Source organism: Cyclobacterium sediminis (assembly GCF_054781075.1).
Window position 1 is genome coordinate 173,015 of sequence record NZ_BAAGVC010000010.1, and the last position, 57,671, is coordinate 230,685.

42 protein-coding genes and 1 pseudogene (1 of these 43 cut by a window edge) are annotated in these 57,671 nt (G+C 39.2%); 11 read left to right on the forward strand and 32 right to left on the reverse strand.

The window, feature by feature from the left end; all coding sequences use genetic code 11:
* The first annotated feature begins 64 nt into the window (after positions 1-64).
* Positions 65-208 (forward strand): hypothetical protein, encoded by a 144-nt coding sequence (locus ACYVHJ_RS12170; RefSeq protein ID WP_460515437.1) that lies wholly within the window; start codon positions 65-67, stop codon positions 206-208.
* Positions 209-1,059: 851 nt separating this feature from the next.
* Here the strand turns inward: ACYVHJ_RS12170 and ACYVHJ_RS12175 are convergent.
* Positions 1,060-1,431: pseudogene (locus ACYVHJ_RS12175) on the reverse strand (NAD-dependent epimerase/dehydratase family protein); the annotation flags it as partial.
* 99 nt (positions 1,432-1,530) lie between these two features.
* On the opposite strand from ACYVHJ_RS12175, the gene ACYVHJ_RS12180 reads away from it, so the two are divergent.
* Positions 1,531-4,236, forward strand: coding sequence for an amidohydrolase family protein (locus ACYVHJ_RS12180; RefSeq protein ID WP_460515124.1), 2,706 nt, complete (start codon positions 1,531-1,533; stop codon positions 4,234-4,236).
* 78 nt (positions 4,237-4,314) lie between these two features.
* Positions 4,315-4,812 carry an amidohydrolase family protein gene (locus tag ACYVHJ_RS12185; RefSeq protein WP_460515126.1) on the forward strand — a complete coding sequence of 166 codons (498 nt, stop codon included), beginning with the start codon at positions 4,315-4,317 and terminating at the stop codon, positions 4,810-4,812.
* On the opposite strand, the gene ACYVHJ_RS12190 is transcribed toward ACYVHJ_RS12185, so the two are convergent.
* The 9 genes from ACYVHJ_RS12190 to ACYVHJ_RS12230 form a co-directional block, all read right to left on the reverse strand.
* On the reverse strand, positions 4,813-5,565 hold the full coding sequence (locus ACYVHJ_RS12190; RefSeq protein ID WP_339905406.1) for an AAC(3) family N-acetyltransferase: 753 nt from the start codon (positions 5,563-5,565) through the stop codon (positions 4,813-4,815). It abuts the gene before it with no gap.
* A gap of 280 nt (positions 5,566-5,845) precedes the next feature.
* Positions 5,846-6,322, reverse strand: a complete 477-nt coding sequence (locus tag ACYVHJ_RS12195) for a Dps family protein (protein ID WP_339905407.1) — start codon at positions 6,320-6,322, stop codon at positions 5,846-5,848.
* 26 nt (positions 6,323-6,348) lie between these two features.
* Positions 6,349-6,663: a rhodanese-like domain-containing protein gene (locus tag ACYVHJ_RS12200; RefSeq protein ID WP_460515129.1), complete on the reverse strand. Its 315-nt coding sequence runs from the start codon at positions 6,661-6,663 to the stop codon at positions 6,349-6,351.
* A 4-nt stretch (positions 6,664-6,667) separates the two neighbouring features.
* Positions 6,668-6,952 carry a rhodanese-like domain-containing protein gene (locus ACYVHJ_RS12205; RefSeq protein WP_460515131.1) on the reverse strand — a complete coding sequence of 95 codons (285 nt, stop codon included), beginning with the start codon at positions 6,950-6,952 and terminating at the stop codon, positions 6,668-6,670.
* 128 nt (positions 6,953-7,080) lie between these two features.
* Complete coding sequence (locus ACYVHJ_RS12210; protein WP_460515133.1) at positions 7,081-7,335, reverse strand: hypothetical protein; 255 nt, start codon at positions 7,333-7,335, stop codon at positions 7,081-7,083.
* Between the two features lie 213 nt (positions 7,336-7,548).
* Positions 7,549-8,217 (reverse strand): SGNH/GDSL hydrolase family protein, encoded by a 669-nt coding sequence (locus ACYVHJ_RS12215; RefSeq protein ID WP_460515135.1) that lies wholly within the window; start codon positions 8,215-8,217, stop codon positions 7,549-7,551.
* Positions 8,218-8,369: 152 nt separating this feature from the next.
* Positions 8,370-9,368, reverse strand: coding sequence for a glycoside hydrolase family protein (locus tag ACYVHJ_RS12220; RefSeq protein ID WP_460515137.1), 999 nt, complete (start codon positions 9,366-9,368; stop codon positions 8,370-8,372).
* A 98-nt stretch (positions 9,369-9,466) separates the two neighbouring features.
* Positions 9,467-10,231, reverse strand: coding sequence for a type I methionyl aminopeptidase (map, locus tag ACYVHJ_RS12225; protein ID WP_460515139.1), 765 nt, complete (start codon positions 10,229-10,231; stop codon positions 9,467-9,469).
* 66 nt (positions 10,232-10,297) lie between these two features.
* Positions 10,298-11,554 (reverse strand): two-component system sensor histidine kinase NtrB, encoded by a 1,257-nt coding sequence (locus tag ACYVHJ_RS12230; protein WP_460515142.1) that lies wholly within the window; start codon positions 11,552-11,554, stop codon positions 10,298-10,300.
* Between the two features lie 683 nt (positions 11,555-12,237).
* On the opposite strand from ACYVHJ_RS12230, the gene ACYVHJ_RS12235 reads away from it, so the two are divergent.
* Positions 12,238-12,852 carry a DUF2911 domain-containing protein gene (locus ACYVHJ_RS12235; RefSeq protein ID WP_339905791.1) on the forward strand — a complete coding sequence of 205 codons (615 nt, stop codon included), beginning with the start codon at positions 12,238-12,240 and terminating at the stop codon, positions 12,850-12,852.
* A 310-nt stretch (positions 12,853-13,162) separates the two neighbouring features.
* On the opposite strand, the gene ACYVHJ_RS12240 is transcribed toward ACYVHJ_RS12235, so the two are convergent.
* The 12 genes from ACYVHJ_RS12240 to ACYVHJ_RS12295 form a co-directional block, all read right to left on the reverse strand.
* Positions 13,163-14,365: a GAF domain-containing sensor histidine kinase gene (locus ACYVHJ_RS12240; protein WP_460515144.1), complete on the reverse strand. Its 1,203-nt coding sequence runs from the start codon at positions 14,363-14,365 to the stop codon at positions 13,163-13,165.
* A gap of 307 nt (positions 14,366-14,672) precedes the next feature.
* Complete coding sequence (locus tag ACYVHJ_RS12245; RefSeq protein WP_460515145.1) at positions 14,673-15,896, reverse strand: alginate lyase family protein; 1,224 nt, start codon at positions 15,894-15,896, stop codon at positions 14,673-14,675.
* Between the two features lie 267 nt (positions 15,897-16,163).
* A complete protein-coding gene (locus ACYVHJ_RS12250; protein WP_460515147.1) occupies positions 16,164-18,482 on the reverse strand; it encodes a discoidin domain-containing protein in 2,319 nt (772 codons plus the stop codon).
* 2 nt (positions 18,483-18,484) lie between these two features.
* On the reverse strand, positions 18,485-20,764 hold the full coding sequence (locus tag ACYVHJ_RS12255; RefSeq protein WP_460515149.1) for an FAD-dependent oxidoreductase: 2,280 nt from the start codon (positions 20,762-20,764) through the stop codon (positions 18,485-18,487).
* Positions 20,765-20,786: 22 nt separating this feature from the next.
* On the reverse strand, positions 20,787-22,460 hold the full coding sequence (locus tag ACYVHJ_RS12260; RefSeq protein WP_460515151.1) for a sodium:solute symporter family protein: 1,674 nt from the start codon (positions 22,458-22,460) through the stop codon (positions 20,787-20,789).
* A gap of 239 nt (positions 22,461-22,699) precedes the next feature.
* Complete coding sequence (locus ACYVHJ_RS12265) at positions 22,700-24,142, reverse strand: sulfatase family protein (RefSeq protein WP_460515154.1); 1,443 nt, start codon at positions 24,140-24,142, stop codon at positions 22,700-22,702.
* A 14-nt stretch (positions 24,143-24,156) separates the two neighbouring features.
* On the reverse strand, positions 24,157-25,983 hold the full coding sequence (locus ACYVHJ_RS12270) for an FAD-dependent oxidoreductase (RefSeq protein ID WP_460515156.1): 1,827 nt from the start codon (positions 25,981-25,983) through the stop codon (positions 24,157-24,159).
* Positions 25,984-25,994: 11 nt separating this feature from the next.
* The gene (locus ACYVHJ_RS12275; RefSeq protein WP_460515158.1) at positions 25,995-27,077 is read right to left on the reverse strand and encodes a hypothetical protein; all 1,083 of its coding nucleotides are present in this window, start codon (positions 27,075-27,077) and stop codon (positions 25,995-25,997) included.
* A 38-nt stretch (positions 27,078-27,115) separates the two neighbouring features.
* Positions 27,116-29,605 carry a hypothetical protein gene (locus ACYVHJ_RS12280; RefSeq protein WP_460515160.1) on the reverse strand — a complete coding sequence of 830 codons (2,490 nt, stop codon included), beginning with the start codon at positions 29,603-29,605 and terminating at the stop codon, positions 27,116-27,118.
* A gap of 27 nt (positions 29,606-29,632) precedes the next feature.
* Positions 29,633-31,027: an alkaline phosphatase family protein gene (locus ACYVHJ_RS12285; protein ID WP_460515162.1), complete on the reverse strand. Its 1,395-nt coding sequence runs from the start codon at positions 31,025-31,027 to the stop codon at positions 29,633-29,635.
* A 112-nt stretch (positions 31,028-31,139) separates the two neighbouring features.
* A complete protein-coding gene (locus ACYVHJ_RS12290; protein ID WP_460515164.1) occupies positions 31,140-32,828 on the reverse strand; it encodes a RagB/SusD family nutrient uptake outer membrane protein in 1,689 nt (562 codons plus the stop codon).
* Positions 32,829-32,840: 12 nt separating this feature from the next.
* Positions 32,841-35,891 (reverse strand): SusC/RagA family TonB-linked outer membrane protein, encoded by a 3,051-nt coding sequence (locus ACYVHJ_RS12295; RefSeq protein ID WP_460515166.1) that lies wholly within the window; start codon positions 35,889-35,891, stop codon positions 32,841-32,843.
* Between the two features lie 268 nt (positions 35,892-36,159).
* On the opposite strand from ACYVHJ_RS12295, the gene ACYVHJ_RS12300 reads away from it, so the two are divergent.
* Positions 36,160-36,414 (forward strand): LacI family DNA-binding transcriptional regulator, encoded by a 255-nt coding sequence (locus tag ACYVHJ_RS12300; protein ID WP_460515168.1) that lies wholly within the window; start codon positions 36,160-36,162, stop codon positions 36,412-36,414.
* Between the two features lie 27 nt (positions 36,415-36,441).
* A complete protein-coding gene (locus ACYVHJ_RS12305; protein WP_460515170.1) occupies positions 36,442-37,173 on the forward strand; it encodes a LacI family DNA-binding transcriptional regulator in 732 nt (243 codons plus the stop codon).
* A gap of 1,111 nt (positions 37,174-38,284) precedes the next feature.
* On the opposite strand, the gene ACYVHJ_RS12310 is transcribed toward ACYVHJ_RS12305, so the two are convergent.
* On the reverse strand, positions 38,285-39,445 hold the full coding sequence (locus ACYVHJ_RS12310; protein ID WP_460515172.1) for a hypothetical protein: 1,161 nt from the start codon (positions 39,443-39,445) through the stop codon (positions 38,285-38,287).
* Positions 39,446-39,675: 230 nt separating this feature from the next.
* Here ACYVHJ_RS12310 and ACYVHJ_RS12315 point away from each other — a divergent pair, with 230 nt between their 5' ends.
* Positions 39,676-41,094, forward strand: coding sequence for a sulfatase (locus ACYVHJ_RS12315; protein WP_460515175.1), 1,419 nt, complete (start codon positions 39,676-39,678; stop codon positions 41,092-41,094).
* Here the strand turns inward: ACYVHJ_RS12315 and ACYVHJ_RS12320 are convergent.
* The gene (locus tag ACYVHJ_RS12320) at positions 41,091-41,885 is read right to left on the reverse strand and encodes a glycerophosphodiester phosphodiesterase family protein (RefSeq protein WP_460515177.1); all 795 of its coding nucleotides are present in this window, start codon (positions 41,883-41,885) and stop codon (positions 41,091-41,093) included. The two genes, ACYVHJ_RS12315 and ACYVHJ_RS12320, sit on opposite strands and share 4 nt — an antisense overlap.
* A 207-nt stretch (positions 41,886-42,092) precedes the next feature.
* Here ACYVHJ_RS12320 and ACYVHJ_RS12325 point away from each other — a divergent pair, with 207 nt between their 5' ends.
* Positions 42,093-42,932 (forward strand): sugar phosphate isomerase/epimerase family protein, encoded by an 840-nt coding sequence (locus ACYVHJ_RS12325; RefSeq protein WP_460515179.1) that lies wholly within the window; start codon positions 42,093-42,095, stop codon positions 42,930-42,932.
* Between the two features lie 133 nt (positions 42,933-43,065).
* Here ACYVHJ_RS12325 and ACYVHJ_RS12330 read toward each other — a convergent pair whose 3' ends face one another.
* The 5 genes from ACYVHJ_RS12330 to ACYVHJ_RS12350 form a co-directional block, all read right to left on the reverse strand.
* Positions 43,066-44,532, reverse strand: coding sequence for a sodium:solute symporter family protein (locus ACYVHJ_RS12330; RefSeq protein WP_460515181.1), 1,467 nt, complete (start codon positions 44,530-44,532; stop codon positions 43,066-43,068).
* Positions 44,533-44,611: 79 nt separating this feature from the next.
* The gene (locus ACYVHJ_RS12335; RefSeq protein WP_460515183.1) at positions 44,612-45,955 is read right to left on the reverse strand and encodes a Gfo/Idh/MocA family protein; all 1,344 of its coding nucleotides are present in this window, start codon (positions 45,953-45,955) and stop codon (positions 44,612-44,614) included.
* Positions 45,956-45,967: 12 nt separating this feature from the next.
* The gene (locus ACYVHJ_RS12340) at positions 45,968-47,008 is read right to left on the reverse strand and encodes a Gfo/Idh/MocA family protein (RefSeq protein WP_460515185.1); all 1,041 of its coding nucleotides are present in this window, start codon (positions 47,006-47,008) and stop codon (positions 45,968-45,970) included.
* 376 nt (positions 47,009-47,384) lie between these two features.
* The gene (locus tag ACYVHJ_RS12345; protein ID WP_339903811.1) at positions 47,385-48,107 is read right to left on the reverse strand and encodes an SDR family oxidoreductase; all 723 of its coding nucleotides are present in this window, start codon (positions 48,105-48,107) and stop codon (positions 47,385-47,387) included.
* Positions 48,108-48,173: 66 nt separating this feature from the next.
* Positions 48,174-48,452, reverse strand: a complete 279-nt coding sequence (locus ACYVHJ_RS12350) for a YtxH domain-containing protein (RefSeq protein WP_339903812.1) — start codon at positions 48,450-48,452, stop codon at positions 48,174-48,176.
* 247 nt (positions 48,453-48,699) lie between these two features.
* Between ACYVHJ_RS12350 and ACYVHJ_RS12355 the strand changes: the two genes are divergently transcribed.
* Positions 48,700-50,535, forward strand: coding sequence for an alkaline phosphatase (locus ACYVHJ_RS12355; protein WP_460515187.1), 1,836 nt, complete (start codon positions 48,700-48,702; stop codon positions 50,533-50,535).
* 279 nt (positions 50,536-50,814) lie between these two features.
* Positions 50,815-51,993 carry a lactonase family protein gene (locus ACYVHJ_RS12360; protein ID WP_460515189.1) on the forward strand — a complete coding sequence of 393 codons (1,179 nt, stop codon included), beginning with the start codon at positions 50,815-50,817 and terminating at the stop codon, positions 51,991-51,993.
* A 66-nt stretch (positions 51,994-52,059) separates the two neighbouring features.
* Here ACYVHJ_RS12360 and ACYVHJ_RS12365 read toward each other — a convergent pair whose 3' ends face one another.
* Positions 52,060-53,217, reverse strand: coding sequence for a sialidase family protein (locus ACYVHJ_RS12365; RefSeq protein ID WP_460515191.1), 1,158 nt, complete (start codon positions 53,215-53,217; stop codon positions 52,060-52,062).
* A gap of 94 nt (positions 53,218-53,311) precedes the next feature.
* Positions 53,312-56,125 carry a M16 family metallopeptidase gene (locus ACYVHJ_RS12370; RefSeq protein ID WP_460515194.1) on the reverse strand — a complete coding sequence of 938 codons (2,814 nt, stop codon included), beginning with the start codon at positions 56,123-56,125 and terminating at the stop codon, positions 53,312-53,314.
* A gap of 186 nt (positions 56,126-56,311) precedes the next feature.
* Here ACYVHJ_RS12370 and ACYVHJ_RS12375 point away from each other — a divergent pair, with 186 nt between their 5' ends.
* On the forward strand, positions 56,312-57,514 hold the full coding sequence (locus tag ACYVHJ_RS12375) for a DUF6807 domain-containing protein (RefSeq protein ID WP_460515196.1): 1,203 nt from the start codon (positions 56,312-56,314) through the stop codon (positions 57,512-57,514).
* 112 nt (positions 57,515-57,626) lie between these two features.
* On the opposite strand, the gene ACYVHJ_RS12380 is transcribed toward ACYVHJ_RS12375, so the two are convergent.
* Positions 57,627-57,671 carry the 3' end of a TonB-dependent receptor plug domain-containing protein gene (locus tag ACYVHJ_RS12380; RefSeq protein ID WP_460515199.1) on the reverse strand. The gene runs 1,590 nt beyond the window's last position, so 45 of the gene's 1,635 nt are visible here — the last part of the coding sequence; the start codon falls outside the window, past its right edge; it ends in the stop codon at positions 57,627-57,629.

Sequence of the window (57,671 nt, forward strand, 5' to 3'; positions counted from 1 at the left end):
TGAGATCCTTCCTTGTCTTAATTATTTGGAGGCCTTTTTTCTACTTCCCACCGCATTAAGGTATTTGGCATACCTATTCATTACCCAAAGGTGCAACCTTGCTTGTGTATTGACATATATCAACCAAGGGATCTTGGGAACAAATTCATGTATGGCCGAAATAATGTATTTCCCTCCCAAAACCTCTCTAAATTCCAGCCAACCATAATTTGCCCTACTCACCAAGTAGCCTCCGGTAATGTAAAAAAGTTGTCTCTTTTTATCACTTCTGTCCTTAACCCATGACAATTGAAGCATTGGTTTTTTGATAGAAAACAGATAAAAGCTTATCACTTTTTTTTCATCTTCCTTGGCTTTAATTATTGATTTAAAAAAAGTTGGCAACCAAACCTTATATCTATTTGCAGCCCAAAAAGCACTTTTACCACGTAGGTTGGGCATCCTTTGTATGCTTCGCACTGTGTTTTTCTGCGTTTTTAGCAATTTAAACTGTGGCAAAACAGGCTCTTTCTTAGCTTCCAAGGCTATTTTTACCGCTTCATCATAGCTTTGGTAGGAAATATCAGCTGCCTTAAAAGACAATTCATCCGACACTGTCATGGTATGCTTTAGGCTTTCCACCAATGGAGACACCAATTGAGAAGGGCTTTCCCCAAAATACCCTACCCAAAGTTTGGATAGCCCCGGGGAGAAGAAAGGAACGGAAAAAATCATCCGTTTTTTCCCCATTACCACTGAGGTGCGGATCAGCATTTCCTTATAACTCATCACTTCAGGATTCCCTATTTCTATGGCTTTGTCATACACCGCTTCATTTCCCAGACAAGAATCAATAATGGTAAGGGTGTCTCTAAGTGAGATGGGTTGAGTCTTTGATTCGGTCCATTTTGGGCAAATCATAACTGGGAGTTTTTTTACCAGGTTTTTGATCATATCAAAGGAGGAACCTCCGGGACCCACAATTATACTTGCCCTTAAGGCAGTAAGCGCTGCTGACCCAGTAGATAATGTTCGTTCTACCTCCAAACGGCTTTTCAAATGTTGAGACCATTCTTCTTCAGGTTCTCCTTTAGGCAATATGCCTCCCAAATAAATGATCTGCTCCACCGAATTGGCCGAAGCAGCTCTAGCAAAATTATCTGCCAGAAGGAGGTCCGTATCCTCAAAACTCCCTTGATTAAGCCTGGTGGTAGCGTTCATAGAGTGTACCAAATAAATGGCATAATCCACACCTTTTAGCGCCTCTGTAGTGGAGGAGATCGAGTACAATTCCACTTGCCTCCATTCAATTTCTTGCTGAGGATTATCTACTACCTCTTTCCTACTTAAGCCAACAATATGGTAACGGTCCTTGAACCTTTCCATAAACCACCTGCCTATATATCCTGTAGCTCCAGCTATGGCTACAACTTTCTTTCTTTCTAAAGTCATACTTATATCAACTAGTCCCAGCTTAAATTGTTAGTGCTTCTCTAAGTTATTCCTATTTTTGCCTTTATCTTATTTTAAGTATAAAAAAAAACAATAGTTATGCATAAGTTTTTTCTATTCTTGGCGGTGGCATTGACCCTACCAATGGCTGCAATGGCCCAAGAGGAGGCAGATTGGGATGTTTCTCGTCCAAATGGAGATTGGGATTTTGACTGGATTAATTTCACCATTGATGAGGGAACCTGGATGAATCTAGATATTAGCCCGGATGGTAGCACGGTAGTTTTTGATCTACTTGGGGATATTTATTCCATTCCAATCAAAGGCGGTAAAGCAAAAGCCCTTAGAACCGGAATGCCATTTGAAGTGCAGCCTAGGTTCAGTCCGGACGGCAAATGGATATCATTTACCTCAGATGCCGGAGGGGGAGACAATATTTGGATAATGAAAGCTGATGGATCTGAAGCCAAACAAATAACCAAGGAGTCTTTTCGTTTGTTAAACAATGCAGATTGGATGCCTGATGGAAACTTTTTAGTTGCTCGAAAACATTTTACCTCAGGAAGATCTTTAGGCGCCGGCGAAATGTGGCAATACCACATTTCAGGAGGTTCAGGTTTGCAGCTAACCAAAAGAAAAAATGACCAGCAGGATGTCAACGAGCCCTCAATATCTTCCGATGGCAGGTATTTGTATTATAGTGAAGACATGTCTCCGGGAGGAAGCTTTCAATACAACAGAGATCCCAATGGACAAATATATGTTATCAAAAGGTATGATTTCCAAACCGGGGAAATAAAAACAATCACCGGGGGCCCGGGTGGGGCTGCTAGACCACAAATCTCGCCTGATGGAAGCAAGCTGGCCTTTATCAAGCGGGTAAGAACGAAGACCGTGTTATATATTCATGACTTGAAAACAGGTGAAGAATGGCCTGTTTATGACCAACTGAACAAAGACCAGCAAACCGCATGGGCCATCTTTGGCGTTTATCCGGGATTTGCTTGGATGCCTGAGGGGGAAGAATTGGTTATTTGGGCGAAAGGTAAACTCCATCGGATTAACACTTCTACCCGATACCAAAGCATTGTTCCTTTTTCTGTAGATGTGAATATGCCCTTGGCCAAATGGGTTCATTTTGATCACCGTATCGAGCGGGAAGAATTTTCCGTTAAAATGATAAGGGATGTGAGCACCTCCCCTGATGGTCAAAGTATTGTTTTTAGGGCACTGGGTTATATATGGACAAAAAAATTACCCAATGGAAAACCTAAAAGGCTGACCAGCGGTGAAGATTTTGAAGCTGAACCCTCTTTTTCTCCGGATGGTAAAAAAATAGCTTTTGTTACCTGGAATGATATAAATAAAGGTACCATCTTGGAAATTGACCTAAATAGTAAGAAAACTTCCCCTCTTACAACAGAAAAAGGAATTTACAGACACCCAAGCTATTCACCGGATGGTAAAACATTGGTTTACAGAAAAGAGGGTGGAAACCTGGATCAGGGAAGAACCTTTACTAAAAATCCCGGACTGTACCTTTTAAACCTAAATACAAGTAAAGCTAAATTTTTAAATGTTTCGGGAGATTTCCCTAGCTTCACTAAAGATGGTAAAAGAATTTTCTTCCAAACCGGAGGTAAGTTTTTTGGAAACCTGACAAAAAGTTTAAAATCAATTGACCTAAACGGACAAGATGAGCAAACGCACGTTGCCTCTAAATATGGTAACCGATTGGTTCCTAGCCCTGATAATAAATGGGTAGCTTTTATACACCTGCACAAAGCTTATGTATCTCCTTTAGTCCTTAATGGCCAAACAGTTAATCTTGACAACAATAGTAAATTCGTTCCGGTGGAAACACTGGATAAAGATGCAGGATTGTATCTGCATTGGTCAGAGAATAGCGAAACAGTACATTGGGTTTTAGGAGACAAGTATTACAGCTCAAATCTAAGCGACAAATTTTCTTTCTTGGCAGAAGGTGAAATAGCTACTGACATGGAAAAAGAAGGTCTTGAAATAGGGCTTATCACCAAAGTAGATCAACCCAAAGGGAGCATTGCTTTTACTGGGGCTACTATCATTACCATGGAGGGAGAAGAAGTAATTACAGATGGAACCTTGGTAGTTGAAGGAGCTGAAATCCTATCGGTAGGTAAACATGGAGAAGTCCAAATCCCTAAAAATGCACTTGTCTATGATATGAATGGCAAAACCATTATGCCCGGCATGGTGGATGCACATGCCCATATTGGTGCTTTCAGAGATGGGCTTACGGTCCAACAAAACTGGCAATTGTACGCCAACCTTGCCTATGGTGTCACTACTTCTCATGATCCCTCTGCCAATAGTGAAACGGTATTTACATTGGCTGAAATGATCAAAAGTGGCCAATTAGTAGGGCCAAGAGTATTCAGTACAGGATTTATTTTATATGGTGCAGACGGTGATTTTAAGGCTGTTATCAATAAGTTAGCGGATGCTAAATCTTCCATTCGGCGCACAAGGGCATTTGGCGCTACCTCTGTCAAATCCTATAATCAGCCAAGAAGAGACCAACGACAGCAGGTGCTGCAAGCTGCCAGAGAATTGGGGGTCAACGTGGTCCCTGAAGGAGGCTCTACCTTATTCCACAACTTATCAATGGTGCAAGATGGGCACACGGGTATAGAACACAATATTCCAATTGCTCCGGTCTACAAGGATGTAATAGAATTTTGGAAAAGAACTAAGGTGGCATATACACCTACTCTAATTGTAAATTATGGAGGTCTCAATGGGGAAAATTATTGGTACCAATAGTCGAATGTTTGGGAAGATGAAAAACTTCTGCGCTTTACTCCAAGAGGACTAGTTGACGCTCGCTCGCGCCATCGAACCATGGCTCCGGATGCCGAATATGAAAATGGCCATATACTAACTTCCAAGCAGGTCCATTCACTTGCAAAAAATGGCGTCAAAGTAAACTTAGGAGCCCATGGCCAATTGCAAGGGTTGGGCGCACATTGGGAGCTTTGGAGTCTGGTACAAGGAGGAATGTCAAATCATGAAGCTTTAAAAGCGGCCACCATAAATGGAGCAGCTTATATCGGAATGGATAAAGACATTGGCTCCATCAAAGCCGGGAAATTAGCCGACCTTATTATTATGGACAAAAACCCACTGGAGGACATCCAAAACTCCAATTCTATTTCACATACCATGATTAATGGAAGGCTTTATAAGGCAGACACCATGGATGAAATAGGCCATAAAGCAAAAAAGCGTAAGCCTTTCTATTGGGAAAACAGCCTTTTTCATGAAGCTTTCCCCTGGCATGAAAGCATACGAACATATATGCAGAGTGGTTGTGGTTGCCATGCACACACGAGCCAATAATTAATTGGCTTTATCTATAAAATAAAAGGGGTCTTGTTTCAAATATTTGACCCCTTTTTCCCATATGGCCGAGGCCAACATTACAATGCTTTTGGCTTCCAAGATCTTGCCTGTTCTATACTCTGCAGGCTCAAGCACATTCAACAGTCGATCATAACGCTGCTCGTAGCCTTTAAACCCATGTCTTTGATAAGTTTTCTGGATCGATTTCCCGTCAGCAAATTGCAAAATATGGTTTACTTTTTCTCCAAATAAATAGGGTGGAATGATTTTCTCTTCTACTGCATGCATGGAAGTATTGGGTCTCGTACCACAACCCAAGAACAAGACTTTCCCTCCAATAAGAGGTAGTCTGGCAAAAGGTGAATAGGGGCCGCAGGGTGTTTCATCCATAAAATGATCTTTTAAAAGAAAAGTTGCTTTAGCTCCGATTCCACAAACCGAATGGGTTGGATGAATACTTCTTTTTACACCCGGATATGTTCTAAAGAACTCTGTCAGTGCCCCGACACAGGACACTGTGTTCAGTTCATTAAAAACAGGCTGTGCTTTATTCACGGTTTTGTAGGATAAACTAGGCATTAGAAGGGTTCCCTCCTCTCCTATATGCTCGATGAAAGTCTGAACAAAAATATTGGCCCTATCCGGAAACTTACCAATGGAATTAAGGGAAGCATGTACCAGTACATGATCTCCTTTTTTTATTCCTAATAAGGATAAATCCTTTCTTATTTGCTTCACAATATTATTCATAAGCAACATTAAAAAACCAAATCAAGTCCATTTTCACTGTACCCAATATGGTGGACAAAATATTTATGCAAAAAAGTTAACTATTTTGATTGAAATTTAACCTAAACAGGGATAGGGTTTTATTATTAATCAACGTTATAAGGTTTAAAATAGGAACTGATATCAATCAAAAAGCTTCCCGATTTTGCTTAAAAGCAAAAGTAGGGAAGCTTTTATTTAATTTATAGTAATCCTGATTTTCCTTTCGATAGGAAAATCAACGCTCTTACTTATGAATGGTTTATTTATTTAAGAAGGATGAGTACATCCAAACCAATTTTTCTTGCTCGCTAATATAATCACTCATCAAGGCATTGGTACCTTCATCTTCTGCATCGGCAGAAATAGCCAGTAATTCACGCTGTCTTAATATGATGGTTTCAAATGCTCCCAATATGCTTTGCACACCTTCATTACCATCAGAAACATTGCTAACACTTTTGATTTTAGCTACCTTTTTATAATCATCAAAAGTATGAAGCGGAGTTGCACCCAGTGTAAGTATTCTCTCTGCTACTTCATCTACCTTAACCAATAGATCATTGTACAATTCTTCATACTTCATATGCAGTTCAAAAAACTTCTCACCTTTAATGTTCCAATGTAGCCCTCTGGTGTTTTGATAAAATATCATATAATCCGCAAGTAAATTGTTAAGCCCTTCAGCAAGGGATTTACTCTTAGCAACATCAAGTCCAATTTGATTCGTGTTTTTCATTTTGGTTTATTATTTAAAAATTAATACTAAATTTTACTTTGTAAACTGTTCCATGCCCCTCCATTATACACTTCTTTGAATCCCTTTCCTTTCAGTATTCTTTTGGCTGAAGCACTTCTCATACCACTTGCACAACAAGTAATTATGGGCTGGTTTGTATCTTTTAACTTACTCAGATTACTCACTAATGTATCCAAAGGAATATTGGTAGATTTTTTAATGTGTCCACCTTGAAATTCATTTTTAGTCCGAACGTCTATGATTATAGCACCGTTTTTCATTAAATCGGAAAAATTAGCTTTAGGTCCTAAACCAAATATTTGTTTGATGGTATTTAACATTATTTTAAGCCGTTTGAGTTTGATAATAATTAACATCTAACCAGGACCCACCATTGTAACAATCTACTCCCTGATTTGTTAAGTATTGGGTGGCTTGTCCACTTCTTCCCCCACTTGCACAACATAATATTAAGGGTTGTTTCATTGATTTAAGTTCCTCTTTTCTGCTTTCAAGCTCTTGTAAGGGGATGTTAATTGAACCCTCTGCATTGCCACCACTAAATTCAACTGGGGTTCTAACGTCTACTATTGTTCCTCTATTTTCTTTAATTAACTTTTTAAAATCCATTTTAACTCAAGTTTAAATACCTATAATTAATAACAACCTAGACTTGCGAAAAATTGCGCCCAAAGGCATAACCTCACTTGAATTTATACTAATGAATAAAATAGGTCAGAATATATTAATTTTAATACCTATCCTATCAAAACAAAATCCTGTCTCTGTTTGATATTGTAAAGGTGCAAAATCTTGACTCCTTTTTCAGGGACTTTTGTTACATAAGCAATTAAAAGCATCATGTCTAACAAATCCATACCTCCGGAAAATGCCATGGTTTGCGGAATTGTAATGGTAAGCATGAAAATATAGACAGCATTTGTCAATATAAATAGGCCTAAAACCCTTCTCTCAGATAAGTTGGTTTTGATTAAGTTTTGAAAGGTTTCCATTGGTTTTCCGGTTAGTTTGCCTGGGTATAAAAGTATTACTCCATAAGGGAAAATTCGACAATAAATAGCCAAAATAAACTCTTCCCTTCATTGAATAAATGAATAAATTTGAGCTTAAACCCAAACTATAGGCATCTACAGCATAGGTACTCCAAAATCCAAATCTATTTTACCTACTATTCACTCCAAGTCCCACAACCACATTTCCTAATGCTACTTCTTTATAAAATCCAAATGCTTACTCGCTTCATTTATCCAAATTCGCGCAATTAATTCATGGCCGGCCGGCATGGGGTGTACACCATCCCACACCCAATATTTTGCAGGGGCTTTTTGGAGAGAAGTATTAAAAGGTTCCTGTAACCCTATGTGAACACAATTATAATCTATGGCAAGCTGCCCAACCATTTTTTGCATTACTTTCATTACCTCTTCCCACTGCTTTTTTTTCTCTTTTGGCCAATCATCTACTAATAAGAAAGGTTCACACAAAAATACAACAGTGTTGGGAAGTTGCTCATTTGTTTTATTGAGTAAGTTTTTATAATTCTCCTGCCATTCTTCTATAGTATATTCATTTGCAATAATTCTTGACACATCATTCACGCCAATCAAAATGCTCAGTACATCAGGTTTTAGGTCAATGGTATCTTTTTGCCAGCGACCTAGTAGGTCTTTCACTTTATTTCCACTAATCCCTCTGTTATAAAACATTAAATTCTCTTTGGGGTAGTCAAACCACAGGCGGCTGGAGATCAGGTATGCATAACCATGTCCCATAATATGGTTCCAGTCTTCGTTTCTTGTGCGGGCACCATCAGTGATAGAGTCACCTTGGAAAAGGATGGTTAAACCTTTCTCATTAACTATTTTTTGAGTCATTTTTTTGCTGTTTCTTGCCGAAAGGACAGTGGGTAATGTTAGGCCTGCAATGCCCATTAAACTCATTTTTGAGAAAAATTTCCTTCTTGATCCCTGCATTTATTTATTCAATCAGTTAATCTATCCTTAACCCATATATTTTGAGCTAGAAATTATTTTGGGTCTTTTCCGGGCCATTCCCAGTTTTTCAAATCATCACTCCAAGCAACTCCTATAGAGGCATTTTTATCAAAATCCCCTTCTTCCTCTGTGTTTGGTCCAGAACCATGGAAAAACATCAAATACTTTCCATACATTGGATCATCCCTTAAGTCAACCACCGTTCCGGCAGTAATTCTTCCTTTGGCCCATTGCCATTGGTCTTGCCCCAACACAATCAAATCCCCCCAATCTTCCCATTCTTTTAAATTGGAAGAACGTTTGATCCCTATTCCGTTTTCAGGAGAATGAAATAACAGGTATTCATTGTCTTCAGTGAGTACGGTTACATTTTCACCGGAGGCTGTATGACAGCAGTAAGTCCAGTTTTCTAAATCATAAGAATAAGACATGCTCACACCATTTTGCTTATAAAAGCACCACCATTTTCCTTTTTCATTCTTATCTTCCACCAGGTAGGGATCGATCATCCTTCCCATATCTGCTTGACCAACATCAGGCCCTTTTACTTTTAACAGCTCAGGTTCACTCCAATTTTTCAAATCCTTGCTTCGCATAGTATAAACCCGAGCCTCAGCTGTTCCATACATGATAGGGTCCTTTACCCCTAGCCCCGGTCTAGGATAGGTTTGAAGGCTAAGAATCCATTCGTCATTGAAACGTATCACATTTCCCGGACTGCAATAATTTAAATGCTGTCCTTTTGGCGTAATAATTTCACCCGGGCTCCAGTGATTCAAATCTTTTGATTTGCTCATCGCTGTATAGGAATAGATTAAACCCCCTTCTGTTTTAACCAGCGTATAAAACAAATAAAAAACATTCTCATGAAACAAAATGGCAGGATCTCTATAAGCTACCGAATCGTTACCTTTAAATACAATGGGGGATTGAAGTCCTTTTAATACGTTTTCCTGACCTTCTGATCGCTGAGCAAAAAGCAATAAAAAGAAAATTAAAGGAAGTGTTAACCTAATTTTATAAATCATCATCTATATAATACAGGGAAAATTAAATTGGTATTGCCTTATAAGGCGATAAAGACTCAATCTCAACCGACAACTATTTTTTTTGAGAATTAAAACCTACATTACTCCCAAAAGCTATTTTCCGCAGTAAGCACCAAAGGTTGGTCATCTGTTATAAGGATTGTATGTTCGTGTTGGGTTACATAGCCTCCCTTGTTACCTACCAATGTCCAACCATCCATTAATTCTACGGCATAGGTAGATTTGGTAGAAATAAATGTTTCAATGGCAACTGTAGTATTTTTCTTGAATCGATTTCGGTTACTTTTTACCCTATAATTAAGTATATCTTCCGGTTCTTCGTGTAAACTAGCTCCTACACCATGACCTGCGAGGTTTTTAATCACCTTAAAACCTCTTTTTTTAGCTTCACTTTTAATTAAATGGCCTAAATCAGCAATTTTTACTCCACCCTTGATACTATTGATGGCCTTTTTTAAAATTGTGCTGGAAGCATTCACCAAGGGTTGGTGATTGTAAATATCTTCTCCGATAATAAAGGAGCCGCCATTATCTGCCCAAAAACCATTTAATTCTGCAGATACATCAACATTAATTAAATCCCCTTCCACTAAAATTTTATCTATTGAAGGAAGTCCATGTGCCATTTCATGGTTGATACTGATACAGGTATACCCGGGAAAATTGTAGGTTTCATAAGGAGCAGATTTGGCCCCAAAACTTTCTAAGATTTCTCCTCCATATTGATCCAACTCCTTGGTAGACATCCCCACCTTGGCATAGGCTCTCATTAGTTTGAGGGTAGTTCCTACAACCTCACTGATTTTTTTCATACCGATTAATTCGGCTTCCTTGGTTATGGACATTTTATTTTATTTTCTTTATCATTGTCAAAAATCATTTGCCTTTTGGATCTAAAATTTACCGAACCACTAATGGGCTTTTTTCTCTTCACTTACCAATTTAAGAGGTAATAGAACTGTAAATATACTTCCTTTTCCCACTTCACTTGAAACCTTTATTTCCCCTCTCAATTTGTTAACAAACTCATAACTAAGTGATAAACCTAAGCCTGTTCCTACCTCGTTAGCTGTACCTAGCAGTGTTTTGGTAGTATAAATATCAAATAGGTTATCTACTGTTTTCTGACTCATCCCAACTCCATTATCTTCAATAGAAACCTTTGCAAAGTTCCCTTTTTGATCAGCCACTAAATTAATTTTGCCACCCGTATTTGTAAACTTTATGGCGTTTGATATCAAATTTCTAAGTATAATTTTTAAAATATTTTGATCTGTGTATATTTCACTGTCGTGTTTACATTTAAAATTCAATTTAATTTCTTTAGAGGCAGCTAGTTTGTTCTCAAGTAAGATCACTTGTTCAATGGTTGAAGATAAAGTGACCTTTTCCGACTTGATATTGAGTTCTCCGGTTTGAGATTTTGCCCAATTGAGCAAATTGTCCAACAAAACAAGGGTCTCCCTTGCAGTAGCATTAATAATGTCGATGTATTTTTCTGATTGCTTGTCTTCAAAACTATCTGATTTTTTTTGAAGCAAACTTGAAAGACCAATGATATTGTTGAATGGACTCCTTAAATCGTGCGCAATGATCGATAATAATTTATCTTTGGTAGCATTAAGTTTTCTATACTTCTTTTCATTTTCAACCAATGCATTTTCTGCGTTTTTCTTGTCAGTAATATCACGGATAGCCCCTACCAAATAGATTTTACCATTTGAATCAATAAATCGTGATTTTCTGGTTGAAATGATTTTTGTTGTATTATTAATGGTTAACGTTTCTTCATTTATATTTTCAACGCCTTCGTTAATTACTGCCTTATCAATTTTTAAAAAGCTTTCCCTTTCTTCAATAGGAACATTTTCAGCAAGGGTTTTACCAATAATTTCATTTCTGGAAAGTTGAAATAGCTTGCAAAAGGCATCATTAACCAATAGTAATCTGCTTTGGTCATCCTTCACGAAAACGGAATCGCCCATATTATTAAAAATAGAAGCGTTAGGGACTACAATTTCATCCTGGAGATTTGTAGTATCAAACAATTCAGATTGCTCATTTTCCCCATCATGAAATCCATTGGAAAGTAATTTCAGCTTCTCGTTTTGCTTTTTTAATTCACTTAGCTGAATTTCTAATTCTTGACGTGTGGGTTTTTCCTTCATAGATTAAGTTCTGAATAAATGAAAGCTTCATTTAAAGTAATGTACCAAAGAGGTTTGACCTTTTTCATTTCATAAAAATTCCCCGTAGGAAAATAAGTTTTATACAAATATTACCTCTCGAAAGTAAGAACTTCTAAATTAATTAGATCCTATCTTCCTCAAAACCAGAAAAAACCAATTAAAAATTAAAGTAAACATAATTTACTTTAAAATCAATCTAAAAATTACATAAAAATAGTAACCATACATAATTTCAACCATTAGGGTATAGCGGTTAACCTTTTTATCTTCAGCTTTAAGAAAGGGGTACAAAAAATGAGGTAAATTGACCGGTAAATAAAATTTAAACTCCTAAATTCATGAGATTCAATCCAAATTTCTCAACAATTTCTCCTTCCTTTATGGAAGAAGAATGAATAATAAACAAACTTTTTCAAAAGAAGGATCATTTCCAAATCGGTTAATACAAACATTTTTAAATTTTTAATAATAACAAATTTTCTAAGTTAAATATACTAAAAATAAGGACTATAACTAAGTCTATGTTAATTAAATAAATTTATTCTAGTTATACTTACGATATAACATAAAATTGAGTGGCTTAAATCTATTCAGATAAAAAATATTTTTTTTTAGCTCTCCTTTAGTATCTTTCCTTTTTAAACCCAAATAAAACAATTACCATGAAAAATTTTAAATTCCAATACCTAGTCTTAAGCCTTTCAATATTAATGGCATTCACCATTATTTTCCAATCTCAGGCCCAAATGCAAGCACCGGCTCCGAGTCCTGCTAGTTTTGTTTCTCAAAACGTAGGCTTTACCCAAATAAGTATTTCCTACTCGTCTCCCGGAGTAAAAGGAAGAACGATTTTCGGTGACCTAGTGCCCTATGGTAGCCCGTGGAGAGCAGGTGCAAATGCACCAACCACTATTGAATTTAGCACTTCTGTGAACATAGGTGATAAAACACTTAATGCAGGAAAGTATTCAGTTTTTATTACTCCTAACCAATCTGGGAACTGGACCATACATTTCAACAACAAAGGCAATGCTATATACGCTTATATGCAAGACGGTAAAGTAAATACCACAGCCCTTACAAAAGATGATGCTATATCTCTAAGTACGAGTCCGATAAAATTAATGGAAACTCAGGAAAGACTTTCGTATTCAATATCCGCAGGGGACAATAAAGTGGCGAAAGTCACCTTTGCATGGGAAAATGTTAAACTTACCTTTGATATAGATACTCAAGTGGATCAGAAATTGGAGGATTTCAATGCTGTATTTAACTAAAAATAAATCGTAACTAAAACAGAACCTCTTTAGAAAAAAGGTCCTCTTTCAAGAGGACCTTTTTCTTGTCCAAGCTTTAACCTGCAATAGGCAAAATCCTGCTGTTAAATGCTAAAATCGCTTCAACATCAACCACTTCGTTGTTGTTTTCAGTCTGATCATCTGATGCTGAATTAAAATCTCTAAGAAGGCTGATATTCTTATCATTGGAACCGCCATATCAAAAACCTTACTGAATGCCTCAGTTTAAGCAAAATTTAGCATTGAAAACAAGTTTATAAATAGATAGTCAATCTTTATGAGTTGAAAATTAAACCGGAATTATAACTTCAAAAGCTGAATATTTCCCTACTTCTGAATCTATTTTTAATACACCTCCCATTCCATCAATAAGGTGTTTTACCAATGGCAACCCAAAACCATAGCCTTGCTCACCTGAGGTACCTTTAGTAGTTTTACTTTCGCCATTCATTATTTCCTCGATTTGATCAGCAGTCATACCTCTGCCGGTATCATTAATTTTTGCTTTTAATCGATTACTATAATTTTTTTCTTCAAGACTAAGTGAGATGCTTACACTTCCTCCTTCAGGTGTAAATTTGATGGCATTGGAAATAAGATTTCCCAAAATTTGTAACAATTTTATTTTGGAAAATCTTGTTTCTAAATTTTTACTTACTAATTCAACTGAAAACTTAACCTTTTTCTGTTCGGCCTGAACACCATACAAATTTTTTAATTTCTCTTGCAATACTTGAAGGTTATACTCATTTTGAAGGTTCAATTGTTTTGGTGCTTTTTCTTTGGCTTTTGTTGAAAGTATCTGATCAGCAAGCTCTAACAGTGATTGACTACTGCTTTGGATTACCTTAATAAATTCCAAGACATCTTCCAATTGATTATTGGTCCCTTGATCTTTGATTATTTGGGCCAAGCCAATTATACCACCAATTGGCCCCCTAATGTCATGAGCCACCTGCTCTTGTTTTTCAATTGATTCCTTTACTTTAGATTTCAATTCATTTACAGATTTGATAATGTCCAAGCGGTTTATGATTTCCTCCGCAATAATTTTCAAAAGATCTGCTTTTTCGGGAGTAATCGTTATATCCTTGGTATCTAACACACATAAAGCACCAAGGTTATGCCCTGAACTTGTTCTCAAAGGAACGCCGAAATAATACCTTAAATTCGGATCGTCTTCTACATAAAACTTATGTTTGAATCTTTCATCTTTTGAAAGGTCTTTTATTTCAAGAGATTGATCACCTTGAATGGTGTACTGACAGACTGAGTCCTCTTTTGGCAGTTGCATAACAGGCATTCCTACCCCTGCCACACTCCACTGTGTTACTGCATCAATAAGGTTTACGAGGGAGATATTAGTCCCGGCCACTTTAGCTGCCAATTTGGTAAGATCCTTTAATTGACCTTCTAGTTCAATCGTATCCAAATCATAATCAGCCAAAGCCAATAATCTTTCAAATTCATTGGGGTTGTTTGGACTTTCCATAAAAGTATCTATATAAATTTCTAGAAATATAATAGAAAATGTACTATCAACCTACATTACATGGCCTTACAGTTCATTTTTTCTTATTTCTATAAACAATAAAAGTGACTTAATGATTATTTGCTAAGGTGAAAATTAATTGTTTGTACCTTCAAGGGTTTTGCCTTCAAAAGCAAAATTCATTAAAATTTCTGTGAGGTATACTAGGCCTTTAAACCATCATTCAATAATGATTTTAATACACAAAGCTTAAAGCATAACCTACATGAAACTTATCATAAGTTAGGCTTTATGAAAATCACTTGTGCTACTTCCTCATTTGCTTAAAATTTACCAAATCCCAATAACTAAATTCAGTATCTTCACTTATCATTTGGTCTGCGGCTTTTTTGTACTTTTTGTTACCAAATTCATAGGCTGCGGTATTCAATTGATCCTTTATAAGTTCCGGCTTAAGTGGTTTAATTTGTTTATAAGGCCATTCATTTTTGGCTTTGGTATAATTGAACAAAAAGTCCATGCCCTTCTGTATACTTCCGCCTTTTTCATTAACAGTATCCCAAATATTGATCCCCACTTTTTCACATGCCTGGGCATAATACATAATCGCAAGCAAATTCATGCTACTATAATTCCATGAAATGGTCCTCGCAAGCTCTGCAGGTTGACTACCATCCTGTTCAATCATTTCTTCCAAAATTAAAGGTAGCCCTGCTTTCGCCAAACTATCAGCCCTTTCTGTCTGACCCAAATAAAGCGTGAGAGGAATAGTCTGGGCAAAATACCAGGTAGTATGGTTATTTCCATGAACCGCTTCATCCTTCCCATGCTTGCTATTGACTAACCATGAAACATATGCAGCCAACCAATCCGTCATTCCTTTGTCTATTCCTTTATCCCAATGTTCAGACGCAGAAAGCACCTTTAATATATCGGGCAATACAGCCATTCTCCTGGTGTCTATAATGCCTATACCTCTCCCCTCAGTCCTACCCGGAATTCTTTGAGCATAATTTAAATTGGGGTTCATTAGTGTTGCTGAGTCGAGAAACCATGTGTTGATTAATTGTATTGCATATTGGGCATATTGCTCATTTTCGAAAAAGTAATAAGCCTGACTTAAGGTATACAAAGACTTCATTAAAGCTCCAATTTCATTGTGGTCTTTGTAGTCATAAAATTCCGGATTGACTTCCCCATCTCTTCTAATATAAGGAAGCCCGTCCTCTTTTTCCGGGTCAGGCCACCAATAAGGTCCCATGCTGGTGTAATCATGAATGTCTCCACTTGAAGGTAATTGCTTTTTATGTACTACTGAAAAGGGACCTGTTTGCAAAGCCTCATCAGCCTCCTTTTTCAACTTTACCATTTCAGGCAAATCCAAGGAAGTGTCGGAGTTTTGCTTTGCTTTTTCTAAAACAGCTCTCTCCCAAAGGATAAATTCCTTCTGTGCCCAGAGCAAATCAGAAGAAACCAAGACCAAAGCAAAGATAAAAATAAGGGCAATTTGATTTTTTTGGGTAATGCTCATTTTGGAAATTTCGGGTTTAATTATTGTCTTTAAAACTAACCAGAAAAAGAATAATATAAAAGAAAGAACTTACCGAGAGCCATACCTATTGTTGTAAGCTTATAAAGCTTTGGAAATCCTTTCTTTTATAAATTTATATGTGATAATTAAATTTGGGTAAATATTCATGCTTTTGAGGATATTATGAGGCTCAATGAGCAAGAACTGCCTCCTCTTATTCGAGAAAAATAGTCATGAAGTATAGAAGTCTCATGACTTTTTTTGGCATCACTTTAAAGCTGAAACCGGCAATATAAAACGTCGCTCAAAAAAACCGTAACCATATTTCAGGATGATACTGTCTTCTTTACTAAGCGATAGTTCCTCTTCACCTACGTGCAATTTATTTCCCTTGAATTTTAGTGATCCTATTAATTGTGTAGACAGCGGTGAAGCATCTTCCAAACTCATCCACAAACTATCTCCGGCCTGATTGGCCACCTTTAATTTGACCCTATCTGTTTGACTATAATCAAAATTAAGTGGGGCAGTAAGTGCTACTGTAATATTGCCATTTCCTGCTCTCTCCAAAACTATATCCGTATAATAATTGGCCATATAGGCCATGCTCATATTGAATGCAGTATTAAACTGAACCCAGCCTTCCGTCCAACCGAGGTCTCCTACCTCAGGGAAATTAGGGTAATGAAAGGATTTCGGCGATCCGTCAAATACAAACTGTACCTCATCCAATAAACCTATCCCTCCTCTATGCCTGCTGTACCAACCAAGGTCGACTCCTTCCACCTCTTCAGGCCCCTTATAGGAAAATTGACGACCGGTAGGGTTTCTTCCAAAGGCATTCTCAATATGAGACCATGCAAGCATTTCCATATCCCTAATTAAATCCTCATCTGATAGAATCTCGCAAGCGGCAAAAACAGCAGCCGGAAAACCCAATATATTTCCGGTTTCATTCCATCCGGGTGGAGTCCATTCTTCCTGACTGTACTTTCTAAAATCCCAAAGGTTGTCGGATCTATCCAACATCAATTGCGCCCATTCTGTTACTTTTTCAGGTATGCCTTTAGGTGATCGCTCCGGAAACTGATGGTAGAAGTAAGCAAAGGCTCGCATGGTCATATGCTCAGACATTCTTTGCCCCTTGGTGGTCATTGGATCTTCCCAATCCAAATGCTTTATCATCCACTCCATTTGATTAAAGGCAGCTTCAAAGTACTTATCGGCACCAACATCACCTTCACGTGTGGCCACCTCATACATCATAAGGTTTGGTATCACAGAAAAACCCGGAGGCATTTCCCCTTTGGTTGTTCCCAGTTGCGTTTTCAAGGATAGCAGATTATGCCCTATACTCTTATTGTATTGAGAAAGGGAATGCTTAGAAACCGCTTCTTTTTCCCAGTTGTCCTTGACATATTGATAAACCATGTCAAAGTTTTGCTGAGGAAGCCATTTTTCAATATACGGCCAAGCATATAGAAAATGTGCCAACTCTGCCTTTTGCATTTCATGATCCAACTTTTGACTAATTTTCACATCAGCATCCCAGTGCATCAACTGAACGATGTCCGGAGTATCCTCGGCAAAGGGTTCCAACTTTCCCCATAGTCCCCTGTACTTTTCAGGAAAATCATCATTGGAAATATAGTGGCCTTTTCTTTCCATCCGCTCGTAAGCCTCGGGATTACTTAGGTACATGGCTACCAGACTTTGCATGGACCAGTTGAAAAAATCACCATCTCTCCATGCAAAACTTATCTGCCGAATATCATCTACTGTCCCCACATAATGACGAGCTCCCAACATAAAATCAATCATATTTCTATAGGTTACTCTTTCAATCCAGTTGGCACCAATCCGAAAAGGAAAGGATTCAAGTCCATTTATTTTCACCAAAAACTCATCTTCACTTAATGGATTGAAATTTGAGAAATCCCCTTTTTCGCCGAATACCTTTCCTGTAAATTCTACCTTTCCATTCTTAGTATTAACAATAGTAAATGAGGTATTGTCTTTGACTTCAGGTGCAGTAAACCGTTTGCTTCTGTAAAGGTTATATCCACTTTGATTTACGAGTATCGGCTTGTTCTCCATGCCACTGGTATCAGCATATTTTTGCCCCAACAATTGCACCTCATTCAGCTGCATCATTCGCCCATCCATTGCTAACAACCTTACCCTATCTATCAGTTGAGGCTTCTTTAATTTCACCTCCACTTTATGTGCAGAATTATTGCTCACCTTATCAAATGTTCTCCACTCTCCATTGAGTAAATACTGCAAATTAAAAGCTTCATTGGGCACTGCCGATGGAGCAAAATTTACAACTACGTTCAACACTTCTGTGGCACCCGGAAACTTGAAAACTATCCAGGCATTTTCATCATCAACCCGACTGCTCCAATGGGTCTCTGAATCCCCATCAACAGCAAGTTTGGGCTCATGATTTTCTTCAGTGGAACTACTGCTTGCCTGAGCAGAAAAAGACAAATTGTTCTGTGCATTTGCAGCAAAACAGCAAAGCCAAAACAGCAAGGCAAAAATCCAATTTTGTACTGATTTCAACTTTTTATATTCCTTCATTTTCATAAACATACTATACCAAATAAAGCCACCGGAACATGTTCGTGTTTCTGTTTAAAAGATAACTTCAATTGATCCGTTTCAATTGGATCATTGAATTTAACCGACACAACAGTTTGATGATTATCTTCAATAATTGCTAATACTTTTCCATGTCCATCACTGATTTCAATCTCTCTTACGCAGAAAGGTATTTCATACTCAGGATGGCCCATTAGGGTGGACTCTAGCGCATGATCAAAATCAGTATCAAAATACAGATTTAAACAACTAATAATCTGATGCTTATCCCAAACCAATTCAATGGAAGGGTGAGAATCATTTAAGCAGGCTGCCCAGGCATTGGTAGCCGTTGTTGGTCGAAACACACCATTCACTAAATATTTTGTTGAATAAAGGTCAATAGTCTTAGAAAACTCAAATCCAAGGTTATGTCCTTCAGGTCTTCTTTCCGGCAACCAGAAGTCAAACGCCTCAATACCAATACCTTTTGGAGGATCTTGCCTGCTAGAGGTAGCTACCGCTTTATTGAATTTTTGGAAGACTGTGAGCAGTCCTGTGGCTCTTGTTTCAGAACACCTTATCGACACCTTATCATTGGCTTCAAAGGCCACAAAATAATATTCTGAATTTTCTATATTAACCTGTAAATCAATGGTTAAATACTGTTCACCTAAAGTTAATTCAAACTCTTTTTTAGCCAAAATAGTCTCCGGGCTAAAGTTACCTTTCTTTTCACTTTTTAACAATGACACCACTATTTTGGTATTTTCATTCGCTTTAAATTGAAATTTCATAGCCGGAAATTTTCCGGGTGAAAGCGGTAACATTTGTGCGGCTGCAAAGGTCAAAGATTTCCAAGGTCCATCGAAAGCCAGCCCCGACAATTGCATGGTGGATGAAGCAGAAATCTTAGCCAATGGGGCCAAGTCTTCTTTCAATCTCAACGCATGATTTGGGATGTATTGACCCTGCAAAACCAAGCGATCTTTTAAGGCTTCTATCCTACCCTTCTTAAGGATTTCTGAAGGGCTAATTTCCTCCTCTTTGCAAAGCACTGCAGCCATGGCTACGGCCTGTGCATTGTGGGCACAAGTGGCCATTACTCGACTCGATCCGAAGGCCACATGACTGGCACTAATGATCCTGCCGGTGAGAAAAAGATTGCTAATATTTTTGCTGTACATGGTACGGTAAGGGATCTGATAAACGCCTTTGGTTTGCCATTGGGTACAGCCCGGTATTTCTCCATAAACGCTATCCGCAGGATGCAAATCCAAAGCCCATCCACCAAAGGAAATGGCATCCTCAAAAACACGTTGTTCTACCAAATCTTTTTGAGACAAAATATAATCTCCTTCAAATCTTCGGCTCTCCCTTTTACCGGGAATCGTACCTACCCATTCTAAAGTATGGGTATCCACTTCGGGATATTCCCCGGAATTTTTCAGGTGATTCCAGATGCCATATATTACCCGCCAAAGTTCCCATTTTATTGTTTCTGATTCGTGGATGGTGTCTTTCCTCCCACCGTATTCCACCCACCAAAGTCTACAACCATGATCCTTCAAATTGAAGGATTTGAATCTTGGCAATTCATCTATTTCTGTATTGGCATATTGGGGGGCAACAAAACGAACCGGCTTGCCTGTGTCCTTGCTATAGAAGTAAAGGCTGTGTCCCAATAGCTCGCCGTATTGGTGATCGGGAGCAAATGCCTCGTCGAATTCATCAGCAGATTCTGCTCCCATTCGGAAAGCTGCCCCTGCCATAAAACTCATGATGCCGTCTCCTGACCCATCCACAAATAATGGTGCTTTGAGTTTATATTGGATGGAATTCTGACTACAAAAGGCCATGACATGGTCGATAGAGTCATTTCCTTTCTTTTCTAAATCATACATGGCCGTATTCAAAAGAAGCCTGATGTTTGGCAGTGCTGTCACCTTTTCAATAAGGATGGTATCCAATATCAAAGGATTTCCTTCAGGGTTACGGTATAAGTTCTCCAGAAGAATTTCATCGATAACTCCTCCTTCCCTCGCCCAACGATTATTATTACCCATATGGGATGTTGCACCGAGAATCCATAAGCGAATCTCAGATGAGCCATTGCCACCCAATACGGGCCTATCTTGCACCAACACTACATTGACACCTTGCCTTGCTGCTGTGATCGCACAGCAGGTTCCTGCAAGCCCTCCTCCTACAATTACAAGGTCTGAATCAATGTATTCAGTTTTAAGCGCTCGCTTCTCTTGCGTATAATTTTCTTTGATCATTAATTTTACTGAATTCAGGTTTTTACTTTATATTTTGAGCTTTCGCTTGTTTACTTGAATAATGGACAGCATAATATCCCAGGAGAAAAATTAGCGTCCCCATGATAAAAAGATAAATGCTTCCTCCTCCTCCCCATATCCCAAGTCCAAAAAACAACAAGCCAATGCCAATAAATGCCCAGCCCATTACTTTATAACCATAGGTATTTTGAATTTGACCATCATTTAAACTCTCAGTCAAACCACTCCTTTTGTTCCTCTCTAAATAGTTTTCATATTGCTTGAATTGCGGATTTTCAACTTTACCATAAATTTCATACAAGGCCAATAGTGCAATAGGTAAAAACACCCCTACGATCATTTCACTGCTTCGCCCCAAGGAAAAGGAGAATAAAGCCGGGGAAATAAATTTGAAAAAGAGGTTGATTAAAAGACTCAGTCCGGTAACTACTAAAATGGAAGTTCCTGTTTGCCTTTTAGAAAAAAGTCCCCAGATAGCGGGAGCATATAATGCCCCGCCCGTAACAGCCCCAATACTTAATACCACTTCCACTATACCTCCTGCGAGCGGTACCATAAATGCTACAGCTATGGTGCCCAAGCCAAAGAGTAGTGTTGCTATTCTGGCTACTTTCATCAGGGTCTTAGGTCCGGCCTTTGGGTATAGAGGCTGGTAAACATCATTGGTCAAAACTGCAGCAGCAAGGTTCAGAGAAGTGTTTACTGAGCTGGCTGTGGCAAAGATCATTCCTCCAAGCATTAAACCCAGCATTCCCACCGGTAACACACTCATGCACATTCTCAGGTAGGCTCCCTCAGTTTCTAAGCCAGTCAGACTGGGGTCCAAAACCCGATAAATCATAGGGGGCAACATCCAAATCAATGGACTAATTAAATACAAGACCCCAAAAAGATAGCCCACCTTACTCGCTGAGCTTTTATCTTTCACGGAAGTATATCTTTGCACATAAGCCCAATTGCCACCGATAAAAATGGTATTGTACCCAACAAATGCCAAAATGAACCAAAAGGTGTACTCTCCATTGAATAGATTAAAAAACGTGTCAGGCGCTTCAGCAATAAATTGATTCATACCTCCTACTTTTTCCAAAGAAAGTGGTAAAACAATCAAAACTGCTGCAGTAAGAATGACAAACTGTAGGACATCAGTGACGATAACCGCCCATAGGCCTCCCACTGCTGTATATAGCATAATCATTCCTCCCAACAGCAAGATGGCATAATAGATATCAAAACCTGTCACCACATTTAATATTTTTGCAACCGGATAAAGAAACGCACCGGTATAACCTAAAGAAAGAACTAGGAAGATGAAAGTGTAATATTGCTGTACCTTTTTGCCAAATCTATTGGTAAGGTATTCAGCAACGGTAATGGATTGTGTTTCTTTCCATTTTGGTGCCAGGTATTTTCCAATCAAGAAACCACTAATACACATGGCCATTTGAATAGTGATGGCCACCCAACCCCATTCATAGGCTATAGAACCCCACACCACAAAAGTTCCTGCGGAAAAAAAACTCATGAATAAAGACAAGCCGCTAATGGACCAGGGTACTGCTCCTCCAGCAGCGAAAAAGGATTTCATATCTCCACCTTGCCTTCCAAAAGACAAGCCTGCTCCGAGAATAATCAGGGTAAAAATAAAAATGGTTAGGTAATCTAATTGATGCATACAAGAATGAATAATGGGCGAATACTTATTGATTAAAGGCTATTAGGGCATTTACAAAAAACCTATTCTATAATTTAAAGGTAAAAGTAAAATTTAAACTTTTACCCTGATTAAGTAATAGGAATCAAGCATAGCATCGCTATGGCAAAATTGAAAACAGCAGTGAGGTGGCGGATTTTGGAGTAATTGATTGTCTATTGCATATCTCTTGTTTAACGGTAATGATTTTCCCACAGCCTTTATGGGAATTCTTTTACTAAAATGGGGCCTGACTGGTTGATTAAATAGGCTGAAGTGGCCTCTCCCGGCATTTCCCCTCGCTTCCAATTTAAAAGTGTACCATCTAAAGTAGCTTTATTGGGGGTGGGCTTATTGGGGATATTATCCCCTGTTTGATTGGTCCACCTTGTTAATAAAACCCTCATTTGGTGGACAAGTGCCCTGTTTTCAGGGACATAAATGACATTCTTAAGATTATGCGGATCATCTTTGGTATGGTAAAGCTCCTCAGCCGGCTGGGGCAATAAGGTGATTAAATACTGAGCAGCCGTTAGTTGGCCTTTTTCGTGCATGTTCCACAACTCTTTTGCTGCAGGAAAAGCGTGAGGGTCTGACTCACCCGAAAGGTTCCGCTTATTGGGCCAGTTGTTTCTAATGTAAATCCAATCCCCCATACGGACCATCCTTTCATGCATGCTGTACCGGTGCCAGTTTCGTTCAGCAAAAGCCACATCCCGAACAACGGCAGTGTGGTCTTTAAAAACTTCAGTAAAGCTAATACCTTGAACGCTTTCAGGAGCTTCTAAACCGGCAAGTTCCAAGATTGTTGTAGATAAATCAATTGCGCTGACAAGAGCATTGGTCCTGCCTTGTTTGACTTTCGGCCCCGCAATGAGCAAAGGTGTTTGAATACCGTTTTTATACAAGTAGGTTTTGCTTCTGGGAAAAGGCCTGCCATTGTCAGAGACAAAAATTACATAGGTATTTTCCATTATCCCTTGAGCTTCCAGTTCATTCAGAACCAATCCTACATAATGGTCCAGCCTACTGATTTCATGGTAATATCCGGTGAGGTCCTCTCTTGTAAGCGGTCCGTCATACATATAGGGTTGTACCTCTACTTGCGAAGGAAGGTAAGTGCGGGCTTTATCATTGACTTGCCAGTCTCTGTGGGCATCATGGGAGGCAAACCAAAAAAAGAAAGGCTGGTCTTTGGGACGGTTTTTTAGGTGAGGCAACCATTTTTCACTACCTGCAGGTAGGCCATCTGAATGCGTTACAAATCCCAATTGATCGGGAGCTGCCATGTGGTTTTTACCCGATAAAACTGTATGATAACCTGATTGTTTTAATTCCTGCACAAAGGTATTTTGACCGGAAGGAAGAGGTACATGAATTTCAGGAGCTCCGGTATTGTGTGGGTACCTACCGGTAATCATGGATATCCTACTGGGAGAACAAGAACTTGTCGTCAAATAAGCATTGTCAAATACCAACCCTCTCATCGCAAGCTTTTCCAGATTTGGGGTATCAATCGATTGATTGCCATAAATGCTTAGGTCTTCGGCTGAAATATCATCAGTGATGATAAAAACAAAATTCGGAGGCCTATTATTAGCTGAAGCAGTATATGCCCCAAACAAAATCAAGGATAAAAGAATTGGTATTTTACAATAATTCATTTTTGAAACTAGACTTATTTATTGGGCAATGTCGGATAAGTATAAATATTTAAAGGAGATTCGATAATACCCATGAATTCTTCCAAGTGCCTGTTATACACTTCCCTTGGACTGGCGTTGTTTCTTTTGGCTACATAAGCTGCATAGCCTACTGCTTCGCCCATCATTCCACAGGTACGCATTACTCGAGTACTACCAAATGCTACATGTGTGGTACTGATATTTCTTCCGGCCATGTACAAATTATCAATGTTTCTTGAGTACAAGCAGCGGTAAGGAATGGTGTAAGGTTTAACCCTTATATGTTTGGTCGCAGCAAAAAACTCTTCCCCTTCAAAGTATTTGCTATTTTTCGCATCGGGAAAATGTAGGTCAATGGTCCATGTAGCTGTTACACTTCCATCCGGATACATCACTCCATCTTGGATGTCCATCTGGGTCAATACATGGTCTCCCATTAATCGTCTTGATTCTCTTTTACCTCCAATATAGGAAACCCAAGCCAGTTCATGATTTTTGTACTTGTCCCCTTTCTGATTTTTAAGGTAAGACCAATTGCCATAAATCGCTCTTAGGTTGTGATCCCTGATTTGTTCGGCTTCATAAATGGTATTAAAATTGCCAAATCCTGTCTCCCATTGCCAATCTGATTGATGTTCATCGATGTGATATTCATCAGAAAACGGAAGAGCCCAAGGGGTTTCAGGAAAGTCAGAAGAATAATCTTTTTCCACAGAGGCCCATAAATTAGAGGTTCCCAAGGTGAAATCATCAGCGGTTTCAGCTGCCAGTGATTCTCCGGTTTCTTCTTTACTTTCACGTCCCATTCTATATTCTGCTCCTGCAAGGAACCCCAGCGTACCATCTCCGGTACAGTCTGAGAAATAGGTGCCTTCAAATCGGTATTCTTGATTGGTAGCAATATCACGACCGATCACCGCTTTGATGCTATTTCCATCCATTTCCACTTCATAGACATGGGTATTGAGATGGAGTGAGATATTGGGCTCTGCCTTTACAATTTGCTCCTTCCTATCGTCTCCATATCTTTTTTCATCAGGATTTCCATTGCCCGGATCCCCGTTGTCTAATTCCCTGACAATTCTCCCTAATTTAGGGTAATGGTTGACATCCACTCTACCCATAAGGTGTACCCTGATTTCAGAACTGTTATTTCCTCCTAATACAGGTCTATTTTGCACCAAAGCTACTTTTAAGCCCATTCTGGCGGCAGAAATTGCTGCTGTTGTACCTGCCATTCCTCCACCTACAACTACCAAATCAAATTTCCCTATTTCCTCAGGTCCATCGGTCAATCCCAACAATTCCTTACGAAGGGTCAAGAGCTTTTCGTTGTCATTGGTAGGCTTGTCTGCCTCGGAGGTAGAGAAATAAATGGCGTCAAACCTTCCATTAAAGCCGGAAAGATCCTTGGCTGTTAAGGAATTCTCTCCTTGCTTCATTTCTACTTCCCCTGCATAATACCAGTCCCAATCAACAATCCCACTTTGACCAAATACCTGATCGATCTCTTTTTCATTAATAGCCAACTTAAAGGCGCCGGGACCTGTAGGATATGGGGCCCAGTCTTTGGTCCTAACCCACATATGGTAAGTCCCTCCCTTTTCAAAATTCACCTTTGTGCTTGCATCTTCTACCACACGCCCCATTCCATGTGCCATAAGGTAAGAACTGTATAAAACATCAAAGGACTGCTGATCAATTACCCAGCCCCCAGTATTTTCAAATGATTCTGCTTCTACAAGTAGTCTGTCCTGGGCTTGTAGATTGATTTGGGTAAAGGCCAGCAGAAGGCCAAACATCCATAGAATACGTTTCATTTTAGGTTTATTTATTTAGTGTTCAGTTGTTTTTTTATTCTTTTATCCAATTTTTCTTGGTTGAGCAACAGTTCTTTCAAACCTTCCTCCCATATTCCATCCTTTATATAGTCTAAAAGCTGATACTGTTGTGATTTACTAAGATTTAACTGGTTTTTTAATACCGAATAAATCATTTTTTGCTGAGCCGGATTGCCTTCTTTCATCCCTAATAACAATTTGCTTTGGATTTCCGGATACAATTTTAAAGTATTGAATTTGTCAAGTATCTTCATTTGTAACCTATAGGGGCTTTTCTCCAGGGTTTCCCAAAGCCAAATTTGGCGATCTAAAGTGGAAAAAATTTCCATAGGCAGTACCTTAATTAAATAAGATCCCAGAAAAATATTGTCTCCAAGCAATACATCAAGCATAGCTGTGGATAGTGTATTGTCCTTGTAGAGATTCTTCTCAATTACCTTTTCAATGGCCCAATATTGATACGGATAATGGCCACTTTCAAGAAATTGGACCAATAAGACTTTTGAATAAAGCTCCTCTGTATGGGCCTTAATCTTATCTACCATTTCCCCATGGGCCAAATGCCATAATGTATAACAAGAATAAACAGCCCCGTCAATCACTTCATTTTTTATCGTTTTGAGAGTAGCTCCAGTCACAGCATCCACCCCATTTGCAGCTATAGTTTGTGTGCTTCCCACCAACTCTTCTATTTTATAATCCTTAAGAAGCGACCTTTCATTGCTAAGAATCTCCTGCAACTTATCATGGTCGTCATCATCAAAGGGTATATGGTCCAATTTGGTTAACAACTCCCCTTCCGGAACTTCATATTTTTGATAATTTCCCAAGAGGTCCCAATAGAAGTCGATATAAACCGGATAACATTCATTGGTGTGACAAACAGGTGTGAAAATTTCTGCCATATACCCTTCTGCCTGTCCAAGCTCATTTTCAAGCAAATACATGTCATAGCGCAAAGAATCTGTTTGCAAACTTTCAATCAAAGTCTTCTTAACGGGCTTTTCACGCTCATGTAAGCCTACAAGACTTATCGTAACAATCAACAGGATTAAACCTCTGGTCAAATTCATTAAATATTATTCAAGTTTAGGTGTTTTCCTTTTATTTGTTATTTGTAAGTAAATTGTGCACTTGCTTTACAATCTTGGTCACCAACCAATCTTACCCACCTGGCTTCAATTCCTTCAGGAAATTGTTCCACATGTGTTTCGCCTGCAGGTACGGTTACCTCTTTATAATCCATCCAAGGTCCATGACCTATTGGTTCCATTTGAATTGTAAATGTTACGGCCTCTTTGGCATCATGACGCAGCTCTAGTGTACGCTTGTCATAAAATGCAAACAAATAGGGGTCGGATGGTTCACCGGTTTTAATATCAGAATTTGCCCACGGTCCGCCTTTTCCTACAGGTTTTCCCAATTGCCAAAGATCATCAATTGCTCCGGTCCAAACAGCTACTTCGCCATCGTCAGACACCACTATATGTTCATTAGAACTAGCAGCTTCCGGATTAACACCGGTTAGCAGCAGCATCCCTCTAAAAGAAGCATAATCATTGATTTTCAATTGATGGGAAGCCACAGGTCTGATTTTTGCGTATCCATCTGCATTTTCAGCAGGCAATTCATAGAAAGTACCATGGCAATTGAACAAATCTCTTTCGGTAGCCACTTCTCTGTCAATTCTAAGGTTACCGGCTAAGGAAGGTTCTGTGTACCTGTCATCTCCCTTAGGTAAACGCCACCTTCTACCCTTGTCATCAATGATCAAAACTGAAGCTTCGTCTACTTCAAACACATTTTTAGGAATCTGAAAATTGTCATTGATAAACTGCTGGGTAGTGGGATCATCCACTTTTACCAATTGAAATTTATCGTCCATTTCATAATAGCCAATATCGGTGGGCTGACCATCTTGATAGGATTTGGCAACCAGACCTAACTTTCTGCGATCATCTCCTAGCCCATACAAAAATCCTCCGGTAAAATCATTCTTTTCTATCGTATTGACCCCTTCGAAAATCCCTGTTTGCATTGCTTTTCTATCATCAGGATTGGAAAAGGCCATATGGGCAGTAACTGTAGTATTTTGCTTGGCTGTCAAACGTATCCATTCTCCTTTGGTGGTCTTGTCAAAATAAAGCCTGGCACTTTCTCCGGCTTCAATCTCTTCCTCCTTAAGCATTCTCCAGTTGCCATCTCCTTTAGCATCCATTTCAATGACAAAACTCACTTTGGTTTTTCCCTCATTGTTAATCCAAAGATTTCTGTTTTCCCAACCGGCAAATAACATGGGATCAGAGGGAGTATTTGCCTTCACCTCTTCATTCAGCCACAGGGCACCATTGGCTGTATTTGGGCCTAGTGCATCAGGCAAATCCATGTCACCAAACCAAAGGTTAGAATTGGATTGTCCGGGGCCCTGTATATTCCCTTTGGCGCTTCTTTTATTTAAAAACTCCTTATTGGCAGAATCATCGGTTCCAAATACCAACCCATCTTTCCAACGGGTAAAATCTCCAATCACTTTCAGGTAAGCCGATCTCGGCCTAATTCCCGCAGTATTACCCTCTTGAAAACTTTCGGGAAATCTCCAAAACATACCATGCATGGTCATAAGGTAATCCGGTTCACCTTCTTTTCCAACATTTCGAATTCTTGGCCACTCGGTATTCCATCCATGGGCTCCATCATAACTGTGACTGGCTTTTGGCAAGCGATAAAAAGACCAACCTTTTTCAGCATCCCTAGCAGCAAGAATTACTGACTTGTGATCCCAACCTGTAGCCCAAATTGGATCTGTGGCCGGGTTTTCATTGCCATAAATGCCTCCGGGACCGGTAACTTCTACAAATTGATTTCTACGAACAAGTTTCCAATCCTCTCCATCCCATTCAGAAAGCGAACCTGCTTCTATGTCAAATTGCTTTTGAGCCAAACCTCCGGACTCTCCATTGTTGGAATAAACCGTTACCCCTTGACCTGAATAATACCCCTTGCCATGGGCTCCTTTAAGGAGGCTTCCTGCAGGGTTGGCATCAGTGTCATTCTTTTTTTTGTTGGTTACATTTCCATCTTCATAGAACTGTTTAACAGAAAGGTCATGCACATCCACCTCATAAAAGCCTTCTTCCATACTGGCATAGTAGATTTTATTGGCCGGGTCTGTCAGGTGTCTGGCATTCCCAGTATGCCTACCCGGCATAGCTGTATAGGGTATGGTCCTTACTTCTCCATTTTTCCCTATTGCATACGGGCCTATAAACAATTGCTCCGTTTCTTTGTGAATCATACGATTGGCCGGAGTGCCCCCTATACTCTCAGGCCGGATGTTCATATTCAAGTCTTGATCTATCTCATAAAGTTTATCAGAGGAGCCAAATGGCAAATGAGGCCCATATGTGATTACCCAAAGCTTGTCCGCCCAAGGAACCACGGCGCCTGTCCCACATTCCCCTTCATTATTATAATAAGCTAAATGTGGGTAAATACCACTAATGGATCGATGTTTATCAGCGCTTTCGGCCTCTTCTTGTTGACAGGCTGAAGTCGCCAAAATCATTAGCGATAACAAATACAGAAATCTATTTTTTTTCATTTCAACTATTTTGATTCTGAAGTTAAATTACTTTTTTAACACCTTACTTTTATGTGCCTCGATAAGTTCTTTGGCAGCAATAACTTTTGCTTGAATTTTCGATGAACCGATCAGATTGTTTTCTTCCAATGGGTCCTTTATTTGATCATAAAACTCTTGAAAAATAACTGTTTCCAAGCTACTGTTTTCAAAGGTTTCAATATAACGAAAATCTTTGTTGATTACTGTTAAATTCGGCAAAGCTCCGCCATAAGTACCTAACCCCTCGTATACAAAAGATTCCCTCCAATCTACAGGTTCTTTCTTTAAAAGTGGGAATAGGCTTTCACCGTGTAAGTTTTCCGGTAACTGAATGCCTGCCAATTCCAATATAGTTGGAGCAATATCAATATTGACTACCAAATGATCTAAATCCGTTGGTTTTAAATCAGGGCCAATTACAAAAAGGGGTACTTGGGTGGATGGTTGATAGGGCAATACTTTACTTGTAAAGCCATGTTCACCTAACATCCAACCATTGTCACTCATAAAAAACACATAAGTATTTTCATTCAAACCAAGCTCTTCTATTGTTTCAAACAGCAAGCTGAGATAATCATCCATTTCAGTAATTACTGAATAATAATCCAAGGTATGTTTTTGAATAGCCAGGCTATCCGGATACCCATATGCTTTTGCTTGGCTACGGTTTCTTACAGATTTAAGGTATTCCGGCTTTCCTGAAAGATCATCTAGGCGGCTTTTGGCAACAGGCATTTCCGAAACCCGGTATTTTCTTTTGGTCTCCTTTCGGGCATCCCAAATTAAATCTCCATTCATATGTGGCAATTGGGTATTGTGGAAAAGGAAAAATGGCGTTTCTTTTTTAGCTGCATGCTTAATAAAATCCACTGCCCGTTCAGCACAATAAAGGTCGCAGTGTCTCTCTACCTTCTTTATGTCACCCTCATCATTTATGGTTCTGCCATAATAGGTGCCATTGCCTTTAAAGAAAACAGAAAAATCAAACCCCAAGGTTTTAGGCTCTTTTCCAAGATGCCATTTACCCGACATTCCTGTATGGTACCCTGCTTCTCTCAAATATTCGGCGACCGTTAATTCACCCTCATTTAAATCACTTCCTAGCTCTAGCACTCCGTTGGCACTGCCATATCTTCCCGTTAATAGGGCTGCTCTACTGGGGCTACACAAGGAAAACACCACATTGGCCTGATTGAATCGTACAGCCTTTTCTGCCATTTGGTTTAACATTGGGGTGATGATATATCGGTTTCCATTAGCCCCGAGCCCATCAAATCTCAAATCATCTGTATATATAAAGATGATATTTGGTTTTTTCCCATTAGTCTCAGATTGGCCAATACCAAGATAAGGTAGCAATACCCAGGCAACTACCACTAAAGGATGTATATACTTTTTCATTCCACAGGTATTAATTGATCCGCCAAAAATCTTTCCAAGAATGAATTTAGCATTTGTAAATGATCCGGTCGGGAAACCTTAATTCACCCGACCGGAATTCAATATATTTTAATTAATACCCTGGGTTTTGTTCCAAGTTACTATTAATCAAGATCTCTTTTGAAGGGATAGGCCAAAGGTATTGTTTGGGTGCCTCAAATTGTCTGATGGCAAGTCGTTTTACCAAGCCTGCTTCATACATTGGAGACAAGTCTGCCACGCCATCTTCATCAATCTCAGGTGTCATCGGGAAAAACCATAGGTCTTGATCGATCACTTTATCCTTTAATTCTGCCACGTCCAGCATACCATAAACATCTCTATTGAGCACTTTTTCAGCAATTTTCCATCGAATGATGTCACTGTACCTGACACCTTCAAAACCAAATTCCATTCTTCTTTCAGTTCTAAGTATTGTTCTTAAAGCTGCTTGATCGGTGGTGGTAATCTCCGGGTATTGGGTTACCTCTCCCTTGTCCACACCATAAGCCCTAGCACGGACTGCGTTCATGGCATCATGCACACTTGCATCTATCTCTCCCAATTCAATTTTTGCCTCAGCATACATTAACAATACATCTGCATAGCGCATTAATATTTCATCATTCTCTGCTTGATAATTCAATAACCAATCTTCATCCACTCCTTTCTTCCTGAGCAAACCATTGAATGAAGCAAAAGCTGCTACAGATCGTGTGTCATTATTGGTTTGGTAGCTTCCGGTATTGAAATTCATCACCTGAATGGTATCCGGATGCGGCTGATACGTGAAATTCAAATGCCGAGATTGAAAAGGTACAATTGTAGCAGCACACCTTGGATCCCTATTTTCAAAAGGGTTTCTAGGGTCATATAAAGGGGATTCATCTATAGGCAAGCCATCTGTACATAAGTAAGCATGAAACAGGTCCCAAGAAGGGGCAAAAGCGCCACCCCAGCCTCCAACATTTCTGGGCAGGTAATTTCTTACACTCCAGGTTACATTCAGCGATCGAGACCTTGGCATGGCAAAAATTACTTCACTCGGATTTCTTGTACTAGTAAGAAACAATTCCTCATAATCGGGATACAATTCATGAACACCCAGGTCCATACAGGCTTTTGCTGCATCCCTAGCTATGGCAAAATCGCCCATCTGCAAGGCAAATCTCGCCTTCATGGCATAAGCTGCACCTTTAGTGGCCAATTTATTTTCTGAAGAACCATAAGATTCGGGAAGCATACTAGCTGCAATGTCAAAATCCTGATAGACCGCTTCCTTTACTGTATTTTTGTCGGTCCTTCCCATGGTGAAAGCCTCTTCCAAACTTAAGATATCTGTAGAGTAAATGACATCCCCAAAGTAAAAAACTAGCTCTCCATACTTAGCAGCCCTAACAAAATGCGCATTTCCCTTGAACTTGTCAATGGTGGCTTGAGGAACTGTTCCTTGGATTTTGTCCATGTTTAACAATAAAGTGTTAGACCGGGCTATAACTTTATAGGTATTGGCCCAAAGTGTATTTAAGGTCCCCCACTCTCCATTTATTGTGGCATTGGTCACAGGGGTCAAGGCTTCCCTATTGGTAAAGTCATCCGTCCAGCTATCTTCATAGCCTTGCCAAAATACACTTCTAAATATATCGTTAACTGACATTTCAACTTCTGTGGCATTGGAATACCAGGCTTCACTCGAACCTTCTGATAATGGATTCAAGTCTAGATCAGCACAGCCCACCATTCCTACCAAAAGCGTGGAATATAATATTGATTTTAATTTCATGGTAAAGTTGGTTTAAAATTGAACAGAAACACCCATTAGAAAAGAAGAGGTAATCGGATAACCTGTGGTAGAAACTTCCGGATCCCATCCTTTGGGATAATTATCAAGCGTTAACAAATCTGTTGCATTGCCATAAACCCTAATATTTTGCATGCCCAACTTTTCTGCTATGGTAGTAGGAAGGGTGTATCCCAAGGAAATGTTTTTCAACCTGAAATAGGCACCATTGATCAGCCAAAAATCAGACATGGTATAGTTATTTGAACGGCTATTTCGGGTAAGTCTAGGATAACTCACAGTCTCATTTTCTGCCAAAGTATTGTAAGTACTCCAGTAATTACCATCTAGAATTTGAGGCACAGATCCCCAGTTTTCATAGATCGGTTCCACCATCAATCCTGACAAGCGACTATTTTGTTTTCCCACTCCTTGAATCACAAGACCGAAATCAAAGTTTCTAAAATCCAACTGTATATTACCTCCATACAATAACCTTGGCATGCTACCTCCCAACAAAGTCCTGTCATATTCAGGACTAATTTTTCCATCAGGTTCTCCATTCGGACCGCTGATGTCTAGGTATTTTACATCTCCCGGCCCTACATTGGCATTCATTACCGGAGAATTGTCCACCTCTTCTTGGGTTTGGTACAAACCCTGGGAAACATAACCATACCATTCATCGAATTCTGATCCTTGTTTCCTAACTTGACTTCCTAAGAATTGGATCCCACCAAGATCTCCCATCACTGATTTGAAATCCGAAAGGTTAAAGCTCACACTGTATCCCAACTCATTGATATCATCCGCCCAGCCAAGGTCAAATTCCCAGCCTTTGGTGTTCATTTTACCTGTGTTTTGGTCAGGGTTATCAAAACCGATATAATCAGGAATCTCTAATGGCAAGAGCATATCACTGGTAGTCTTTTCAAAATACTCAGCTGAAAGTCTCAATCGATAATTCAAAAAGTTTGCATCAAAACCTATATTATAGGATGAAGTCTTTTCCCAAGAAATATTAGGAATGGCATATTGCCACTGTGCAGAAGACTGAGATGAAACCACATTGGAACCTTGATGAAACAAAACGTTGCTAAACCCTATGGTTGACTGATAAGGGTAATTACCAATTCGTTCGTTACCTAAAGTACCATAAGAACCTCTCAACTTAAGAAAGGAAATGGCCTCATTGCTTTTCAAAAAGTCTTCCTCAGACAGTACCCAACCTGCTGAGAAGGAAGGGAAGGAACCCCAGCGATAATCTCTGGCAAAGCGAGAGGAGGCATCGTAACGTAAGTTTCCTTGGATAAAATATTTACTGTCATAGTTGTAGGAAAACCTTCCAAACCAAGAATTGTAAGCATTTTCATAAGCATTTCCTCCATTGTTTCTATATTCCAATGGCCCCAAGTTCAGGTAAGGGTAGTTGTCCAATAAAAACTGATCTCTAGAGGCAGAAAGGTTTTCATAAAAAGCTTGAAAACTTTCGTTTCCTGCCAAGACATTCAAGGTATGTTTGCCAAAAACTTTGTCATAATTTAACAGCAACTGGGTAGTCAACTGGTAATTGTCATTCCTACTCTCACCTAAATAAGTAGAATTGGCCCACTGAAGATTTCCTAAAGTAACTGTAGGATCATCCCATGCAGTATAACTTACTTTTTTCTGGAAATTTTTCCCCTTGTTAAAACCAAAATTAGGGGAAGCGATGGCAGATATTTTTAAACCTTTGGCAATTTCATAATTTAACCCTAATCGACCACCCACTTGGTTTTCCCAATTTTGCCGAGAACCGCCATACTTTAACTGGCCGTAAATGTTTGCTCCGGTTTTTCCTTCAGCAACCCTGCCATCCTGCCATTCTGCAGCATAAACCGGTGCTGAAATATTCATCATATAGATGGGATCCATACTTGGCTGATTCAAAATCTCTCTCCTAAGAAAAATATCTGCTGTAAAGCCAAGTTTCTTCGTGATATTTCCATCCGTATTTACCCTGGCAGTAAATCTTTCAAAGGTCCTTCCTTCATACAAAGCATCAAATTTGTCATAAACAAAAGAGGCTTTGGTACGGATAGCATCTGTTCCTCCCGAAATATCCAATGAATGTCGTTGTCTGGGCGCACTTTTCTTCAGAATCAAACCTACCCAATCTGTATTGGGGTACAAATCCGGATTGGAGGCATTCAACTCCATATAGTTGTCAACCATATCCTTGGGGTATAAGGGATACTCGTTGCCATCATTCCCGTTGTCATTCCATCTCAATTCATTTACCATCTCCATATACCGGGTTACATTCACATATTCCGGTATTCTAGTAGGTACTTCTGTACCATATTCAAAATTATAATTCAGGCTCAACTCACCCTTTTTGGCCCTCTTTGTCGTTACCAAAATCACACCGGCAGCGGCCCTTGATCCATAAATAGACGCTGAAGCTGCATCTTTTAGCACTGAAATATTTTCAATATCATTGGGATTGATATGGTCTATACTGTTTACAGGAACTCCATCCATAATGATCAGTGGGTTACTATCCCCAATGGTTGTAATTCCACGAATTCGGATATTGGCGGAAGAGCCGGGTGCACTGTTACTACGGGTTACCATTACGCCGGAAACCTGACCCTGTAAAGCTTGAGATACAGTGGCTGTTCTTCTATTGGCCAGGTCTCGACCACCTACAGTAGCGACAGCACCGGTTAAGTCAGATTTTTTCTGTGTACCATAGCCCACTACCACCACTTCTCCAAGATCAGAGATCTCAGATTCAAGCTTGACATCAATATTGTCTTGGTTTCCTACAGTCACTTCCTGATTTTTAAAGCCTAGAAAGGAGAAAACCAGTACAGATTGCGCGTTTGGCACACTCAATTTGTAGTTGCCATCAATATCTGTCACAGTTCCTTGACTGGTTCCTTTCACCAGGATACTTACTCCGGGTACGGGCAAATCCGAATCATCTGTGACCGTACCTTTTACTTGCACGGATTGTGCATAAGATTCCCCGAAACCTAACAATAAAGCAAGGCATAGGAATAAAAGTAGTTTTCTTTTCATTTTGGGTTTATTTTAAGTTAAAATACCAAAGTTATACGACCCATAGGGGTCAAAATTAAATTCTAAACTACGCAAATTTACCAATCATTATAATAGATTTTTTAACGTAAATTAATTTTTTATACTGCAAACGTTTTCGATAACGTTATCATTTAGGAAATGAGCAATAAAAGCTTACTTTTATTAAAAAATAGTAAATTGGCTTTTATCCAGAATTAGTATTATTAGTTAGTTTATTTTTACAGTTTATAATCAAGCCCAAAATTTTATGTCCAAACCCATTACCATAAAAGATATTGCCAAAAAATTAAATGTATCCGTTGCCACGGTGTCAAGAGCTTTAAGAGGTTCCACTGAAATAAAGAAAGAAACAAAAATGGCTGTTCTTGAGATGGCCAAAGAAATGGACTATCATCCTAACCTCCTTGCAAGTAGCCTTAGCAGCAAAAAATCCAAGATTATAGGTGTAGTGGTCCCAACAATCAACCGTTACTTCTGGTCCAATTCGATTTCAGGAATTTAAAACATTGCTTATAGTAAAGGATATAAAGTGATGATTTTTCAATCTGGAGAATCCTTTACCAAGGAAGCCGAAATTGTAGAAACACTAGCCAATAGCAAGGTGGATGGCATTATCATAGCTTTCTCTAAAGAAACAAAGAATTTTATTCATGTTCAGGATGTAATTAATAGAGGAATTCCGGTGGTAATGTTGGAAAGAACTTGCAAAAATTTAACCGCATCCAAAGTACGGACTGACGATAAAAACGGTGCCTATACCATCACAAAACATTTGATTAGTAAAGGAAGAAAAAATATTGCGTATATCTGTGGTCCATTGTCCTTGGATGTATGTCGGGATAGGCAAAAAGGTTTTCAAGATGCCTTGAAAGAAGCCGCACTTCCATATAAGGAAGAATATGTTGTGGAAGTAGAAGATTTTAGATTTGACCAAGCCGGCAGGGCATTGGAAAAACTATGGGGTTTGCAAATAAAACCAGACGGTATCCTTTGTTTTGCCGATATTCTGGCCATTGGCACTATTCATGCTGCGGAAAATCTAGGGATAAAAATACCTGATCAGCTATCTATTGCAGGTTTTGGAGACGATGAAACCAGTCGCTTTATACGGCCTGCCATCACAACTATGTCCCAACCTTCTTTTGAAATGGGAGAATTGGCTGCTCAAATCATTTTGGAGGAGATCCAACTTTTGGGAGAGCCCCACCCAATCCGGTCTGAAATTATTAAGCCACAGATTATTATTAGGGAGAGTACCTGAATTATGTATATATTTTCTCGCAAAGGTACAGTGGCGCTAAGGAAAAAATAATTCTCGCTAAGACGCTGAGACGCAAAGCTGATAAGGATACTTTTAGGATAATATTTTTATTAAAGGGTAAAAAACATTTCTTTGAGACTTTGCGACTCTGCGTGAAACTCTTTCCGGAAAACGAATGCGTTCATTTTTATTTTCTCGCTAAGACGCTGAGACGTTAAGAAAAATGAACTCTCGCTAAGGCGCTGAGACGCTAAGGACAGAATTTATCATATTTTGAATATTTTGCCTTTGATCAGTTATTTTAAGGTTATATTTCATTTAAAAAGTAAAAAAAATCTCTGCGACTTTGCGGCTCTGCGTGCAATTCATTCCTGAAAACGGATGCGTCCTATTTATTTGCTCGCTCAAGCGCTGAGTCGTTAAGAAAAAAGTATTCTCGCTAAGACGCCAAGGCGCAAAGGTTGAAATGTACCTTATTTTGTGTACTTGTGCCTTTGATCAGTTATTTTAAGGTTTTATTTTAATTAAAGAGTAATAAAAAATTCTTTGCGACTTTGCGGCTCTGCGTGACACTCTTTCCGGAAAACGAATGCGTCCCTGTTTATTTGCTCGCTAAGGCGCTGAGACGCTAAGAAAAAAGAATTCTCGCTAAGGCGCCAAGACGCAAAGGAAAGAATTTATCATATTTTGAATACTTGTGCCTTTGATCAGTTATTTTAGGGTTTTAATTTATTTAAAGAGTTAAAATAATTCTTTGCGACTTTGCGGCTCTGCGTGAAACTCTTTCCGGAAAACGAATGCGTCCTATTGATTTGCTCGCTAAGGCGCTGAGACGCTAAGAAAAAAGAATTCTCGCTAAGGCGCCAAGACGCAAAGGAAAGAATTTATCATATTTTGAATACTTGTGCCTTTGATCAGTTATTTTAGGGTTTTAATTTATTTAAAGAGTAATAAAAAATTCTTTGCGACTTTGCGGCTCTGCGTGAAACTCTTTCCTGAAAACGAATGCGTCCTATTGATTTGCTCGCTAAGGCGCCAAGACGCAAAGGGGGCATTTCTTTGCGACTTTGCGGCTTTGCGAGATCTGTTTAAATTTTCTAATTGATCCAATCTACTCAACAACCTTCAAACCCACCCGAAACACCCGGAAATAATCCTTTTCCACTTCTTCATCAGGCTTTTCCATCATCCAGAGTTCACCGCTCCGGACCAACATGCTTTGGGCCAACATTCCTTTTGTGTCGAAATCACTGACCAAATGTCCTAGTGAGTCCAGGATAGCAATCCGGGATGGATATTTTTCACGCATCTTTTGCCGAAAATCCCTTGATTCCTCAGGTAATTTATTAGTAGATAATTCCATTAAGTCCATTTCATTATAACCTTGAGAATATGCCACAACAAAAGGTCCATCTATTCTCTTAATATTATCTATTTTCCCCGAAGTTTCCCATAAACTAAGATCAATTACATAACGATCCGTCCCTTTATAATTTTGGTAGCAAGGTAAATCGAGCGGAATACTTGAAACCAACGAATATGGATGGTAGCTCTGATATAAGTATATGACCGGCTCTACACCAAAGGCTACATATATCAGATCATCTGATACAGAAAATGCCGGTGTCCAGGAATCTCTAAAAAAGTACTTTCCACTTCTGAATATGCTGTTCTCTGGAAATTGAATTAAAGGTTTCTTTACCCCTGTGTCTGGATCTAGCAAATTCATGAGATTCATTTTCTCGTACACATTTATACTACTGTAATCCAAGTGTTGGGATCCCTGATCTACATATAGATACTTATCCCCCAATTTTTCCATCCCAAAACCCATAGCTTTTCTAGTAAAGTTTGGAGCTTGAAATTCTTTGAGTTTGATCCGTGATTGAAGTTTTCCTCTAAAATCATACCTCAAAAAACCATTATAGCCGTATGCAATAAATGAACTGTCTCTGTCAATCCTTAAAGTAGACATAAGGCCTCCATAACTATCCGGTACATCTCTCATCTTGGAAAACGAAGTACGGAGTTGCCCCTCAAAATTGGCTAGAAAGATCTCCTCCGAAAATTCCCGATGCTCCATAAAAAGAACTGTTTCGGTTACTGGATCTATATCATGTACAGTGGGGTTTCCCAAATAGTCAATTTTAATACTGTCAAGTTTTTCAAAAGTGATCGATTTAAGGCTGGTTTCGCCACTGTCCTGAACCTCCTTTTTTCCGCAGGAATACATACAGAGCAATAAAAGAAGGAAGGTTCTCAGATTTTTCATGGCAATTAGGGGTATTAAAGATTCAAGAAAGCCTGAAATAAAATTAATGACAATCTTTAGATATTTTAACTAACTCCTTAATTTACCAATAAAATTTAGAAAGCCACAAGTTTGACATATAAAAAATCAACTACTCACATTGCTTAGGTCTTGGGCACAAATAAAAGGAAACTGCATGAAAAACAATTTTTTTATTTTTAAATTTGAATCAATCCATTAATAAAATCCAAATGACAAAGGAATTAACCCTATCCTGCTTTTTGCTATTCATTTCACTAAATATTTTTGGCTATCAAAGAGAAGCAGCATCTAAAAATACCCTTCCAAATATAATCTTGATCAACGTAGATGATATGGGATGGAGAGATACGGGTTTTATGGGCAGTCAATTCTATGAAACTCCAAACTTAGACATGTTGGCTTCGAAAGGGATGGTATTCAATCAAGCCTATGCTGCAGCAGCCAATTGTGCTCCTAGCAGGGCTTGTATGATGAGTGGAGAAAACACTCCCCGCCATGGCGTATTTACAGTAGCCAATTCCGATAGAGGGAAATCTGAAAACCGCAAGCTTGTTCCCACCGTCAATAATCCAACCATTGCTGACCATCACGTATTGTTCTCAGAGTTACTGCAACAAAATGGTTACATCACTTGCCACTCAGGCAAATGGCACATCAGCAAAGACCCTTTGACCAAAGGTTTTGATGTAAATATCGGAGGCTCCCATGCAGGAAATCCCGGAAGCTATTACCCTCCCTACAGAAATGTACCTAGTATTCAAGCAGAAAACAATGCCTACCTGACGGACTTGGTGATGGACAAAACACTTGGTTTTATAGCCAATAACCAAAGGCAACCTTTTTTCCTCAATTATTCACCTTACGCCGTACATACCCCCATCCAACCGGTGAGGAGCTTGCTGGACAAATACCTTGGAAAATCACCATCCAATGGCCAAAATGACGCCAAATATGCGACCATGGTGGAAAATTTGGACCGCAATATTGGGCGCCTAATTGAATTGTTGCATGAAAAGCAATTGTTTGACAACACCTTTATCTTTTTCGTTACCGATAATGGTGGCCTATTTAAAGTTACCAAACAAAGGCCGTTGAGGGCAGGCAAAGGTTCTTATTATGAAGGGGGAATCAGAATACCTGCATTTGTGGTTTGGCCTGGCAGGATACGTCCGGGTCAAGTTTCAGAAATACCTATTACCAATCTTGATATTTTTCCAACCCTTCTGGAATTGACGGGCATTGAAAAACCGGAAAATAAAAATTTGGACGGAATTAGCTTGCTCCCTTTATTAACGGAAGACAAAAACCTTCCAAAACGGCCTCTCTTCTGGCATTTCCCTATTTACTTGGAGGGAGGCAATGGGGAGAGTCAAGATCCTGTATTCAGAACTCGGCCCGGTTCTGCCATTCGGTATGGAGATTGGAAACTCATCCAATATTTTGAAAACGGTGATTTAGAACTATATAATCTTAAGGAAGACATTTCCGAAAGCAATAACCTCGTGAATGAAAGGCCGGACAAAACCGAAGAACTGTTATTCCTACTCGAAAATTGGCGCGAAAAAACAAATGCCCCCCTACCAAAAACCTTAAATCCTGATTTTATAGCCAAGAAGAGATCCAATTAAAAAAAGGGCTCATATATTGAATCAATTTGAAAATAGGTAACTCCCACTTGTTTTAGCTTGTCTATGGTTTCTTCCGGTGTTTCCTTTTTGTTCTTTTGCGCATAGGCCCATGTATTGACAGCACCCACCACCATAACTGAGTGCTCCTTGGCCCAAATAAAATCCTCAGCTGGAATTGTGCCGGAAAAAAGATAATAATTGTCAGGGTTAAAGTCATTTCTATTGACATTCTCCTTCAATTGATCTATAGAGCAGCTTAATTTGATCTTTCCGGTAAAATATTCCGTTGAAGCCTCAGTACCGATCATTAAAGCTTCTCCCCGTAACCCATACCGATCAAGCAAGTTGATAATTTCATCGAAAGCCTCTTTTTCAAAACCTTTGATTTTGTTGTCTATCATCACATGAATTTTTCCTTCACAATGAGCCAAGACAGTTTCTAACTTTAAGACCTTTTGTCCCAAATCACCCGTTAGTCCCTGAATTTCCTCCCAGGTCATTGCTGTTACGGACTTATCCTCCCCATAATATCGGGTAAAGTTTTTATCATGGTGTGTGATCAATGTTCCATCTTTGGTTAATCGCACATCCACTTCAACCATATAATAGCCTTTATTGATTGCCTCCTCTAAAGCTTTCAAACTGTTTTCCGGGCTTTGGCTGTTTACTACTCCACCTCTATGGGCTATCAACTCCAAATCATTGTCGTTTTTCAGTGTTTGGCTCACAGCGGACAATTGATAACAGAGTAAATTCATTAATACAAACAGGAATATCAGACTCTTCCTCATCGGGCAATTGAATTATTTAAATAAAATCTCTTTTATGATCAAATATACAAAGCAAGTTCTTACCCCCTGATTCACTTTCAATTAATAATTCATTAATTCTTATCACGAGGGAAGGTATTATTAGGCACTAAATATTTATTTCATTCTCTCACTAAAAACAAGTAGTTTTGATAAATAATATTCAAAAACTAACCAAACCTATCTCTTATGAATAATAAATCGTTCAAATTAGGCTTATTTTCCCTATTTCTTATGCTATCCTTCCATATTCAGGCTCAGGAAGGGATGCCAAAAGGCTGGAAAGTGGGCAGTCAAGCCTACACTTTCAGACTTTTTTCTCTTGAAGAAACCTTGGAAAAGCTCAACAGTATAGGGGTAAAATATGTAGAAATGTATCCCGGTCAAAAAATCAGTAAATCGGGCAATGAAACCACTGATTTTAATAGCATAACTGCTGATGGAAAAGCAAAAATCAAAGCCCTATTGAAAAAATATGACATAGAAGCAGTTGGTTATGGTGTTGTCAATGCCAGCGATGAGGATTTACCCAAATTATTTGATTTTGCCAAAGAACTGGGAATAGGAATACTCACCTCGGAGGCAAAGCCCAATCAATTTGACCAAATTGAAAAGCTTTGCGAGGAATACCAGATCAAACTTGCCTTACATAACCACCCTGTACCCTCCTACTATTGGCATCCGGAAGTAGCTAAACGTATGTTAAATGGAAGATCAGATTTGATGGGTGTTTGTGCGGACATTGGCCACTGGGTAAGGTCAGGCCTCAATCCTGTAGATTGCCTAAAACAATTGGAAGGTAGAGTAATCAGCCTTCATATAAAGGATTTAAACAAATTTGGCGTAAGAGATGCGCATGATTTGCCTTGGGGAACAGGCACCTCTAATGTTGCCGGTGTACTTCATGAATTGCATAGACAAGGATTTGAAGGCGCGTTTTCTGCAGAATACGAGCACAACTGGGAGAATAACCTTCCAGATGTAGAAGAGAGCATTGCTTATTTTAAAAGAGTAGCTGCCCAGTTGTAGGCATTGAAGGATTTGTCCTGATGGAAATTCACCTTTTGTCAGGTCATTTTAATAAAACAAAATCAATTGTAAAAAAAGGGGCCACTTTACGTAAGTGGCCCCTTTTTTAATTATTAACCTAAATTCTTATTTGTTACTCGTGAGAAACATCTTCAAGCATTTGCTTTACCTTTTCAGGCACATTGTCTCGTTCAATAAAACCTACCAGAATGTAAGTGATTGTAGAGCAGATTACCGGCAAACCTATTTCCAGGGCCAGGCTTCCTACCTCTACATTTTTGGTAATAACAAAAGCTACAAGTCCAACCAGAATTGATCCAATAGCGGCTTTTGGACCACAAGATTTGAACCAAGGGATCAAGCCAAACAACATTGGTACTGCAATAGGTCCTACCAAAGCACCAAACCAGCTAATGATTAGCCCCAAAACGCCACCAAATTTCTCAAATTGTAGGGCGACGAGGATGGTTCCAAGGGTAAATAGGAAGGTAGTAATCCTTGCCGTCAATAATGAGGTTTTGCCATCTCTGAATTTTTTATTCACGGCAGGTAAAATGTCTCGGGTGATTACTGCGGAAATGGTGTTTATATCAGAGGAAGTCATGGACATGGTATTGGCAAAAAGGGAGGCGATCACTAGCCCTATTAAGCCTACAGGCAGTAACTCCATGGTCAAAATCCCATAAGACTGAGTAGGATCTTCCAAGTCGGGTAGAATCACAGGTGCCGCCCACATTGGAAAGAACAATATCAATGGCCAAATAATATATAGGATACCGGATAATCTTGCCGCTTTAGTAGCTTCTTGTTCCGAAGGGGAAGAGATGTATCTGGTAGCCAAATTCCACTGCCCACCATTGTAAGAGAGGAAATTGATAAACAGGAACAATAGTGCAAAACCAACGGTATATGGTTCATTGAAAGGATCTCCATTACCTTCCGGTAACTGGTCCCATACGGTAAACACACTTTCAATGCCTCCTAATTTCTCAATCACCACATAAAACATGACTAGACCTGCGATGATCTGCACAATAAACTGAGCAAAATCGGTAATAATTACTGCCCACAAACCTCCAAAGGTAATGTAAAGCAAAGATATACCTCCGGAGATCAAAATTCCATAGGTAAGTGATATCCCGGTAAATACATTCAATAAAATAGCTATTGCTGCCCATTTGGCACCTATATCAAATAATTTGAGGATGACCCCACTCCATGCCATTAATTGCTGGGTAGCGAGGTTATAACGTGTAGCAAGAAATTCTAAGGGAGACTGAATTTTGAATCGTTTTCTTAGGCGTACCCAGAATACCGGAAATATTTTAGCGGAAATAACAACAGACAAACCAATGCCTAATGCCCACCATATATATAAAGAAAATCCGTGAGTATAAGCCAAGCCGGCATAGGCCACAAAAACAGCTCCACTGTAACCTGATACGTGGTGAGATATCCCCGAAAGCCACCATGGGAGTTTCCCACCGGCAACGAAATAATCCTCAGCATCGTTGTTCCTAAAATAGGACCATACGCCAATGAGCAACATCAATAAAAAGAATAGCCCGATTACGATCAGGTCAATGGTACTTAATTCCATGTAAGAAAATTTTGGTGATTGATTGGAATAAGGCCAAACCATATGGGTTTGGCCTTATTATTTATATAAAGTGAAAGTTTTAAACAGTTGGCTCCCAACCCGGTTCGTACTCTCTCTTCCAAAGTTCCATCGCTTTAGGATCGTATTTAATATTTCCATTAGAAGAATCCACGTGCAAGGTCCTTCCAATCCTTTGAGAGATATTACCTAATTGTAACAATAATGTACTCTGGTGAGCACCTACAATTTCAGACCTAACTTCAATACCATTGGTAATGCCATCAAAGAAGTTTTGGATATGCAAAGCATCCAAAGCTTGTGCAGGATTAGACCTGTTGGTAGGATCTATGACCATGTCGTTAGTCACTTCTTTTACCAATTCATTTTTAAGGTTGAAAATTTTATAGGAATTGCCCCCTTCAATCAAAAGACTTCCATCTTCACCATAAAACAATGTACCTACGCTACCTTTTTCGATTTGCTTTCCATTACAACTCCTACCTTCCCATGTGATCATGGATTTATTGTCAAATTCCATATTGATAATTTGCGTATCCGGCGTTTGCCAGTCGTCATCATACCTATATCTACCACCAGAAGAGTTCACTTTATTTGGATAATCCACCTGTAAACCCCAGCGAGCCAAATCCACCATATGGGTGCCATTGTTTAGTGCTTCGCCAGTTCCCCAGTTCCAAAACCAGTGCCAGTTATAGTGAATTAAATTGTCTCTGTAAGCTTCTCTTGGAGCCGGTCCTTGCCATAATTCGTAGTCCAACCATTCCGGAACAGGAACTTGCTTACCGTTACCGATGGGCGACCTGTTGTTTGCGTACCAAGTTTTTGCCATATAAGGTCTTCCGATAACCCCGTTGTGAAGCTCCTCAATACCTTTGATAACATTAGGCCAAGAACGTCTCTGGTTACCCACCTGAACAACTTTATTGTATTTCTTTTGTGCCTGCATCAGCAATTCACCTTCGTGAGGGTTGTGAGCACAAGGTTTTTCAACATAAACATGTTTGCCTGCTTTTAACCCCAAAATTGCTGCTGGCGCATGCCAGTGATCCGGAGCTGTAACGATCAAAGCATCAACATCTTTGTCTTCAAGCACTTTTCTTACGTCTTTCTCAATTTTTGGTCTTCTGCCTTGAATCTCGTTTATAGATCCGGCGAATTTTTCTGCAGCTCTAATATCTACATCGCAGCTATAGATTACATCACACTGCTTCTGGCTAGCAAAGTTTGTCCCAACAGCATGTCCCCTGCTGACAACGCCCATACTTGCTGCATTGATTCGATCATTTGCACCAATAATTTTACCATAACTCTTTGCTGACATCCCGGGTAACATTCCTCCTACCGTAGCCAAGGTTGCGCCAGCGATTGCCTTCTTCACAAAGGTTCTTCTACTATTTTTCATATTATAACTTATTTAAATTTTTATTTTTAATGCCTCTCTTTTACCTTTTGCCAAAACAGCTTCCAAAGAAACAGCTTGACCGTTCATTTTCTTGCTTTCATCTGCTGCTTGCATAAATGCAAAAATTTCAATCGTTTCTTCATCACTTATGGGCGACTTCCCGCTATCAAAGAATTTAGCTATTTCTACCAATAATGGGCGGTAACCTCCATAGCCTCCCATATCTAAAATGCCTTTTTCTCCAAAGGCTCTTCCTCCATAGCCACCTTTACCGGACCTGGTGCCTCTAAAGGTTCCTATTTTTCCACCTTCCCAAGTGCCTACTACCACGTCAGCTCCTTCAGTATAGGTTCTTTGAACGGTTTTACAGCCGGCTCCCATCAATCCATAAAGCGTCTCTACACCATGTATTCCATACCAGAACAAATCCGGATGCGTAGCTTCATATTTAGCCGGACTAAATGCATCAGCGCCATATACCTCACCAATCTCTCCATTTCTTACAGCAATAACATTCTCCATGTACCTTAATGAACTACTGGAAAAAACAGGAACATTGTATTTTTTAGCCGCATCAAATATGGCTATGGCATCTGGCAAAGAAGCTGCTATTGGTTTGTCAATAAATACAGTTTTTCCTGATTTAAAAACTTCTAAAGCTTGTTCTAAATGAAGTCTTCCATCATTCGTTTCCAACAAAACAACATCTACTATGTCTAAAAGTGAGGCTATAGAATCCACGATCTCTACACCAAGCTTCTTAACATCTTCTATATAACCCGGTATTCTTTCCACAGAAGTTTTGATATCTTTGCTACCATGTGGATAAGCTGCCACTACTTTATAGCCTCCCAAATCAGGAGCTGCATCAGAAGCGTTAAAAGCCTTAGCAAAGGCAACACTATGTGAAGTATCTAGTCCTATTATACCTACCTTTTTATTCCGTTTAACAGATGTATTGCCAAAGGAAAGGGTGGATGTTGCCAAACCCAGACCAATTCCAGCGAGTGCAGCTTTTCCCATAAATTCTCTTCTTTTAATCGATGTGTCCATAAATTGTATTATAATACTTAATTAATATATTGACTTTTTTTAAGATTTTAAATTCAATTATTAAAATCCAATCAAACAATTTACTAAAATTTTTAAAAAGGTAAGGGGGAATTTACATGAATTGCATATTAGTGGTCAAATAGGCTGATAACCCGAATAGGTATTAAAGGGACAGTCTCATCTAAAAAACTTATTTACAACCACTTAAAACACAAACAATTACCTTTCTATAAACAGAAGAATTTCATGAACGGAACCTGAGAAAACCTAAAACTCATAAAAAAACCGGCCATTTAAGTAAATTAGCCGGTGTTCTATAAGTGTGTAATTGATTAATATTTTCAATTCACTTCATTTTTATATGGTGATTATAATATTAGCTCTTTGCTGTTTTGGAGGGTCTAACTTCTATTTTACTAGGTAAAGTCCTGGCATCCAATTTAAATAAGCCCACCACAATTTCTCCAATGTCTTCTTTCTGAATTTTCCAAGCATCTTTTTCATCCACCTGATGGTCATTAAAACCGGTGGCTACAGAGCCCGGCATGATGGTACTAACCCTGATACCCTCATTTCGTAAATCCAACATAACCGCCTGAGTGAAACCAGTTAAACCAAATTTACTGGCATTGTATGCAGCTCCACCGGCAAAAAAGTTAGTACCGGCAAGACTTGAAATGGTTAGGAAAAATCCTTCTGTTGCTTTCAAGGCTTCTACAGAAGCTTTGATTCCATAAAAAACACCTGTTAAGTTGGTGTCAATGGTGTCCTTCCAGTGTTCTACACTCAGATCTTGGATTGGTGCAAAGTGCCCTACCCCTGCATTGGCAATAAAATAATCTAATTTCCCCCATTGATTAACCACTTGGTCAACGGCCTCTTTCTGTGCTTCAAAGTCTTTTACATCCAGCTCCAAGGCCATTATCTCTCCTTTAGATGAGACAGAATCTTTGATTTTTTTTGCTGCTTCTTCTGCTCTTGATAAAGACCTGCTGGTGATGGCAACATTCACACCTTCAGCAATCAAAGCTTGGGCGATACCAAATCCTATTCCTGTATTTCCTCCTGTTATAAAAGCGGTTTTATTTTCTAAACTCATAATATATTAATTTTGATAAAAAAAAAAGGCCAATGAACTTCATTGGCCTTGTAACAAAAAATAGTATTACTTGGTTTTATCTTTAGCTTCCGCAATTAAATTTTTTCCTTTGGCTTTGGTTTCTTCTGCAACAGCCGAAATGTTTTTGTTCATATTATCCAGCCTTTCATTTACTCCCTTAACTAAATGGTCGAATTGACTGTTGACTTCTTTCAGGTAACCTTCACCTTTTTTTGAAAGTTTTTTTCTTGTGGTCTTTCCTTTCTCCGGTGCAATCAACAATCCAATTTGAACTCCTATTGCAACTCCTGCCAATGTTCCTAAAATTATTTTCGCTGATTTCATAATGTCTTTTATAATGGTTTAAAATTTAAAAACTCAACATCATTATTTACGATGTTATGACCTACAGTTCACAAGTTTTATACCAAAGTGAGGATTTACCTAAAAAAGATTCATATTTAAATTAAAAATCATTTTCCCCATGTAAAGAAGATGAAAAAAGCCTAAATTCTAAAAATAAAGCAGATTTCTAATTCAAATCCGAATCAATAATTTTATTATTGCATACTATTTTTAATCCAAGCCAAGCATGCAAACCATCCTACTTACTGCTTCAAAGACTCTAGTGGTTTTTTTAACAATACTATTCCTATCGGCCCCGAGTTTTGGCCAGAAAACAGGAATTCACAGCCACAATGACTATCTCCATGACGCACCTTTTTGGGAGGCTTATGCCAATGGAGCCGCATCAATAGAAGCAGATGTAATTTTAGTAGGCAACATCCTTTACGTGGCTCATGAAAAAGAAAGCATCAAAGAAGGTCAAACACTCACTTCGCTTTATTTGGACCCACTACTCAAAGCCAAAAAACTAGGCTTGGGTTCACAAAAACCGTTGCAATTATTGGTTGACATTAAAACAGAGGCCTATAGTACCTTAGAGAAGGTTTTGGAAGTCATCCAACCCTATGAAGAATTATGGGAAGACCATGAAAACCCCTTTGTGAAAATCGTCATATCTGGAAACCGACCCAAGGTAGCTGATTATACCAACTATCCCTTTCCTGTTTTTTTTGATTACCAAAGCTTAACCGAATTAGCTGACCTGCCTTTGGAAAAAATTGAACTCTTCAGCCTAAGTTTCAAAAATTACTCCCGGTGGAATGGCAAAGGAAGACTGGTTGACCAAGATATTGATAAGATAAAAAAAATAGTAAACAAGGTGCATGCTTTAGGCAAACCTTTTCGATTTTGGGCTACACCGGACAGCAAAACTTCTTGGAAGTCCCTGAGTGAATTGGGTATTGACTTTATCAATACAGATAATCCCTATGCAGCCAAGGCTTATTTAAGCAGTCTGGATGAACGGTTTTATCAAACCACCAATCTTAGTGAAATCTACAAACCTACCTTTGAAAAAGACGGGATAAGGGGCCCGGTGGACAATGTTATCCTACTCATAGGCGATGGAAATGGGCTTGCTCAAATTTCTGCAGCCATGTATGGAAACGGTAATGACCTTACCCTTACCCAGCTTAAAAATATAGGTTTACTCAAAACCCAATCCAAAGATGATTTTACAACGGACTCAGCGGCTGCCGGAACAGCCTTAGCTACCGGAAATAAGGTGAAAAATAGAAGTGTGGGAGCCCTTCCGAATGGTAGCCCTGCCACAAATCTTCCAGAAATATTGAAAAACCACGGGTTTGTCACCGGTATAGTGACCACAGACAATTTAACAGGAGCTACACCTGCTGCATTTTATGCCCATAGGACAGAAAGAGACCTAACCAGAGAGATCGCAAGTGACTTGGCCAAAAGCCCTTTGAACTTGTTTATTGGAGGAGGAAAAAATGACTTCAAGAAATTCGAAGCCGACGAAACAATAAATCTTAAAAATGCAGGCTTCGAACTTAGCGGTTCATTGGATGATTTGGCGAAAAGCAAGTCAGAAAAAGTTGGCTTTTTTGCCGCTCAAAATGAGTTGCCTAAAGTCATGAATGGTAGAGCAGGTTACCTGAGCACAGCCACCAAAGCCAGCCTACAATTTTTAGCTAGCAAAAACAAGCCTTTTTTCCTTATGGTAGAAGGTGCCTTTATTGATTCAGGTGGACATATCAATGACAGTCAGACTGTAATAGAAGAAGGTATAGATTTTGATCAAGCCATTGAGGAAGCACTAAAATTTGCAGATCAGAACGGAAGAACTTTGGTAATTATTACTGCAGATCATGAGACGGGTGGCGTCACCCTTCCCCAAGGCAATATCAAAGACCACAAGGTTGAGCTAGAGTTTACTTCTGAAGACCATACAGCCATTATGGTACCTATTTTTGCATATGGCCCCCGATCAGACCTATTTAGAGGGGTTTATGAAAACACAGAGGTCTTCAATAAAATCAACCAAGTGCTTGGCGTAAAATAGAAACAACCTATGGAATGCCTTTCTATAAAGAATTACTTATCGTTTAAAGCTGGTCTAATCCTTCTATGAAGAGGTTTTTTCCCATAGAAATTTTTACTCGGATTATTTATTAAAATTTACTGAGCTTTCTCAGAGAGAGTTGTAACCGAAAGATCTCTTGCTGTTTCGAGATTTCAACAGGTAGTAGATTATTTATTGCATATTCAGAGTTTAAATATAGCAGTGATTACAGGAGAACAATTCTTATTGAAAACTCCAAGTTTAGTATTATATTGGAGGATGAAGTACAAAATTAAGAACTTGACTTTTAACCAGTGGGTAAAGCAAGTGAGTTTTATAGTGTTGTTTCTATTGTTGAGTTTTCCGCAATTCCTTATGGCCCAATCCAAAGAAATTATCTACGTCGGTACCTATAGCCAAAACAATAGTAAAGGCATTTATGTACTTGAATTTGACAGAGAAAATTTAACAAGCCAAATCATCCAAACCATTCATGACAAAGAAAGCCCTACTTTCTTAGCCTTGCACCCCAATAAGAAATTCTTATATGCTGCCTATAGGGAAGGAATGAGCAAACAGGATGAAGCAGGTACTGTAATTGCTTATTCTATCAACCAGGAGACCGGAAAACTCACAAAAATTAATGCTGTCTCATCTGTAGGTGCCAGTCCCTGCCATATTAGTGTGGATCCTACAGGAAATGTGGTTTTCCTCTCCCATTATAAGGGAGGCAATTTGTCTACATTTAAAATATTGGACAATGGAGGTATAAGTGAAGCAGCAACTTTTATTCAGCATACAGGTAAGGGTGTGCACCCCAATCAAACGACCGCACATATGCATGCCATGATTCCCTCAGCGGATGGTCAATGGGTTTATGCATCAGATTTAGGCATTGACCAAATTTTAAAATATAAAGTGAACCCTGCCAATGGAACCGTTGCTGAAAACCCTGTTATTTTTCAAGCTTCTCCAGGTGCCGGGCCTAGGCATTTTGTATTCCACCCAAACTTGTCATATGCCTACTCACTTGAGGAGTTGAGCAATACTGTAAGTATCTATTCTGTTGATCAAACAAATGGAGATCTTAGTCCTATTGGTAGAATTAACATGCTCAATGATAAGCTACATAGTGATTACAATGCCGGTGCTGATATTCATTTCTCAACGGATGCCAAGTGGTTGTATGCAAGCAATCGTGGACAGGACAATTTGGTCGTTTACAAAGTAGACCCTACAAGCGGATTACTTGAATTACAGGGACATGTCCCTTCAGAAGGCCAACATCCTCGAAATTTAAAAGTTGACCAAAAGGGAGATTTTGTATTTGTGGCCAATATGGGAACAGACAATATCGCCATCTTTAGCATGGACAAAAGTACCGGAATGCTTAAAGCCACCGGTAAACACATTGGAATTCCCAGACCTGTATTTATCGATCAATTATTTATAAAGTAATTGACCTTAAAAAAAATTAAAACAAGGTTCTGCCTAAAAGCAGCACCTTGTTTTTTTATACTCTATTTATTTCAAGTTATCTAAAGACAACCGTGCCAATACTACTTTTTCATAGGCATTCTCTACTCCTTTTTCATACAAGCAAAGAAACGCTCCATTGGGTAAAGCTGCCAATGCAGAATAAGCGGAAGGCCCCGTATAAAGCACTTTAGAAGCGACCCATGTCCTTCCACTGTCTTTGCTCAGCTTGATGGTCATGTTTTCTCTTTTCGTACTCGCAGGGTTGGAAAACAAAACCAAATCCCCAGATTTATCCTCCGGCCAAGAATACCTTATAAATGCTGCCTGACATACCGGCTCAATTAATGTGGTTGCCTCAACAGGATCAGACCAAGTAACTCCCCCATCCCTACTAACGGACAATGCCCTTTTATTTTTTCCGTAATAGGACCTCATATTCATTAAGAGGGTTCCATTACCGTCTGCCATTTCTATCAATTGGCTTTCATTCATTTTAGGTTGGATAGCTCCACCTAGTTTCCAGGTAGCTCCATGATCATCACTGTAAATAACATGGGCTCCATATTCAAAAGGCCCTCCCCTAACATTTCCATTAGGCTCATCATAACTGTGATTGGCCGGTATCACCAAACGCCCTTTATCGGGACCATTCTTTATTTGTATCCCCATACCGGGCCCCGTAGCATACCAGCCCCATGAAGGTTCTTTGGTGGTTTCTGTAATGTCAGAAGGCAGGGACCAACTTTCACCATTATCGGTTGATTTCATTACAAATACCCTACGAGTACCTTTACTTTTTTTGGTAATTATATCACCTTCATGGTCCTCTCCTCTATTCCAAGTAAGCAATAAATGGATATCACCGGTCACTTCATCCAAGACCGGGTTTGGGTTGCCACATACAGAATTACCATCATCCCATAGTACTTTCTGTTCAGACCATGTACGTCCTCCATCAGTTGATTTTTTCATTAAGAGGTCAATATCTCCGGTATCTCCACTGCCTGATTTTCTACCTTCAACAAATGCCAAAACAGAACCGTCTGCTGCTACAAGTAGTGAAGGGATACGGTAGGTATGGTAACCTCCTTCACCGGCAACGAAGAGGTCTTGTTCAATCGGTGTATCCGACTGAATATCCCCTTCCAATTGAGTAGTATCAGCGAAATAAAAAGAAAGTAGATAAATAAGAAAGTTGATCATGGGCGATAAAAGGTAATGGTTAATTATAAATGGTTAATTGTTAATTGTTAATTATAAATTATAAATTATAAATTGTTAATTGGGGTTTCATTAATTATTCTTTGAAATTGGCGGGGTACTTTGTGATTTGCAATAAATAGGGCTTTTGTAGATATTCATTGGCTGCTTGTTTGACTTCCAAGGCAGTAACACCTAGCACCCTTCCTTCAGCTCCTAAAACAGTATCTAAAGGAAGGCCACCATTAATGGCTGCATTCAACTGTCCATGCCAAAAGCCATTTCTCTTCAGGTTTTCTTCCAAGTCCAAGCGTTTGGTTTCGCGAACTTTTGCTAAATCGGCTTCATCCGGCCCCTCTTCTTGGATTTTCCTAATTTGCTCCCAAACAGCAGCCGTTAATTTTTCTACTGCCTCAGGCCCACAAGGAAATGAAATGGAAAAGTTAAATCGTTCTTCAGGAATCCGACTTAAACTTCCTCTGGCTCCTACTCCATATACGCCACCAATTTCTTCCCTTAAGGTCTCAATAAGTTTGATCGTTAGGATTTCACCCAAATATGAAAGTTGCTGAGACTTGGCCAAGTCGTAAGCAGTTTCACCACTAAAGTATAAGATCACCTGGCTTTTTTCGTCCATACCCACTTTTATGGTTTCCTTGCGGTCTTGGGGAGGAGTCAAACCCAAATCAACGAAATTTTCTCTTTTAGAAGAGTCTCCCGGTAAACTTCCCAAATATTGAGTAACTAAAGGAAGCATTTCTTCTATATCAATATTACCGGTAAACAACACATTAAAGTCGGCAGCATTGGCAAACCTTTCCTTATAAATCTGGACACTTTTATTTAAGCTTATGGAATCCAATTGTCCGGCTGTATATATCCCCCTTCCTCTTGGGTTCCCATTGCTAATTATTTCATTCACCCGTTTATTGAATTGAAAATCAGGATTTACACTGGCACTTTCAAGTTGGTTTTTTTGATTGCCAATAAACACATCCCATAATGACTGATCCATCCTTGGAGAAGTAAAATATAAATGAATAAGTTGAAGGGTCATTTCAAAATCTCCGGGAGTAGTGGCACCGGTAATGCGCTCAGAATAGGTACTGATATTGGGTGTAACCTGAACATTTCTTCCTGCCAAAACCTTTTTTAGTTGAGAAGGAGAAAAATCACCAATTCCCATTACATTGATGGCTGTCCCGGAATAATTAGCGCTATAATGATCCTCTAGGGGATACAAAGAAGTTCCTCCTTTACTACTGGCAGTAAAAATTATTTCATTGTTTTTAAAATCGGTTGGCTTAAAATAAACCTTCATTCCATTGCCTAAGGTCACCGTGGTAACATTGACCTCTTTATTGTAAGCCTGATCAATCACCTCGCCTTTCTTGGGTTTGGAAAGCAATAATTCATCTCTCAGCAATTCCTCTTTATAAGGCTTTGTTTGAATGCTTGCTGCGCTTTCCAAAACCTCTATAAGCTCAGCCTTTTTAGGTAAGCTCTCTTTGTCTTTTTCCGGTGCAGAAACAATCAATACAATATTGTCATTTCGGATCAATTCATCTGCCAATCTGTTGACATCATCAAGTGTTATTTCAGGAATGATTTCCTGGTAAAACCGATACCTGTTTTCAGGCCCATCGGCAAAACTTTGATTAAGGAAATGAGATACATACCTGCCTACCAAGGTTCTTGACTCAACTTTGTCCTTTTCCATGAAAGATTTTTCCGCACTATTCAATAATGACCTTTTAACCCTGTCCAATTCACTTTGAGTAAAGCCATGGTCAACTACCCTCTGGTTTTCAGTAATAAAGGACAATAAACCCTCCTTAAGTTTACCTGGCCCTACCACGCCTGAGATGGTGAAAAAGTCCAATGGTTTAACCAGGTTACCATACCTGGCACCAGCAAAAATAAAAGGAGCGTCCGCTTGCTGCCTGATCTCATCTAAGCGTTGGGTAATCATCCCGCCAAACATTGTTCTCAGGATCCTGCCTTTGTAATCACCATAATTTATGGAAGGTTTGGCTTTGTGTTTATAATAAAGTTGTACCTGTATACCGGGTGCCTCTTCATCTGTAATAATTTTAACAAAATTCTCTTTATGGCCAGGCACGTCATAATATTCACGAGCCGGAGCATTTTCCGGGTTTTCTAGATCAGAAAAATATTCTTTGATAAGTCCCTCAACTTTTTCCGTAGGCACATCTCCTACGGCCACAACTGCCATCAGCTCCGGACGGTACCAGTCTTTGTAAAATTTTCTCACCAAAGCGTCTGCTGCATTTCTAATGATCTCCATTTTGCCAATAGGCATCCTTTGTGCATAGCGGCTTTCATGCAACAATACCGGCAGGTATGCATCCCTTAATCGCTGCCCTACCCCTTGTCCTGTTCTCCACTCTTCTACTACGATACCTCGTTCGGCATCGATATCTTCAGTATTCAATAAAAGACCTCCTGCCCAATCCCTCATCACTTGAAAGCCATTGGTCAGTTTTTCTTGTTCATCAGTAGGTATTGGCAACATGTAGACTGTCTCATCAAAGCTTGTGTAGGCATTTAAATCACTTCCAAATGCCACCCCTATGGATTGTAAATAGCTGATTAACTCATTTTTTTCAAAATGCTCAGATCCATTGAAAGCCATGTGCTCCACAAAATGAGCCAGACCTAGCTGTCTTTCATCTTCTTGCATGGCACCGGCTTTGAGCGCCAATCGTAATTCCAGTTTGTTTTCCGGTTTCGGATTGTGTTGAATATAATAAGTTAAACCATTCTCCAACCGCCCAATTTTCACATGTTCATCTAGGGGAACCAAAGCATCAAGGTTTACTTGAGCATAAGACAAAGATTGAAGTGTCCCTAATAGGAACAAGAAAAATAATGGTTTGAAAATTTTCATCCGGATGTAGTTCTATCAGTAAGGTTGGATTTATAAACTACTAAATAACGTAAAAAACCACTGAATTTCCATAGCTGTAGAGAATCATAATTATGATACCAACATGCCAAGATCTTATTTTTAGGATAAATGACTATTCCTGACGATATTTATTTTCCTAACATTTACTTTCACTTAAAGATAGACATGAATTCGCGATTAATTCTTTTGCCTTTAATTTTTGTATGGTTTGCTTCCTGTACTTCATCACCTCTTTTGAAAATAGAGTTAGATGCCGGGGGGATAGCACGGGAAAATTACCCTCTGACTATCCAGATAAATATACCACTCAACAAGGAGGGGAAATATCAGCTAATCAATGAAAATAATGGTGAAAGTTATCCCGCACAAGTTTTGCCCTCCGGAGAACTGTTGGTCTTTATAGATCATATGGATGCAGCTACCAAGGCTGAATTTAGCTTAATAAAAGCTACCGAATCTAAAAAGCAAAAAGTGACTATCTCACAAACAGAAGAGGGGGTGGAAGTATTATCCGAATCACAGCCTGTACTAAAATATCAAACCGCAGTGGCAAGCCCTCCCGGTGATTTGCCTGATTATTATGAGAGAAGCGGCATGATCCACCCACTTTACAGTCCGAGTGGACAAATTATTACAGATGCTTTTCCGTCAGGTCATACCCACCAACACGCTATTTTCAATGCGTGGGTAAATACCCAATATAAAGGAGAAAAAGTTGATTTCTGGAATCAGCATTCAGAAACAGGTACAGTAGAACATGTAAGTTTGAATACAGCGGAGGCAGGAAACAGTGGGGCAATTATCGAAAGTCAATTGCGCCACATCAGCCTAAAATATGGGGAAGTCTTAGGAGAAAAATGGACCATCATGGTTTACCCAACCGATGATTATTTCCTTTTTGATTTGATATCGGAACAAACCAATACAAGTAATGACACTCTTTTTATTTTAGAATATCATTACGGTGGAATGGGTTTCAGAGGAAGCAAAGAATGGAATAAAGTAGACAGTACCCACTTTACCAATACCTGGGAAATCCTGACATCGGAGGGCTATACAAATGAAAACGCCAACCATACCCATGCCTCTTGGGTTTCAGCCTCAGGAAAGGTTGACGGCCAAAAAACATCGGTTACAGTATTTGGATTTCCTGAAAATTACAGGTATCCACAAGCCATCAGGGTGCACCCTTCCATGCCATATTGGGTCTATGCACCAATGGTTGACGGGGAGTTTTATATTGCTCCCGGAGCCGGTTATAAGAGTAAATTCAGGTATTATGTGCCCAATGGAGCATCCAACCCGGAAATAATTAGGAATATCGATCAGAGCTTGAAGTCTCCGGTAATGGCTACACTATTGGATTAAAAGAGGTCTAGTGATATTTTGTCACCTTTGTCACACAATATGGCAACAAAGGTGACAAAATAAGGCCCACTTAGGAATACATCATTATTCTACCCAACGGTGATTCTTTCGCCTAAAAATGAACCGTGTAACTCATTACCGGGAACATGGATAGCTG

Coding starts and splice junctions, on each gene's coding strand:
- ACYVHJ_RS12220 (WP_460515137.1), bottom strand. CDS start 9,368: ATGATGATTTATAAAATTAGGTTAACACTTCCTTTAATTTTCTTTTTA.
- ACYVHJ_RS12250 (WP_460515147.1), bottom strand. CDS start 18,482: ATGAAGGAATATAAAAAGTTGAAATCAGTACAAAATTGGATTTTTGCC.
- ACYVHJ_RS12245 (WP_460515145.1), bottom strand. CDS start 15,896: ATGAGCATTACCCAAAAAAATCAAATTGCCCTTATTTTTATCTTTGCT.
- ACYVHJ_RS12230 (WP_460515142.1), bottom strand. CDS start 11,554: ATGAAGGAAAAACCCACACGTCAAGAATTAGAAATTCAGCTAAGTGAA.
- ACYVHJ_RS12340 (WP_460515185.1), bottom strand. CDS start 47,008: ATGGACACATCGATTAAAAGAAGAGAATTTATGGGAAAAGCTGCACTC.
- ACYVHJ_RS12320 (WP_460515177.1), bottom strand. CDS start 41,885: ATGAGGAAGAGTCTGATATTCCTGTTTGTATTAATGAATTTACTCTGT.
- ACYVHJ_RS12350 (WP_339903812.1), bottom strand. CDS start 48,452: ATGAAATCAGCGAAAATAATTTTAGGAACATTGGCAGGAGTTGCAATA.
- ACYVHJ_RS12345 (WP_339903811.1), bottom strand. CDS start 48,107: ATGAGTTTAGAAAATAAAACCGCTTTTATAACAGGAGGAAATACAGGA.
- ACYVHJ_RS12200 (WP_460515129.1), bottom strand. CDS start 6,663: ATGTTAAATACCATCAAACAAATATTTGGTTTAGGACCTAAAGCTAAT.
- ACYVHJ_RS12285 (WP_460515162.1), bottom strand. CDS start 31,027: ATGAAAAAGTATATACATCCTTTAGTGGTAGTTGCCTGGGTATTGCTA.
- ACYVHJ_RS12180 (WP_460515124.1), top strand. CDS start 1,531: ATGCATAAGTTTTTTCTATTCTTGGCGGTGGCATTGACCCTACCAATG.
- ACYVHJ_RS12210 (WP_460515133.1), bottom strand. CDS start 7,335: ATGGAAACCTTTCAAAACTTAATCAAAACCAACTTATCTGAGAGAAGG.
- ACYVHJ_RS12365 (WP_460515191.1), bottom strand. CDS start 53,217: ATGATCAACTTTCTTATTTATCTACTTTCTTTTTATTTCGCTGATACT.
- ACYVHJ_RS12315 (WP_460515175.1), top strand. CDS start 39,676: ATGACAAAGGAATTAACCCTATCCTGCTTTTTGCTATTCATTTCACTA.
- ACYVHJ_RS12310 (WP_460515172.1), bottom strand. CDS start 39,445: ATGAAAAATCTGAGAACCTTCCTTCTTTTATTGCTCTGTATGTATTCC.
- ACYVHJ_RS12335 (WP_460515183.1), bottom strand. CDS start 45,955: ATGAAAAATAGTAGAAGAACCTTTGTGAAGAAGGCAATCGCTGGCGCA.
- ACYVHJ_RS12330 (WP_460515181.1), bottom strand. CDS start 44,532: ATGGAATTAAGTACCATTGACCTGATCGTAATCGGGCTATTCTTTTTA.
- ACYVHJ_RS12215 (WP_460515135.1), bottom strand. CDS start 8,217: ATGACTCAAAAAATAGTTAATGAGAAAGGTTTAACCATCCTTTTCCAA.
- ACYVHJ_RS12300 (WP_460515168.1), top strand. CDS start 36,160: ATGTCCAAACCCATTACCATAAAAGATATTGCCAAAAAATTAAATGTA.
- ACYVHJ_RS12205 (WP_460515131.1), bottom strand. CDS start 6,952: ATGGATTTTAAAAAGTTAATTAAAGAAAATAGAGGAACAATAGTAGAC.
- ACYVHJ_RS12185 (WP_460515126.1), top strand. CDS start 4,315: ATGGCTCCGGATGCCGAATATGAAAATGGCCATATACTAACTTCCAAG.
- ACYVHJ_RS12255 (WP_460515149.1), bottom strand. CDS start 20,764: ATGATCAAAGAAAATTATACGCAAGAGAAGCGAGCGCTTAAAACTGAA.
- map (WP_460515139.1), bottom strand. CDS start 10,231: ATGTCCATAACCAAGGAAGCCGAATTAATCGGTATGAAAAAAATCAGT.
- ACYVHJ_RS12375 (WP_460515196.1), top strand. CDS start 56,312: ATGAATTCGCGATTAATTCTTTTGCCTTTAATTTTTGTATGGTTTGCT.
- ACYVHJ_RS12370 (WP_460515194.1), bottom strand. CDS start 56,125: ATGAAAATTTTCAAACCATTATTTTTCTTGTTCCTATTAGGGACACTT.
- ACYVHJ_RS12260 (WP_460515151.1), bottom strand. CDS start 22,460: ATGCATCAATTAGATTACCTAACCATTTTTATTTTTACCCTGATTATT.
- ACYVHJ_RS12275 (WP_460515158.1), bottom strand. CDS start 27,077: ATGAATTTGACCAGAGGTTTAATCCTGTTGATTGTTACGATAAGTCTT.
- ACYVHJ_RS12360 (WP_460515189.1), top strand. CDS start 50,815: ATGAAGTACAAAATTAAGAACTTGACTTTTAACCAGTGGGTAAAGCAA.
- ACYVHJ_RS12195 (WP_339905407.1), bottom strand. CDS start 6,322: ATGAAAAACACGAATCAAATTGGACTTGATGTTGCTAAGAGTAAATCC.
- ACYVHJ_RS12355 (WP_460515187.1), top strand. CDS start 48,700: ATGCAAACCATCCTACTTACTGCTTCAAAGACTCTAGTGGTTTTTTTA.
- ACYVHJ_RS12280 (WP_460515160.1), bottom strand. CDS start 29,605: ATGAAAAAAAATAGATTTCTGTATTTGTTATCGCTAATGATTTTGGCG.
- ACYVHJ_RS12190 (WP_339905406.1), bottom strand. CDS start 5,565: ATGAATAATATTGTGAAGCAAATAAGAAAGGATTTATCCTTATTAGGA.
- ACYVHJ_RS12265 (WP_460515154.1), bottom strand. CDS start 24,142: ATGAATTATTGTAAAATACCAATTCTTTTATCCTTGATTTTGTTTGGG.
- ACYVHJ_RS12235 (WP_339905791.1), top strand. CDS start 12,238: ATGAAAAATTTTAAATTCCAATACCTAGTCTTAAGCCTTTCAATATTA.
- ACYVHJ_RS12270 (WP_460515156.1), bottom strand. CDS start 25,983: ATGAAACGTATTCTATGGATGTTTGGCCTTCTGCTGGCCTTTACCCAA.
- ACYVHJ_RS12325 (WP_460515179.1), top strand. CDS start 42,093: ATGAATAATAAATCGTTCAAATTAGGCTTATTTTCCCTATTTCTTATG.
- ACYVHJ_RS12240 (WP_460515144.1), bottom strand. CDS start 14,365: ATGGAAAGTCCAAACAACCCCAATGAATTTGAAAGATTATTGGCTTTG.
- ACYVHJ_RS12290 (WP_460515164.1), bottom strand. CDS start 32,828: ATGAAATTAAAATCAATATTATATTCCACGCTTTTGGTAGGAATGGTG.
- ACYVHJ_RS12295 (WP_460515166.1), bottom strand. CDS start 35,891: ATGAAAAGAAAACTACTTTTATTCCTATGCCTTGCTTTATTGTTAGGT.